This is a genomic window from Plantactinospora solaniradicis (assembly GCF_042658085.1).
GTDB classification, from domain to species: Bacteria; Actinomycetota; Actinomycetes; order Mycobacteriales; family Micromonosporaceae; genus Plantactinospora; species Plantactinospora solaniradicis.
In genome coordinates this window covers 1-50,021 of record NZ_JBHSPR010000010.1, presented here as the reverse complement: position 1 = coordinate 50,021, position 50,021 = coordinate 1, and the positions used below count along the sequence as shown (strand labels likewise).

Sequence of the window (50,021 nt, the reverse complement as noted above, 5' to 3'; positions counted from 1 at the left end):
CCCCGCCAGCACCCGGGTCCCGAGGTGCTGGCGGCGGCGACGGATCTCCTTCAGCGGGTACGCAGCCCGAACCCGTACGGGAACAGCGGACGGTAGTTCCGGTCTCCGACGTTGATCGGCACCTGCGCCTCGCTGCGCGGCCAGCTCATCGAGAGCCTGCCGCTGAACGGGCGCTTGCCGAACAGGACGTCGGCGACGCCGGCACCCTCGCTGCCCGGCAGCCAGGACGCGACCAGCGCGTCCATCTGGCCGAGCTGGTCGGTGAGCACCTGCGGCCGACCGGAGACGACGAGCACGATGCAGGTGTCGATCTCGCCACAGACCTTGTCGATCACGGCCTGGTCGGCCGGCTGGAGGGAGAGCGACTTCTCCTCCTGCTGCGGCGTCGAGCACCAGGTGCACTCCGGCCCGCCGACGTCACCGAATCCCTCGGCGTACGGCGTCTCGCCGACCACCACGACCGCGACGTCCGAGCCGGCGGTCGGCGCGGAGCCGTCGGCGCTGTACGTCACCTGGGCGTGTGGAGCCACCTCACGGATGCCCTCCAGGATCGTCGTACCCGGAATGGCATCGCCGGAGACGCCCTGCCAGGTGATGGTCCAGCCACCGGCCTGGTTGCCGATGTCGTCGGCGTTGCGGCCGGCGACGTACACCTTGGCGTCCTTGCGCAGCGGCAGCGCCCGGTTGTCGTTCTTGAGCAGCACCTGCGACTGCGCGACGGCCCGCCGGGCGAGTGCGCGGTGCTCCCGGCTACCGACCTCGTCGACGTCGTCGGCCGAGGCATACGGGCGCTCGAAGAGCCCGAGTTCGAACTTGGCCCGCAGGATCCGGCGTACGGCGTCGTCGATCCGGGCGTTGCTGACCCGGCCCGCCTCGACCTCGGCGATCAGCAGGTCGATGAAGAGCTTGGCGTTGTTCGGCACCATCGCCATGTCGATGCCGGCGTTCACCGCGGTCCGTACCTTGTGAGCGGTCAGGCCGGCGACGGTCGGCTCGTTCGGGTCCGGAATCTGGTGCAGGCCCTCCCAGTCGGAGATGACGAAGCCCTTGAAGCGCTGCGCGCCCTTGAGTACGTCGGTGAGCAGTTCCTTGTGGGCGTGCATCTTGAGCGGGTTTCCGACGCCGTCCTCGGTCCAGTCCACGCTGGAGAAGGAGGGCATCACGCTGTCGACGTCGTGCCGGCGCAGCGCGGTCCAGTACGGGGCGAGGTTGATCCGGGCGAAGTCGGCCCGGCTGGTCACCGTGATCCCCTGGTCGATGACGTACCGCTGTGAGCCGGACGGCAGGCTCTCGTTGGCGTCGGCGGCGGCCTGGTCGTACTCGGTGTCGCCGTCGCCGGCGAAGTGCTTGATCGTGGCGAGTACGCCGGCATCGCGCAGCCCGTCGATGTAGGTGCTCATCTCACCGACCAGCGCCGGGTCCTCGCTGAAGCTCTCGTACGCCCGGCCCCAGCGCTCGTCCCGGGCGACGCAGAGGCAGGGAGCGAAGTTCCACGGGACGCCGGTGGCCTTCACCTCCTCGCCGGTGGCGCGGCCGATCTGCCGGACGAGTTCGGGGTCGCGGGTCGCACCGAGGCCGATATTGTGCGGGAAGACGGTGGCGCCGTACACGTTGGCGTGCCCGTGTACCGCGTCGACGCCGTAGATGATCGGGATTCGCAGCCGGGTGCTCAGGGCCTGCCGCTGGAAGTTGTTGACCATCGACACCCAGGCTTCCGGGGTGTTCGGGGTCGGGGTGGAACCGCCGCCGGAGAGTACCGAGCCGAGCCCCCACCGGGCGACCAGGGTCGGGTCGGCGTCCACGGCGAGCCGCTCGGCCTGGGCCATCTGGCCGACCTTCTCGGGCAGGGTCATCCGGCCGAGCAGGTCGTTGACCCGGCGGTCGATCGGCAGCCTGGCGTCCAGGTACGCCGGCTTGCTGTTGCTGCCGCCCGAGGCGGTCTCGGCGGTTCCGGCCGTCTCGTCGGGGGCGGCCGTCGCGGCGCCAGCGGGCAGCAGCGAGACGACCAGCAGGCCGGTGAGCAGGGATATCAGTGGTGTTCGGGTTCGCGAGTGTGGACGCATGTCGTGCCCTCCAAAACCAATCGGGTACGCGCCAGACCGATCATTCCCAGGTCCATAAGATGGCGTCAATGTTAAACCGTAAGGGTTCCTTCGTGAGAGCGCTCCCTCAGTGCCTGTACATCCCGCTATAGCCCCAATTTTTGCCTCGACTCGGGGGCCGAGCCGGCTCGACTGTGGAGAGTCTGTCCGACGATCCGGCGGGCCGTCCTACCTCGACCGAGGGGACGCGCTGGCTCCCCAGAGGGAGGTCGCGAAGCGGTGGCGCGGGGATCGTGAACCTCCGAACCGCCCGTACCGGGCGACGAACGAGGAGGAACAGATGAAGGCAACCGTGTATCGGATCGGCGCGGCGGCGGTCGCGGCCGGCATGGTGCTGACCGCGTCGGTGGCGTCGGCCGCACCTGCCTCCCGCACCGGACCGGTGGCCCGGGTGACGGGCTCGGCGGAAGTTCGGCTGACGTACTGGCCCGACAGTGACGTCCGGGCGTTCACCTTCGACGCCACGGCGGCGCCGTACAGCCGACCGCTACCGGGCGCACCCGATGGACTGCCCACCGACGCGGTGGGAACCGTACGCATCTCACACCTGGTGGCCGAGGCCGGCATCACGGTCGGCATGGTCGCGCGGGTCGACTGCCTGGCGACCGGACCCGGCATCGCGACGCTGACGGCCGTCGTCACCGAGGCCGACGAACCCGTGCAGGACCAGGTCGGCAAGCGGCTCGGCTTCAGCGTGTACGACGCCGGGCGGCGCGGCACCGACCGGGTGGGCTTCTCCTGGTCGGTGGTGAACGCGGACCAGAACGAGGCCGGAGAGTGGGGCGAGGGGAGGACCGGTACCTGCATGGCTCCCGGCCCGTTCGCCCCGGTCACGCGCGGCGACTACACGGTCCGGCACCAGGACCTGGCACCGGTGCCGACCCGGCGCTGACCCAGCGAAGATATCGAGCGCATCGGGGTGGTCGTCCTGCGAGGATCCTGTGCTGTGCGGGACGACCACCTGGGCGCGGAGGCAGGGTGGCGGCAACTCGCCGGATGTGGCGTGGTGAAGCTGCCCGAGCGGGGCGCACTCGTCCGAGGGAGTCACGAGGCGCCGGGGGAGTGGGCAGGTACCGCCGCCGACCACTGGCGCCGCTGGTGGGACTGACGGGAGGAGTTCGACAATTAGCCCACGGCGGCTACGCTCACGCGCGCGCCGCCACGAATGGACGAGAGGAGACGCACGGCCGTGTCGAGGACCCTGGTCGTCTTCACCGGATTGCCGGGCACCGGCAGGTCGACTCTCGCCGAACGGGTGGCCGTATCCATCGGCGCCCCGGCATTCGTACGACACCCGCCTGCTCATCGTGGAGTGTGTGTGCACCGACGTCGAGGTGCACCGTGCACGCATCACCGGTCGCGTGAGAGGCATCCCGGGCTGGCACGAAGTCGGTTGGCACCACGTCGATCGCGTGCGGAGCCAGTATCCACCGCTCACCGCCAGCCACATCACGGTCGGCGGAATCAATCCTTTTGACGAGAATCTTCGCTACGTCCTCGACCAGGTCAACGTCCAAACCTAGCCGAGGCCCGTGCGTGGGCGCGCGTCTACATTGGATTCCGGCTGCCGCATCACCTCACATGTATTCTGCGGGCTGTCGCTTCAACAGTCCTGATGAACTGCTCAAGCTGCTCGTCCGTTAGGTCCTCATCCTGGAGTAGGGTGCCGAGAACAGCGATCTGGGCCGAGAAAGCGACATCTGGAGCTATGTCGTCTACCAGGTGCACCTCTCCGAGTACTGCCCTGATCATCCCCTCCATGGCCAGGGCGGGGAGGTCGGAGCCATCCTGATAGCGGGCCCGAGTGTCCGCGACGAACCGGGCTATATCCTCAAGGTTCTTGCCACGGAACCGCCGATCAACAGCGAGTGCGAACGCCGCGCCGATGACCTGAGATCCTCCGCCCCATCCGCTCTGGCCCAACTGATCCAACAGGCGGTCAGCCGTGTCCCAGTCGCTCCGGGCCATCGCCCGGATGAGGTCACTCAGCTCTCTTCTTGTTCCCACGCGACCGGAACCTCGCTATCTGTTTGCGTACCAGTTGACTTGATTTATGTACGGCCACGCCGGCTAGCACCCCGACGACCAGGAGATGGCCAGCCGCCTCAGGTGCGTCGATCTTCTGTGGTGTCGATGATTGCGCTGGTCGCGGTGCTGCAGTGGTTGCTGATTGTGAGCCTGGGGGCTTGACCGGGTTCCGAATGACCTTGATTGTGTTCTGCGCGACCTCGGTAGCGCTCTTCCCCGTGTCCTGAATGTTCTCGACGCTCCGACTCATCTTGCTGAGGAAGGCGCCGATGTTCGGTGCCGTCTCCGCGCGTTGTTCGGCCTCCTGTAGGAGGCGCTCGCCCAAGGGCATTGCCCCGTCAAGGGTGCCCTGGTCTGGTACTGAACCCGGCGCGATGATTTCTAGGTAATTTGTAAGTGTCGCCCCGCCTCGTCCAGCAGGCGAGCAATCTTCGCCGACTTCTCGGCTGCGGTCCGGACGTCGGTGATCGCTTCCTGAATCTGGGTGTGCCGAGTTCCTTCCGCAGCCTCGGCGTAATAACTCTGACCCTGCTCTGCATCTGCGTTCGCGCGCATCGCAGTGACTGCGGCGGCGGCAGGCGATCCCGGACGTCGAGGAGCTGAGTGACGATCTCAGCCATCCCGCCCGTCATCCGAGCTTCGCAAGGTAGGTGTTGGCGTGGTCAACGGCAGAATCGAGGCGGCGGAGCGACAAGTCGACCTCATGACCGACGTCTCTCAGCCTGTCCAGCCCGGCCTGCACGTCCCGGTGTCGACTGTCGTGAAGGGTGAGTTCCGCGAGACGCTCTGCGGCGGCGTTTCGGCGGCCACCTGCTTCAGCGTTGTCCCGCCTTGCTCGGCGGCGAGGTTGCCCTTATGGATCGTTCCCTTCACCTCATTGACGTTCACCGCGTTGCCCTGGTTAGCCGAGGATGCCGACGTATTCGCGAGCGGCGGCGGAGCTGCCATGGATGAGGGTCGCCGCCTCGGCAAGACGCTGCTTGGCCTGCTCGGCACGGTTGATCGATTCGGCGATCTTGGTGTGGTTGGTGCCGGATGCGACGGCCCGAAGGCGGGCGAGGACCTGCTCGGTGTTTTCGACGGCTGCGCGGATCTGGTTGAGAGTGGTGTTACCTTGATCGGCGGCCTGAGCGAGCGCGGCTTTGACTTCCTCGATGCTGGCCATGCGGTCCTCCCCGATTGCCGGCACGTCGATGGATGGGCAATACGAGCCAGGCAGATTCAGATTACGTCTGCGTGGTGAGCCGAACACTATCGGAGATCTCTTGGTTGCACAGTCCCGAGAGGAGTGTCGGCGCAGTCCGACGGAAGCGGCTCGCCTGTCTAGATCTCGATGCTCGGCTCGTCATCGTCCTCGGGGAGAAGCCACTTCTCGCGTGGCTCGACGAACGTTCCTTTGCCCTGGTGGCGCCGTACGAGCCGGCGAGCTTCGAGGCGTAGGAGCACCATCTTGATGGTCGTTGCCCCGACCGAATAGCGCTCGGTCATCTCGGCGATCGTCGGCAGCTTGTCTCCGGGCTTCAGCCTTCCGTCGGTGATGGCCGCCGCGAAGGCGTTTGAAATCCGAACATAGTCCGGCTGTGTAGGCATGTGGGCGCTGCTTGCACGGCACCCCGATTTGATCACGAAGAGCGATACCTCGACAAGCTTTCGCTGACATAGGCGCCTACCGCGCCTATGTTCTTCCCCGAGCGCTCCTTGCATGGCACGCGGGGCGTTCACCTCCGGTCGGGGCGGTCGGCTTGTGCGTGTCGCCCGTCCCGACCCCTAGATCGGCCCTGCTGTCGTACTCGCGGTTCTGGTGACTGCGGTGGTGGCGGGGCGGGGTTGGCCCCGGCCCGGCAAGCGAAGGGGGATCAGGGTCGGGACCAAGCCGTCCACGTCCTGGCGAGTCGAGGATTGGTTGGTGATGTTGTGCGTGCACTGCTGCGGCGGCTGCTGACCGGTGGTCGTCGAACACCGAGGCGACGAGGCAATGGTCACCGGTCCGTGACGTACCGACCGCTGTGGCTCGGGCAGGTGCGGAACCGGGAAAGTTCACGGAATCCGGCCGGCCGCCGGTCCACGCCGGTCCGGCTCGGGCGGCGGGGAGTCGATCCGGTCGAGATCGCGGAGTTCCCGGACCAGGCGGCCGGCGACCCGGCGCGGGCGTACGACGAGTTGGCGCGTACCCGGGAACAGAACATGCCGGTCACGGACGCGTTGCGGCGCTGGCGGTCCCGGCGGACGGCGTCGGCGTACGAATTGGTGGGTCGCTGATGGGGGAGCCGGACCGATACGTCCTACACGTTCCGTTCACCGCGCCCGACCCGACCCGGGCCCGCCAGTTCGCTCGGATGGTGGCCCGGTCGACGGCGCGGCTGCCGGAGGTGGACGCCGCCGAGGCGACGGTGTCGGCGGAGGACGACCAGGTCGTGCAGTCCCGGCTGTCCCGTGACCGAATGCTCGACAACGGTCGACGCTGCGTCCTGCGGGCGGACCACGCGGTGCCGTGCGCGGTCGTGGAGCCGGGCCGGTGAACGGGCATCGTGGGGAGGGCCGGTGACCGGGATGCCGGAAGTGCCGGTGGTGGTCTGCCGGTCCTGTGACGGGATGACCTTCACCCTGGCCGTCCGCCGGTGCACCACCGGAGGCGATCGGATGCTGGTCGACGTCGACAGGCTGCTGGTCGACGTCGACGGGCTGCGGGACGGGGCGGCGTACCGGGATTGTCGGATCTGTCGGGGGGTGGGGCGGGTGGCGCAGCCCTGCCACCACTGTGGGCAGACCGGGCGGCGGCGGGCCCAACTGGTGCTGACGATGGCGAACGTGGACACCGGGATGGTGGCGTCGGCGAACGTCGTACCCGGGGTGGTGGAACCGGTCCCGTGGCCCGGCGGTGGCGGCTGGCATCTGCCGGTGACGCCGCTGCTGCGCGAGTTGGCCGGGACGGTCGGAGCCGGCTCGTGGACGGACGCGCGGAATCCGCCCGGCCCGGCGGGCGGACCGGTGATCTTCCTGCCCCGACACTGGAAGCCTGACCTGTCCGAGCCGGCCCGCCGGGCGCTGGAAGCGGCGGCGATCGCGACCGAGAGCCACTACCCGTGGTACGTCCTCCTGGGCCGCACCGCCGCCGAGCCGGCCCGGGACCTGGCCGGTGACCTGGGCCGGCTGTGCCGGCTCGCCGACCTGCTCCACCTGGACCTGGTGGTCGAGGCCCGGCACCGCCCCGGCGGCGACGAACGGTCGTGGGACATCCGATACGAGGTTCCGGGTGGGGCCGTTCCGGCGCAGGCGCGGGGCTGGGCCGACGACCTGCCCGGCGCGGTTGCCGCCACCACCGTCACCGATGCGTTGTACGGGTTGAAGGAGCGCGGCCTCACCGCCCCGGCCTACTACCTGACCGGCGGCGATCGGCAGGTGACCGACCCATCCACGCCCGACTCGCCCACGCCCGATCTGGACCAACTCGAACGGCGGATCGTCGCGGACTGCGTCGACCTGGCCACCGGGCGGGGGTGGCCGGCGCACAGGCGATCTGGCGGGACGGCCGCTGGTGGCACACCAGCCTGCGGGTCGCCGGGAGCACCGAGACGCTCACCGAATGGAGCACCGGCCAGATCGCCAGCCGGCAGACGACGATCCTGCGGCGTGGTTGGCAGCCGCCGGCACCGGGGTGGCTGGGCCCACCCATCGGGTACGTCGACTGCCCGCACCGCGCCCCGACAGCCGCCTCCGGGCCTGCTCCTGCACGCTCGGCGGACGGCGTGCCGAACCCGACTGCCCGTCCTGTGCCGGTGCCGGCCGCAGCCCCTCCGCACTGTCCTGCGACACCTGCCGGGACACCCGCCGGATCGAGCAGGGCGTGAACGTCACCATCACCGATCTGGAGAGTCGGGTCGTACACCTGACCTGGCCGCCCGGCGACCCGATTCCGGCGCCGCTGGTCGCCACCCAGCCGGGCGGCAAACCGGTGCACCAGCTCCCCGAGACCTACCGGCTCGCCACCTGGGCCGGTCTGTTCGGCGTACGCCCGGAGGACCTCACCGAACTCGACGGCGGCGGCCTGCTCGACCACTGTCTCCGCGACGGCGTCGTCACCCTCGATCATGCTGGCGCCGACGCGCTGACGTGGTACCTCCGGCAGGCCAGCCGGGGTCGACCCGGTGCCCGGCTGCTCGTCGGCGCCCGCCGGCCCGACGTCCCCGCCCTGGCCGACCTGGTCCGGGTCGTTCTCGGCCTCGGCCTCGGCCTCGCCGTCACGGTCACCGTCGTCGACCACCGCCACAACGCCGGGGACCTTCGACTCGTCCAGGGCGAGAGCTGGGATGTCACCGTCGGTCTCCCCGGACTGCCGGTCGCCCCTGCCGATCCGCCAACGCGGTGTACCCGGAGGCCGCGGTCGCGTTCTGCCTCGAATACCTCGAACTGGCGGTCGCTGGCGCCGTGCCCGACGATGCCACCCAGCCGATCCCGGTTCCGCAGACCCTCCGGCCGGTCGCGGTCCACGATCCCGTCCCGTTGCTCCGCCAACTCGGACGACACCATCCGGGCCAGCCCGTGGCCGTGCACTACAACGGCGTCAACTGCAACTCCACCTACGGGATCGTGACACCGTCCGGCATCTCAGCACTGCGGCGACCCTCCCCGCCGCCCTCACCGCTCTCGGCCTCGACCGGCGCGCATGACCTGTTAAGAAGGGGCCCTTCTTCTACTGAAAACGATAAGAAGGGGCCCTTCCTTACTACGATCGGGCGATGCTCTGGACGCCTCGGTTGGTTCGGTTGGTAGCGGTGGGGGCGGGGGTGGGGGTTCTGGGCATCGCGTTCGCTGTTCGCGGGCTGGCCGACGGCGCTCTCGAACAGCACTCGGGCACGCTGCTGTACGGGTCCCTGGTCTACCTGGCGGTGCTGTTCTGCCGGACCCGTGGCGCTCCCCTCGTGACCGCGGCGATCGCGATCGGTTTCTGTTGGCTGGTCGAGTGTGCGCAACTGACCGGGATACCGGCCGAGTTGTCGGCCCGGAGCCTGCTGGCCCGACTGGTCCTGGGCGCCCAGTTCGATCCGACGGATCTCGCCTGGTACCCGGTCGGCGTCGTTCCGCTGGTGGCCGTGCACTGGCTGTTGGCCGCAAGGGCGCGGCACCGGGGCCGGGCGACGGAGCGGCCGGTGGAGGCGGAGCGGCCGTTGGCCACCCCGAGGTAACGAGTCGGCGGGTCGCTACGCGCTTGAGGTGCGTTGTGTGCTTGAGGTGTTAAGAAGGGGCCCTTCTTCTACAAAAAGCGATAAGAAGGGGCCCTTCCTTACACCGCAGTTGACAAGACGAACGATCGTACGGAGGATGTCGGCGTGGGGGGAAAGGGTGAGCTGACCAAGCAGACCGTGCTGGCGACGGCGACCGAGATCGCCGGCCGGCTCGGGCTGGCCGGGCTCACCATCGGCTCCCTGGCCAGCCAGGTGGAGATGTCCAAGAGCGGATTGTTCGGCCACTTCCGCTCGAAGGAGGCGCTCCAGATGGAGGTCCTGGCGTACGCCCGGGAGAGCTTCGTCGAGACTGTCATCCATCCGGCACTGGCCGCTCCCCGGGGTGAGCGGCGGATCCGCACCCTGGTCGAACGGTGGCTCACGTGCAGCCTGGAGCGGGAACCGGGCTGCCTCTTCGTCTCCGCCGACACCGAGTTCGACGACCAGCCCGGACCGGTCCGGGACCAGCTCGTCCGCGACCACCGGGACCTGATGGAGTCGATCGCCCAGATGTTCCGGACCGGGATCTCCGAAGGCGAGTTCCGACCCGACGCCGATCCCGAGCAGTTCGCCCATGACCTGTATGGCGTCATGCTCGGGTTCTTCCACGCACATCGCCTGATGAACGATCCCACAGCCGCGACCCGGAGTCGTCGGGCAGTGGACGCGCTGCTGGGCAACGCCCGGATCTGACAAACCCCTGAGGACGGAGCAACATGACCGCTTGGCGCAGTAAAAATAGCACGATCGTTCGTACGGTAATGATGGGTGGTCTCCGGCGGACCTTCGGCATCCTGGAGCGGACGGCACCGGGGCCGGGGTCGGTGCTGGCCGAGCGGATCTGGTGCACCGTCCCGCGCGGACCGGTACGCCCACCCGAGGTGCCCGGTGAACGCTTCACCGTTCCGCTGCGGGGTTGTACCGTCGTCGCCGAAGCCTGGGGTGCCGGGCCGGTGGTGTACCTGATGCACGGCTGGGGTGGTTGGCGAGGCCAGTTCACCGGGTTCGTCGCCCCGCTGGTGGCGGCGGGGCACCGGGTCATCGCCTTCGACGCGCCCAGCCACGGCGACTCGTCGCCCGGCGCGTACGGGCGGGGGAGAGGACTGCTACCGGAGTTCGTCGACGCGCTGGAAGCGGTGGTCCGGGTGGGCGGGCCGGCGCACAGCGTCGTCGGGCACTCTCTCGGCGGCGCCGCCACCGCGATCGCGGCCCTGGACGGCCTGGCCGCCGAGCGGTTGGTCCTGATCTCGCCGATGGCGGACCCGATCGCGTACACCGCCGACTTCGCCCGAGCGCTCGGCTTCGGCGAGCGGATCCGGACCGGCTTCCTCCGCCGGCTCGAACGGCGGGTCGGCCGGCGGATGCCGGAGTTCGACGTGCCGGCGCGGGCGGCGGGGCAGGAGCAGCTGCCGCCGCTGTTCGTCGTACACGACCGTGCCGACAAGGAGGTCCGGTACACCGACGGCGAGGCGATAGCGGCGGCCTGGCCCCGGGCCGAGTTGCTCGGGTCCGACGGGCTCGGGCACCGGCGCATCCTGCGCGATCCCGCCATCATCGACAGCGTCGTCGAGTTCGTGGCCGGGGCGCGGGTCGGCCGGGCGGGAGCTTTCGCGACGGGGGACGCGACGGGGGAGTAGCTTCCCCGCATCGAGGGAACTGAACAGGGACGAGGAGCTTCCGGGACGACCGGAGGATGGGGCACGGAAGGGGCGACCGGATGAGAACGGATCAGGTCTGGGAAGCGACCCTCCCCCAGCGGTGCCGGTCCTGCGGCGGCCTCCAGTCCTGCCGGGCCTGGGAGGCGCTCGTCCAGGACCGGCTCCAGTGGACGATCCTCGGACAGTGCCCCGGCTGCGGTGACGGCGAGGAAGAGTTCGGTTGGGACGAGTCACCGCCCTCGGTGCGGTCCGCGCTGATCCGGCAGTGCGGGCTGTTCCGGCTGCGCCTTCAGCCGGCCCCGGAACTTCCCCGGGTGAGCCTTATGGCGGCGCTCAGGAAGGACGGCACCACGCTGGCCGACGTACCCGCCCTGGCCGAACGCCTGGTCCGGACGGGGGTGACCGGAACCGAGATGGAGATGCGACTCCTGGAACTCCGCCTGAATGCCGTCGGCGCCCAGGCCACGGTGAGCAGGGACGGCGCCGACGGCGTCGCCGCTGCCAGCTAGGCCAGGGGAGGCCGGCCCGCGAGAGCGGACGGATCCGGTCCCGATCGGAACCGGCGGGTCTGCCCCGCAGCTTCGCAGACCCGCCGGCCCCGACCAGGACCGGCGACCCGGGTCGGGTAAGTGAACTCGCGCTGGACCGCGCCGATCGGCAGGCGGTGGTCGAACGGCGCGTCGTGACCGACCCGCTACCGCTCGGCGAGCGGTCGACGGCCCACCCGACAGCCGGCGCCATCCTGACCGTACGGAAAGTTTCGGCGGACACCCACCCGAGCGGGCAACCCTGAGCGTGGTGATGGTCAGGAGGTGGGCGTGGATCCAGAGGCATCCTTCCGGGAGTACGTCTCGGGCCGGGTCGCGGCGCTGTCCCGCGCGGCGTACCTGTTGACCGGCGACCGACACCTGGCCGAGGACCTGGTGCAGCTCACCCTGGTCCGGGTGGCGCGGCACTGGGAGCGGCTCGTATCCCGGGGCGACCCCGACGCGTACGTCCGGCGGACCTTGTACACCCAGCACGTCTCCATGTGGCGGCGCCGGTGGCGGGAGGTCGACCTGCACGCCCAGCCACCCGAGGTGGCCACTCCGGACAGCACGGCCGGGCTCGCCGGAGCGCTGATGATCCGCGACGCGCTGCGGCGACTCGCCCCGAAACAGCGGGCCGTGCTGGTGCTGCGCTACTTCGAGGACCTGACCGAGGCCGAGGCCGCCGAGGCGCTCGGCTGTTCGGTGTCGACGGTCAAGAGCCAGACCCGGGACGCGCTGGCCCGACTGCGTACGCTCGCTCCCGAACTCGCCGAACTGGTCGGCGTTTCCTCGGTCGGCGACTCCTCGGTCAGCGCTTCCTCGGTCGCCGGGGAGGGGAAGCGGTGAGCAGGGACCTGCGGGCGGCTCTGGCGGAACTCGCCGACCAGATGCCACCTACCCGGACCGACGAGCTGTGGCGGGCCGGGCGACGGATGCGTCGGCGTGACCGGATGCGGATGGCGACCCGGCTGGTCGCGGTACTGGTGGTGGCGGCCGGTCTGGTGTTGCCGGCGCTGTGGTACCGCCCACTTCCGCAGCCGGCCACCGGCCAGGCCGCAGTACCGGGCCGGGTGTGGACGCCCTGGATGTGGCAGGGGACCGTCGCGCAGGCTCCCGCCGGCCCGGCGACGCTGCTGTTCAGCGGCGACGGGCTCGGGCTGCGCGGCACCGATCTTTTCGACCACGAGGGCAAGGTGGCGGTGGTCGGTCAGGACGGGTCGTACCGGATGCTGCTGTACGGCGGCGCGCAGACCGTGGTGGGGGAAGAGGTCCAGGTCTCGCCGAACGGTCGGTACGTCGCGCAGGGCCATCTCGACGGGGCCGATCGCAATTGGCTGGTTATCACGGACCTGACCGACGGACGTAGCCGCACGTTCGCCGGGCCGGACGGCACGACGTGCTGTGCCCAGCCGGTGGCCTGGGCTCCGGGCGGTCGCTCGGTGCTTGTCATGGACATGCCGGCCTACCCGGCCGGGTTCGACCCGGTCACCGGGTACGGGGTCGTCCCCGCCCGGCTGGTGCTGTTCGACCTGACCACAGGGGTCAGCCGGGTACTGGTCGACGAACTGGGGGACCGGTGGAAGCTGCGTACCGCATCGCTGGCCGCCTTCTCCCCGGACGGCGCCTGGATCGCGCTCAGCGAGGGAAGCCGGGTGAGCCTGCTCAACCGGACCGGCGCGGTGGCCTGGACCAGGGATCTCGGGCCGGGACGCCATCTGGCCGGGGCGGGCGCGTTCAGCCCGGACGGCCGGCGAATCGCCACCGTGACCCTGGACGGCTGCCAGGACGAATGTGACACGGCAGCGCTGGCCGCCCGGACCTGGCGGTTCGGCTACCTGGACGCGGCGAGCGGGGTGGACGCCGATGGCCCTGCCATCGGCCCGGTCACCGCGATGGCGGTCCGGGCGCTCGGTTGGCGCCTCGGTACCGATCTGGTCGCGCTGACCTACCGGCCCGAGATCGGCGCCCGGAAGACCTCGAACGTCCCCTTCAACGACACCGGATGGGACGAGGTGGGTGACGCGACCCTGGTCGCGCTGCGTCCCGGCGGTGGCTCGGAGGTGCTGATCGACTCGCCCGGTGAGGTGCTGGCGATGGACGTACCACGTGATCTGCTGGAGTCGGGTCGGTTCGGTGGCCCGGCCCGCCGGCCGGCACCGTTTCCGGCCCGGTCGGTCATCCTGGTGCCGGCGGTCCCGCTCGCCGTGGTGCTGATCGGCGTCGCCGTTCCGGTGGTCCTCTGGGTACGCCGACGGCGTCGCCGGCTCGACGGGATCGAAGGTCTCCGAGGAGGCTGACCGGCCGATTCGTCGTTGGTTGGGCCCGGTTCGGCGCACGACCGCGTGGTGAGCCGGCTGCTGCGCCGGACCGGGCCGGCCGGTGCGGGATTCAAGCCGGGAGGAGGCTCCGGCCGCGGCTGGAATTGTCGAGCGTCGGACCCCGCGCGGGCCGAATGGTCGCGCGAGGTTCAAAATGGTTCGGTGGCCATGGGCCGTTCAGCTGGGTTCGAGGCTTCCATTGGCGAATATCACATAACCGTTGGGTACCTGGCACCGCACCCGTAGCGTCAGTTCGTCGGCACCCTCGACGTTCGCCGATAGCGTTTTGGGTTCGGCCATCCGAGCATCGAACAATTCTGCACTGGTCGTCCGGTTGATGGTGTCGTCGGGTTTGCGCGTGGCGAGCAAAGCGTACACATAAACGGCGCTGTCGTGGTCGTCGCGCGCCGGAAAGTAGGGCCGGACCATTGCGGTGAAATCGAGGTAGCGCCGCTGCAACCGGTAGGTCACCTCGCGCTGTCTGTCGGCGCCGGCGTTGCTGGGGCATTTGATGACGATGGATCGGTCGTACCCGGGCTGACCGTCGAGGGCGCGGGGAAGTGGGTTCAGGTTCGCCTCACCCGCCTCGACCAGCAGGGTGTCCACGTGGGTCCGCACGGGGGCCGCTGCCGCGGTCTCGCGCTGCGTTGTGCTGGTGGTCGGCGTTCCCGGTCCGACCGGTGAGCCCGGACCGTTCGGGGACGACGTCTTCGGGGACGACGACGTCTTCGGGGCGACTCTCCAGTCGAAGATGTCGCGAGTCAGGGCAAGGGTGGCGACGAGGACACTGGCCAGCGCCAGAACCGTCCCGATCTGCCAACCTCGACTCATCCTGCCGGCTCCTCCTGATTCTGGCGTACCGGTGGGGTGTGGATTTTCGGTATTCGACACGACTCCGAGGGTCGTCCTTTCGGTGGCAGGCGACAGCTTGTTCGTCATTATCAACCCTGACGGGCTCGCTCTGATCTATCTCTGTCAGGTTCCTGATAGCGCCGAATCGGTGGGTCCGGGAGAAAGGCAGCAGATTACCGCCGTGATTACGTTGCCAGGAGATGGAGCATAATGAGCGAATCCAATCCGCCGGGCGGTTTTCCGCCGCAACCTCCCGGCCCGCCGCAGGTGCACCCTGGCGTTGCTGGCCGAGCTGATTCGATGCCGCCCGGCTCGAATCGTCCGGCACAACGGACTTTGTCAGGCTCCCCGTCCGCCCCGTCGACCGCCTCGGCGTCGGTCCGTCCGACCGGCGGGAAGGGCAGCCTGCTGGCCATCGGAATTTCACTGGTGGCCCTGCTGCTGGCGCTCGGTTCGACGGTCTTCGCCTGGCGCGCCATCGACCAGGCCAAGGATGCCAAGGACATCGCGATCGGCCGGCTACCGGTCGCCGGCGGTGGACCGGCCACCGACGCGCCCGAGGCGCCTACTGCCCCATCGACCGCTGACCAGGGTCAGACGCCCGCCGAGGCGACCACCGCCCCTGATGACGTTCCCCGCTCGCCCGGCGAGCCGCCCGAGTTGAACGAGCGCACGGTATACCAACCCGAGTACGAGAAGCAGAGCCTCACCCTCCGAGCGAGATGTGGCTATGACATGTACGCCGATCTCGACGAACCGAGGGCGAGGGTCGACGGGGCCGGCCACGATCTCCGGTTCACCGCGGCCTGCGGCAACGAACCGTCGAGCCTCAGGTTGGGCGAGGGAGTCCAGGGGAGCGAGTCCGCCCGGCCTGGCATGACGCCGCAGGAGTGCGTCGACGCGATCCGTACGGCCCCGATCGCCGAGGGTGCCAAGGTGCCGGTGCGGAAGGCGTCGATGATCTGTGTGACAACCAATTACGCCGCTGCGCGAGAGCGCGGGGACGTGTGGCGGATGGCGTTGGTCGAGATCGTCGCGGTCGCCAACGACGGCGCCGTGACGATCCAGGCCACCGCCTGGAACATTCCCGGTTGACCGAGCGGTCGACGAGCCCGCCCGGCCGGTTGCAGCGCCCGGGCGGGCGGGATCGCTCCCGGGCGGGCGGGACTGCTCGTGGGCGGGCGGGACTGCTCGTGGGCGGGCGGGACTGCTCGTGGGTCGGAGGGCAGACGGGGCGGTGTCGCCCTGCCACTCTGGTTGGCGGGTGGAACAGGTGTCGGCAGGGGAGGCTGATCGGCCTCGACCGATTCGTCACGGGCTGTGCATGGCGAGCCTCACAGTTCGTACCGGAACGGTTCCGGGGCGCGAACGGCCGTGCAAGCATCGACGAGAATTCACGTGGGCGCGGGGGCGTTCACGGGGTCGGGGACCTGTGGTGGGGGGCGTGTCCTTGAACCAGGATCAACGTGATGGTTTCGGAGTTCTACTTCGGACTCTTCGGCGAGCCGGCGGTCTGACCCAGGAGGATCTCGCTGAGCGGTCCGGCTCCAGCGTTCGCAGCATCCGGGAGATGGAGCGGGGGCGGGTCCAGTATCCGCAGCGGCGGACCGCCGCGCTCCTCGCGGACGCGCTGGGCCTCGACGGCTCCGCGCGCTCGCGGTTCCTCGACCTGGCCCGTACCGTGCGGTTTCCGCGGACGGTTGCCGAGCCGTCGAACGGGGCCGGTACGGCGATGGCCGTCGAGTCGCCGGGCGGCGCCGGTACGGAAGCCGGTTCCGAGTCGCTGACCCCGTCAACAGACAGCCCGGCACCCGGCGCCGTAGCTGGCCCGGCACCCGGCCCGGCGGGCGGTGCGGCAGCTGGCCCGGCGGCCGGCGCGGTCGTATCCGTCGTATCCGGGGAGCCGCCGGCCACGGTCGGGCCCAGCGAGTTGCCGGCCGCCGTGCCGGACCTGGCTGGCCGGGCCGGCGAACTGGACGCCCTGCGGACGTTGACCGCGGACATCGTCGCCGGCCGCACCGACACCGCCTCGCTGGTGGTGCTGCACGGGCCGCCGGGAATCGGCAAGACCAGCCTCACCGTGGCGGCGGGACACCGCCTGAGTGCGAGTTTCACCGACGGCCAGCTCTTCGTCGACCTGAGCGGTGCGGCGACCGATCTCGGCGACCCGGAAACCGCCGCGAGCACAGGGGACCGCGACGGTACGGCGGGGCACGGTCGGGTGGACCCCGCCGACGCGCTGGCCGCGCTGCTGCGTTCCCTCGGCCTGCCCGACAGCCGGGTGCCGGTGTCGCTGGCCGAGCGCAGCGGCCTGTTCCGCACCCTGACCAGGGACCGCCGCCTGCTGGTGGTGCTGGACAATGCGACCGACGAGGCCCAGGTGCGTCCGTTGTTGCCGGCCGGGCGGCACTGCCTCGTCCTGGTGACCAGCCGACGGCCGCTGACCGGGTTGGCCGGCGCCGTACGGGTGGCGCTCGGCGTACTGGACCCGGCCGAGGGTCGGCAACTGCTCACGTCGATCGTCGGCACCGACCGGGTGACCGCCGAGCCCGCCGCCGCCGAACAGCTCGTCCGGCTCTGCGGCCGTCTGCCGCTGGCCATCCGGATCGCCGGCAACCGGTTGGCCACCCGCCCACAGTGGACGGTGTCGCATCTCGTGGCCCAGCTACGGGACCAGCGCCGCCGGCTGACGGTGCTGACCGCGGGCGACCTCGGCGTCCGGGCGGCGTTCGAGGTCTCCTACCGCCAACTCGACTCCGCGACGGCGGCGGCGTTCCGGCGGGCGTCGCTGATACCCGGCGCCGACTTCGACGCCGGACTGGTCACGGCCGCCGCCGGCAATGACGAGGAATCGGCGACCCAGGCCGCCGAGGACCTGGTCGACGCCGGCCTGCTGCTGTCGCTCGGCGACCGCTACCGGTTCCATGACCTGGTACGGCTCTACGCGTACGAGCGGCTGGGCGGTGACGAGACGCCGGAGCAGCGGACCGTGGCGCACGACCGCATGGTCAGCTGGCTGCTGCGCCGCACCGAGCAGGCCGGGGCGATGTTCGATCCGGGCGCCGGCGTATCGGCCAACCCACCGGTGTCGACGGCGCGGGCGGGCTCCCCGTTCGACGACCATCGGGCGGCGGGCGCCTGGCTGGACCGCGAGTCCGGCAACTGGCCAGCGGCACTGCGTGACGCCGCCCGGCAGGGTTGGCACGCCGACGTCGTACGGGTGGCGCGAGCGTTGCACTGGTACTCCGACGCGGCCACCCACCGGCACTCGTGGGACGAGATCTTCTCGCTCGGGGTGACCGCCGCCCGGGCGCTCCGCAGTGCCCGGGACGAGGCGGTACTGCTCAACTTCCTCGGCTGGGCGCGGTACTACTGCCGGGAACGAAACTCCGACGGACTGGCCGCCCTCGAACAGGCGCTGGAGCTGGCCCGGCGGATCGGGGACCGGCGGGAGGAGGCGTGGGCGCTGACGTACTCGGCCTCGATCTTCGTCCGCTCCGGCCGCGCCGGGTACGCGGTCGACTCCTCCCGGCAGGCGGTCGCGCTGTTCCGCCAGGTCGGGTACGAACTCGGCGAAGCCTGCGCCGCCAACGTGCAGGGTACGGCGCTGGGCGCGCTCGGCCGGCATGCGGAGGCGGCGGAACTGCACCGCGACGTGCTGGAGTTCTACCGCCGCAGGAGCGGGCTGAGCAGCACGAATGCGCTGATCGCCCAGGCCGCCACGATGATGTGCCTCGGCGCGGACCTGGCCGGCGAGCAGATGTGGCGTGAGGCGGCCGGGGAGTACGCCCAGGCGCGGGCGCTGTTCCAGCAGTGCGCCGCGACGTTCGCCGAGGCCAGCGCCGCCTACCGGCACGGGGTGGCGCTCCGGGCCCTGGGCGACGTCGAGGCGGCCACCGAACAGTTGCGGCAGGCGTTGGCGCTGTTCGTCGCCGTACCCAGTCCGTGGTGGGAGGCACGGACCCTGCACGTGCTCGCGGCGCTGGCCGGCGCGGACCCGGTCGGGGCGGCGGACGCGCGGCTGCTGCGGCGGCGGGCGCTGGACCGGTGCGGCGAGCTGGACGCCCCGGAGGCCCACAGCCTGCGGGCGACCCTGCTCCGCGAACTCGCCGACTAGCGTCCAGACCGATGGCGCCCGCCCGCCCGGTTCGGTAGGCCGCCCGCCCAGTTCGGTAGACCGCCTGCCCGGTTCGGCAGGCTGCCCGCCGATGCCGTCCCGAGGGGAGTCGGGGCGGGCACCGGCGGGCGCCGGGTTCCGGGCTTTCTGCTCACTTGCAGCGCCAGACCACCGCCTGCGGCTCGCCCTGGGCGTCCTCGCTCTGACCGGTGACCGTGCGCCCGTCGTCACTGATCATCCAGCCGGTGTTGCCCGGCGCGGACTTGTGACTGTGCAGCGGTGGCAGCACCAGCGGTCCGGCGTCGGTGAGCAGACCGCCCCGGTCGCCGATCAAGCCCGTCATCCAGCCCTGCGCGTTGCCGCTCTGCGGCCAGAAGGAGCTGCGGGGCACCTCGACGAACCTGCTGGTCGGCAGGTGCAGCCGGACTGCGGTGCTGACCTCCTCGCCGACCCCGCCGTTGCCCGAGCCGCCCCGGATCGCGACCCCCGTCACCCAGCCGTTACGGATCGACTGCGGCCGGAAGGAGTCGGCGGGAGCGCCGTACACGAGCGGGGTCGGCAGCCGTTGTGCCGTTCCGTCCGGCCGCCACAGGTATCCGAACTCGTGGCCCTCCCGATCTTTCAGGACCCCGATCACCGTGCCAGCCTCGTCGATGTCCACCGCCTCGCCCCACGAGCCGTCGCCGGGGAGCGGAAGGTCGACGGCCGCGGCCGACGGCTCACGCCAGATGACCGGCTGGTCCTGCCGGTCCTGCCGGTACCCGACGATCTGGTTCGCCTCGTTGATCGCCAGCGCCTGACCCGACGCTACGCCGGGCAGCTTGCTGACCTGTCGATTCCGGTACAGGTAGGGGACGGGGCCCTTCTGTGTCCAGCCGTAGCCGACGGCCACACCGGACGTGGTGACGTCCGCCAGGCTCTGGTCGTCGCCGGGCACGTCGACCCGACGGGGCTTGCCGTCGTCCCAGATCAGCACGGGATAGGTGCCCCGGTTACCGGTCGGGTACGACCGGCCGAGGACGAACCTGCCGGTCGGGTCCGCACCGGTGACCAGGCTCTTCGGATCGCCGCCCGGAATGGACAGCCGGTGCACCGTGCACCGGGTCGGCGGAGCCGGAGCCGACGCCGACGCCGGTGCCGTCGGTGTCGGACCGACTGTCGGCGTCGCCGTTGCCGTGGCGCTCGGGTCGGCGGTCGCGCTCGGATCCGCCGTCGCCGTCGGACCGGCCGTCGCTCCGGCGGTGCGGTCCGCCGACAGGGCCGGGCGGATCACCTGCAACGACACCGGTACGGCGGCCACCGCGGCCATTGCGAGTACGGCCGCGCCGCTCGCGCCCGTCATCCGACGGGTCCGCCTGCGGCGACGCGCCTCGGTTACCGCCCTGGCGAGATCGATCCGACCCGGTCGTTCCGGTTCGTCGTCCAGCCGGCGCAGCATCGTGATCATGTCTTCGTCGTTCGGCACGTCTTTCATCGACCTTTCCCGACCTCCGCGTACTCCTGATCGCCCAACAGCCGTCGTAGCGCCTTCAGCCCGTGCGAGCTTTGGCTCTTGACCGTTCCGGCGGAGCAGCCGAGGATCTCGGCGACCTCGTTCACCGGAAGGTCGTGCAGGTAACGCAGCACCAGGACGGCCCGCTGCCGGGGCGGAATCTGGGCGAGGGCGTTCCGCAACACCGCACGCTCCTCCACGCCCTGGTCCACCGTGTGCCGTACGTCCGGCGTGGTGCCGAACAGCAGCACGCGCCACCAGCCCTTGCGCTGGCCGTCCAGGAAGGTCCGCACCACGATCGCTCGTACGTAGGCCTCCAGGTGGGTGGCTCGGGCCGCCCTGGACCAGTTCAGGAAGAGCTTGGTGACGGCCTCCTGAACCACGTCGTCGGCCTGGTCGTCGTCACCGCACAGCGAGTACGCCAGCCGGCGCAGGCTCGGTAACCGTGCCGTGACGTACTCGAGGTATTCCGCTTCGGGCTCGTCCCGCATTCGCCAAACCTCCGTTGGGTCCCACCTACAGACGGGAACCGCTCAGGATCGGTTGTACGCCGGTGCCGCCGGATCCGGAGGCTGTGCCTTCGGTTCCCACAACGATCGGGCCCTGCCGCTTGTGGCGACAGGGCCCGATCGGGGCAGGTCCGGTCCGGCTCGTGGCGGCCCGGTCCAGGGGAGTGGATCAGCTACAGGCGGCGCCGTTCAGGGTGAAGGGTGTGGGCGTGGCCGGTGAGCCGCTGGCGGTGAAGCCCAGGTTGACCGAGCCGCCGGCCGGGATCATCGCGTTGTGCGCCTCGTTGGTGACCGTCACCTTGGCGCCGGTCTGCTGGAACTGCCCGTGCCAGTGGCCCTGGATGACCTGTCCGCCTGGGAAGGACCAGCCCAGCGACCAGCCGCTGACGGCCGGTCCGCTGTTCTGCACCGTGACGCTGGCCGCGAAACCACCACTCCACGAGTCGGTGACCACATAGGACACCCGGCAGGTGGCGGACGCGGTGCCGGTCACCGGCACGATGTCGCCGAAATCGTCCCGGGCGGTGGCGAAGTCCTGGAAGCCGAGGCCCGCGCCGCCGGATCGGGTGACGGTGCCCGCCGCCAGCACCGTACCGTCGGGCTTGACCGCGTAGACCGGCCCGCCGCTGTCGCCGCTGCGCGCCGCCTCCTCACCGTCGAGCTGGGTGGCCTCGACGAGGTCCTCCCGGTCCTCGTAGTGGAAGTCGACCCGGAAGTTGCAGACCGGCCGGGCGATCTCCCCGGCGGTGGTCGAGCCGGACTGGCACAGGAACTGACCGGGGAAGACCTCGGTCCAGCCGGTCACCCGGACCCGGACCTCGTCGTGCGACCCGCCGGTGTAGACGTCGCCACCGGCGGTGGGCGTCGAGATGAGCATCGTGTCGTGGTCCTGGTTCTTGTGTGTGGCGGGTCCGATAGGCGTACCGGCGCCGTCCCGCCACTCCTCACCGACCTCGCTACAGTGGCCCGCGGTGAGCAGGTAGTTGGCTCCGGAACCCGCGTCCCGGACCCCGAAACCCGAGGTGCAGCCGTAGGAGGCCCAGATCCTGGCTCCGCCGTTCCACGGGGCGGCGTCGTCCTCCCGGGAGCGCGGGACCATCGGCTGCCGCGTCACCACGGTGGTCCGTACACCGGTTGCCGGCAGCTTCGGGAGCGTGGCGTTCGGCGTACCCGTGACGGCGATCTCCAGGCCGCTACCGTCGGTCCGGAGCTTCACCCCGTGTGCGGCGTCCTTCGGGTTCGCCCGGACGACCGGGTCGAGCCTGGCGGCGGCCGCCTTCAGCTCGACCTGCGAGTACGTCGCGGCGGCCACCTCGACCGGAGCGGTCCGGCGGGCACTCTCCACCGCCGTGGCGACCCGGGCCGGAAGCTGACCCTTCCACCACAGGGTGACATGGTCGTCCACCAGGCCGATTCCGGCGTAGCCGGTGGAGTTCCCCGTTTCGATCGCGGTCCGGACGATGCTCGCGGCGTCGATCAGGGGGACCTGCGCGGTCATCCGGTCACTGGTGCCGGCCGGCAGCAGGTCGAGCGCCGAGGTGCTCGCGTCCGCCGTCCGGAGCGGCTGGAGCGGTGCGGTCTGGGCGGCAGCCCCGGGTACGGGGCCGACCAGCGCGGCGGCGCCGATGAGCCCGCCGGCCAGGACGGTGCGAGCGATGGCTTTCCATGTTCGCGTCATGCCGAAAGTCAAGCAACGCCGGACAGCGGTAAACAGGAAGGAAGCCCGGCAAGACTGCTCCTGCCGGGCTTCCTGCCGGTCGTGCGAGTGGCTGGCGGGCCGTCCGGGCGTGCGGCGGTGGCCGTGGTGCGGTGCCGGTCAGGCCGCCGGGACGGTCCACTTCTGGTTGGCGGCGCCGGTGCAGGTCCAGAGCTGGGCCGGCGTGCCGTTGGCCGGGTTGTTGTCCATGACGTCCAGGCACTTGTTCGCGCTGACACTGGTCAGGTCCCGGCCCGCGGTCGCGGTCCAGCGCTGGTTGGCGGCGCCGGTGCAGCTCCAGAGCTGTGTCCGGGCGCCGTTCGCCACGGAGTTGTCCCGGACGTCCAGGCACTTGCCCAGGGCCCGGACGGTGCCGTCGGTGCCCAGGGTCCACTGCTGGGCGGCGGAACCGTTGCAGTCGTAGATCTGGATTGCGGTCCCGTCGACGCTGCTCGCTCCGGCGACGTCCAGGCACTTTCCGCCGAGGCCGACGATCGCACCGGTCCGGCCACCGCCGCCACCACCGCCGGACTGGGTGCCCGACCAGGTGAAGGTCGCCGTGGTCCGGGCCGGCAGGGTGTACGTGAACGACTGTCCACCCCAGACCACCCGGACCGACTGCGAGCCGGTGCCGCCGTTGTGCGCGATCAACGCCTTCGAGCCGTCCGGGTTGATCCAGGCGACGTTCTGCACCGTGCCGTTGGCGGTCGAGTCGATCCGGTACGCGCCCGGCTTGACGAACTTGGTCAGGTGCCCCGTGGTGTAGTACTCGACGGTGTTGTCGACCTGGCCGGCGCGGGAGCCGCCCTCCTGCACGGTGACCAGGCCGGTGCAGACGTCACAGCCACCGTTGTGCGGCCCCATACTCTGGTTCAGCGCCAGGCTCCACTTCACGACGCTGCCGCTCCAGTTCCTGGTGTAGTTGACGATGTCGGCCAGGTCCTCGTTGTGCTGGTTGCCGATCCAGGTGCCGCCGGAGTGCTCGGTGCTGAACTGCCGTACCGACGGATACTGGTCGTGCACCTGGGAGCCGACGCTCGGGCTGCCGCCGTAACCGTGCCAGGCGATGCCGGCGAACAGCGGGTCGTTGCGCAGCGCGGCGTCCGAGACGATGCCGGCGCCGATCTGGCCCCAGTCGCCGTAGTTCCAGTCGTGGATCATCACCTTGGTGGTGATCCCGGCACCCCGGAAGGCGGGGAGCAGGTGGTTCTTGGTGAACTCCAGCAGCCCGGACGAATTCCAGCTCATCCCCGGGTAGTTCATCGCGGTCGGATTGCCGGCCTGGCAACAGTTCGGCTCGTTCTGCACCGAGACGTAGTTCACCGGGATCCCGGCAGCCTGGTACGACTGGACGTACTTCACGAAGTACTGGGCGTACATCGGGTAGTACTCCGCCTTCAGCCAGCCCATCTGGTCCATCCGGCCGTTGTCCTTCATCCACCCCGGCGCGCTCCACGGCACGCCCTTGACCCGCAGTGCCGGGTTGAGCTGCCGGGCCTGTGCGGTCAGCAGCCGGACGTTGGTGTCGTAGCCGTTGGCGCCGAAGTCGCCCAGATCGCAGCAGGTGTCGTCGAGCGACACGTTGCCGGGCCGGGACAGGTCGGAGGCGCCGATCGGGTTGCGTACGAAGGACAGCCCGATGCCGTCGGTCGGGTGGAACAGCCGGCGCATCACCGCGTCCCGGGTCGCCGCGCTGATCGGACCGCCCCGCAGCAGGTACGCGGTGGTGTCGGTGATCGACGCGCCGCCGCCCTCGAACTGCTGGTAGCGGGTGTTCTCGTCGACGGTGATGGTGTGCGTCGCCCCTGGGCTGGTGGCGGCGAAACTGATCGGCGTCTGCTGCTGCAGGCCACGGGTCACCGTACGGCCGCCGGAGTCGGAAGTGCTGGTCAGCCAGATGTTCACCGGTTCGTTGGCCGCGTACGCCGGTGGTGGCGGTCCGGCGATCGCACCGCCGGCAGCGGCCAGGCAGAGCGCGAGCAGCCCGGCCGGCACCCGGCGGCGGCGCGACGGTGTCCGGCGGCTCGTGGCCGCCGTAGGGGTGGAGGACATGCGGGGGTCTCCCTCTTTCGACAGGGATCCAGGGGGATGAGCGGCCGGCCGGCAACCAATAGGTAACACTCTTTAATAATGAGTGTCAATGCGCCGCAGTTCCGCCGAACCAGCCCAGCTCCGCCGAGCCCAGCTCACTCCCGCCGAGCCCGAGCCCGAGCCCGAGCCCGAGGTCGAGTCCGGCCGTCAGCCCCGGGCCGTACCGTGCTCGACGCAGGTCGCCGACCATCCCGAGGGCAGCACCTGCACCTTCATCCGTCGCCGGCAGCGAGGGCAGAACCGGGGCGGCTCCAGCTCCCGGGCCGCCTGGCAGTCCGGGTGACTGCCGCCGTCGGCCGGCTCGCCACAGCGGTCGCACCACAGCTCGGTCGGGCTCGTCGCGTTTGTCATGCTCCGGGCGGTCCCGTCAGGTCGTGGTCGTGGTCGTGGTCGTGGTCGTGGTCGTGGTCGTGGTCGTGGTCGTGGTCGTGGTCGTGGTCGTCTACAGCGTCGCGGGTCGTCTACAGCGTCGCGGAGAGGGCCTTGACCGGCATCTTCAGCTCGTCGAGCAGGGCCAGGTCCTCGTTCGCCGGACGACCGAGGGTGGTCAGGTAGTTGCCGACGATGACCGCGTTGATCCCGCCGAGCAGGCCGTCCCGGGTACCGAGGTCGCCGAGGGTGATCTCGCGGCCGCCGGCGTACCGGAGAATGGTCCGGGGCATCGCGAGCCGGAAGGCGGCGATGGCCCGCAACGCGTCACGCGGCTCGACCACCGGCTGGTCGCCCATTGGCGTGCCCGGCCGGGGGTTGAGGAAGTTCAGCGGCACCTCGTGCGGATCCAGCTCGGCGAGCTGCGCGGCGAACTCGGCCCGCTGCTCGATCGTCTCGCCGAGGCCGAGGATGCCGCCGCAGCACACCTCCATGCCGGACTCGCGGACCATCTTCAGCGTCTCCCAGCGCTCCTCCCAGGAGTGCGTGGTGACCACGTTCGGGAAGTACGACCGGCAGGTCTCCAGGTTGTGGTTGTAGCGGTGCACACCCATCTCGACCAGCTCGTCGACCTGAGCCTGGCTCAGCATCCCGAGCGAGGCGGCGACCTGGATGTCCACCGCCGCCCGGATCGCGGCCACACCCTCGCGCATCTGCTTCATCAGCCGGTCGTCCGGGCCACGGACGGCGGCCACGATGCAGAACTCGGTGGCCCCGGTGGCGGCGGTCTGCCGGGCCGCCTCGACCAGCGACGGGATGTCCAGCCAGACCGAGCGGACCGGCGAGGCGAAGAGGCCGGACTGGGAGCAGAAGTGACAGTCCTCGGGGCAGCCGCCCGTCTTCAGCGAGACGATGCCCTCGACCTCGACCTCCGGGCCGCACCAGCGCATCCGTACCTCGTGGGCGAGCTGGAGGGCCGCGGGCAGCTGCTCGTCGGGCAGGCGCAGCACGGCGAGCACCCCGGCCTCGTCGAGACCGACACCGCCGTCGAGGACCTGGGTTCGTGCCCGGTCGAGGATGTCTGGCATGGGTCGTACCCTACAAGGCGGACGGCGCGTCGATATGGGCTGACCCGGCTCACCTGGCCGGATGGCCCGGGACCGGGCGGCCGGCTGCCTGTCCACCGGCCCGGCGGCCGGCTCGGCCCGGCGGCGGGTGGTATTTTCGCCGGTCGGGGCCGTCGTGCGGACGGTACGACCATGCGGATGCGTCCGTAGTATCCCGGCGCGGTGCCGGTCGTGGGGTCATGGTCGGTGCGCTGCCGGTCGTGAGGTCGTGGTCGGCAGGGTGCCGGCAGCGGTCGTGGTCGACGCCGGGTGGATGTCCCGCCGGACGGGCCGGCGATCGTGGTTTCGACATCGCCGGGAACGTGGACGCGGACCAACGTGGGGAGTGACGGTGTCGAGCTGGCTGGAGGTTCTGGACCGACGGGCACGGCTGCGGGCGAAAGCCGGCCTCAGCCGTCGGTTGCGATCGAGGGCCGCGACCGAGGATCTGCTCGACCTCGCCGGCAACGACTACCTGGGGCTGTCCCGGCACCCCGAGGTGACGGCCGCCGCAGCCGAGGCGTTGACCGGGTACGGCCTGGGCGCGACCGGCTCCCGACTGGTGCGCGGCTCCACCGAACCGCACCACGCCCTGGAGGCGGCCCTGGCCGACTGGCTGGGCGCCGGGCGGGCACTGGTCTTCTCCTCCGGCTACCTCGCCAACCTCGGTGCGGTACGCGCCCTGGTCCAGCCCCGCACCCTGCTGGTCGCCGACGCGCACAATCACGCCTCGCTGATCGACGGTTGCCGGCTGTCCGGCGCGGAGACGGTGGTCACGCCGCACCTCGACGTCGCCGCCGTCGAGGCGGCCCTGGCCGGAGCGCCAGGCCGACCGGCGGTGGTGGTCACCGAATCCGTCTTCTCGGTGGACGGTGACCTGGCCCCGCTCGCCGAACTGCACACGGTGGCCCGCCGGCACGGCGCGCTGCTGCTCGTTGACGACGCGCACGCGCTGGGGGTGCTCGGCCCGGACGGAGCGGGCGCGGTCGCCGCCGCCGGCCTGTCCGGCGCTTCCGACGTGGTGGTGACCGCGACCCTGTCCAAGGCGCTCGGCGGAGCCGGCGGCGTGGTGGCCGGACCGGCCGAGTTGGCCCGGCACATCGTCGACACCGGCCGGACCTTCATCTACGACACCGCGCTTCCCCCGGCGGTGGCCGCGGGAGTGCTCGCCGCGACCCGGCTGGCCCGGACCGGCGCGGGGCTGCGGGCCGAACTGGCCGAGCGGGCCGCCGCCGTGACCCGCCGGCTCGGCGCGGCCGGACTGGAGGTCTCCACCCCGACCGCCGGTGTGGTGTCGGTGACCGCGCCCGGCCCGGAGACGGCGGTGGCCTGGGCGGCCGACTGCCGGGACCGGGGTGTCGCGGTGGGCTGCTTCCGGCCACCATCGACACCGGACACCCGCTCCCGGCTCCGGCTGACCATCAACGTGGGTCTCGACCGCCACGACTTCGACCGGGCGCTCGACGTGATCGTGGAGTGTGCTCCGTGACGAGCGTGGCGTGGCGCGGCCCGATCCTGGTCACCGGAACCGACACCGACGTGGGCAAGACGATCGTCACCGCCGCGATCACCGCGGCCGCCCAGGCCGCCGGCCTGCGGGTCGCCGTGCTCAAACCCGGCCAGACCGGTACGGCGACCGGAGCCGTTCCGGACATCGACACCGTGAACCGGCTGGCCGCCCCGATGACCGCGCGCACCCTGGTCAGCTATCCCGAGCCGCTGGCCCCGCTCGCCGCGGCCCGGGTCGCGGAGGCGGAACCCCTGGAGCTGTACGCGGTGGCCGACGAGATCCGGGCCGAGGCGGACAAGCACGACCTGGTGTTGATCGAGGGTGCCGGCGGACTGCTGGTTCCGATGGGGCTGCGCCCGTCCGGCGAGGCGTGGACGTTCGCCGACCTGGCGGTGTCGATCGGTGCGCCGGCCGTGGTGGTCACCCGGGCCGGACTGGGCACGCTCAACCACACCGCACTCACCCTGGAGGCGCTGGACCGGCGGGCGGTGCCGGCCGGCGTGGTCCTCGGTGCCTGGCCAGCCGAACCCGAGCTGGTGCACTGGGCCAATCTCACCGAACTGGTTCCGAACATGGTCGGCGCGCTGCCGGACGGCGCCGGGACGATGGAACCGGGCGTGTTCCGCCGCTCCGCGCCGGGCTGGCTCACCCCGGCCCTGTACGGCGTCCTGGACGACTGGCGGACCTGGGCCGAAGAGGTCAGCTGAGTCCCGGGCGGCGCATCTGTCGGCTGTGCTCCCGGCGGCGTGTCTGTCGTTCCTGTCGGCTGAGTTCCGGCCGGCGTGTCTGTCGTTCCTGGCGGCCGAGTTTCCGGCGGTGCGCCTGGCGCGGCTACAGGTGGGTCGCCGCCGAGACGTCGGGTTTCGTCTCGACCAGGCCGTACCGCAGCATCCGGTCGGCGAAGAACTCCAGGGACTCGACGTCGACCCGGGTGCCCCAGACCGGGATGTTCACCTTCGGGGCGAGGTCCGCCCGGACGTTCGCGACGGCGGGCAACGCGGTCCGATACTCCTCCGGGTTGGCGGTGATGTGCGCGGCGGTCCGGGCGGCAGCCTCCTGGAACGCCCGCACGATTCCCGGATTGGCCTTGATGTAACTCTCGGACGCCGAGTAGGTACCGACGGCGAGGTTGGGCTTCGCCTCGACGTAGGGGCGGAACACCACCCGGGTGGCCTGGCTGGCCGCGATGGTGGCGAAGGGCTCGATCACCAGGGCGGCGTCCACCCGATGCTGGGTGATCGCCGGCAGCATCTCCGGAAAGCCCAGTTCCAGGAACTTGAGCGACTTCGGGTCCGCGCCCGCCTCCTCCAGGGACGCCTTCAGCACGATCTCGCTGACGTTGGTGAGCGTGTTGACCGCCACCGTCCGACCCGCCAGGTCGGCGATGGACCTGATCGGCGAGTTCTCGGCGACGATGACCGCCGAGAAGTCCTTCGCGGGATCGGCGCCGACCGAGGTACCCGGGGCGATGATCTGCACGGGTACGCCTCGGCTGCGCGCCAGCAGCATGGATACCGCGTTCGATCCGCCGATCGCCAGATCACCGGAGACGAGTCCGGGGACGATCGCGGCACCGCCCTGTTGCCGGACGAGTTCGACGTTGAGGCCACGCTCGGCGAAGAAGCCCTTCTGGATCCCGAACGCCAGGAACGACGCGGGTGCCCCTTCGATGTCGCCGACCTTGATGCTGACCGGCTTCTCCCGGCTCGGTCCGTCGGCGGAAGCCGGGGTGGACGGCCCCGAATCGCCGCAGCCGGCCAACGACACGGCCAGGACGAGGACGGCGCCGTTCCGGACGATTCTGCTGATGGTGCTGTGCATCGGAGCCTCCGCTCGGGCTTGGAGGTCAGGAACCCGGCGGGCGTTCCGCTGCGCCGGGACGCGGCACCGGAGAAGTCGATCGTGCGGCGCAGGGCAGGCCGTCGGCGCGGTCACCTGCTTGGCGGTCATCGAGTGGCGGGGCTGCGGGGTGCCAGCGGGAACGGTGGCCCCTCGCCGGTACGGAGCAGAACGTCCGGAATATCTATCGGCGTTTCTGAATCTTAACAGCAGAGCGGCAAGCTCAATACCTCTCATCGCCTCTCTTCGCCTCTTCGGCAGGGGGACTCTCCGTCGTACCGGGACTCTCCGTCGTACCGGGGACACTCCGTCGTACCGGAACTTTCGTCGCCCCGGGCCCCGCCGGCCGCGCCGTCGTCGCGCCGATCTCCGGAATCCCCTCCCGGAGTCCCTGACTTTCGGCAGTAACGCGCAGGTCGCGAGGCTTGTAGCCTGGGCCGGGTGATGGCCTGGGCGCTCGGGATGTTGCGGCGGCGAGGCGGGCTTGTCGACGCGGCGCTCGGCCGTCGGGACCGGATCCTCGACGCGATGCTGTGGGCCGTGCTCTCCGCGCCGATCGTCCTGGCGCTGGCAACCCCGCCGCACTCGCCGTGGTACGTGGTCCGGCTGGCCGGTTCGGTGCTCCTGCTCGCGGTCGCGGTGCTGGCGAGCCGGCGGGCGCCGCTGTTCTCACTCGTGCTGGTCGTGCTTCCGACCGCCTTCGACGGCAACTTCATGTTCGCCATTCCGGTCTTCAGCTATCTGGTGGGGCTGCGCGAACGCCGGGCCGGGCCGGTGGGGTCCACCTTTGCCGTGATCGCGCTCGGCGGTACCGTGCTGAACCTCGGCCTGCTCGGCACCGCCGCCGAGGTCTGGTTCCTCCTTGCCAGCACGCTGCTGGGCGGCGGTGTGTTCCCCTGGCTCGTCGGCCGGTACCACCGGCAGCACCGGGCGCTGGTGCTGGCCGGCTGGGAGCAGGCCGGGCTGTTGGAACGCGAGCAGCAGGGCGCCGCCGAGCGCATCCGGATGCGGGAGCGGGCCCGGATCGCCCAGGACATGCACGACTCGCTGGGACACGACCTGAGCCTGATCGCGCTGCGGGCGGGCGCCCTGGAGGTGGCGCCCGAACTTGACGAGCGGCACCGGCTGGCGGCCGGGGAGCTGCGGGTCAGTGTCGCCCTGGCGACCGACCGGCTGCGGCAGGTCATCGGGGTGCTCCGGGACGACGCCGAGCCGGCGCCGATCCGGCCGGCGGGGGAGAGCGTCGGCGACCTGGTCGAGCGCGCCCGAGCCGCCGGAATGTCGGTACGCCTGCTCACCGACCAGAACCCGGCACCGGCACCGGCACCGGCACCGGCACCGGCACCGGCACCGGCACCGGCACCGGCACCGGCACCGGTCGGGCAGGATCCGGCCTCGGTGCCGGAGGGGGCGGATGGTGCGGTGCCGCCGATGGTCGGGCGGGCAATCTGCCGGGTGGTGCAGGAAGCGTTGACCAACGCGACCCGGCACGCCCCGGGTGCCGCGGTGACGGTCTCGCTGACCCATTCCCCGGACCGGACCTCGGTACGGGTGGTGAACGACCCGCCACCGGCCGGGCCACTTCCCGGGCCACGGACGGCCGGGTCCGGCCTGGTCGGGCTGCGCGAGCGGGTGCGGCTGGCCGGTGGCAGCCTGCGGGCTGGCCCCCAGGGACGTGGTTTCGAGGTGCTTGCCGAGCTGCCACACGCCACCGAACCGGCGTACGGGGCCGAGTCGGCGTATCCGGCCGGGCAGGGCGGAGCCGGGTACGCCGAGTTGGGGGCCCCGCCGTTCGGACCATCGGACGTGGACGGGCTGGCAACCCCGGAACCGGGAGCCCTCGGTACCGCTCACCGGCTGCGTCACGCCCGGCGGCGGGTCCGGCGCAGCCTGGTGGCGGCGGTGACCGTACCGGCCGCGATCGGGGTGCTGCTGGTGCTCGCGTACTACCCGATCGCGTCCTTCGGGGCGGTGCTCGACTCCGAGCGGTACGACCAGATTCGGGTGGGGCAGGACCGCGCCGAACTGCGTGGCCTGCTGCCGCAGCGGCAGGTCGCCGAACCGGAGGACGCGGCCGGTCGCCCGGTGCCGAGCGGGGCCGCGTGCGAGTTCTACTCCGACGGCGGTTTTCCGCTCGGGCAGACCGTCTACCAGCTCTGCTTCCTGGACGGGCAACTCGTGGTCAAGTACCGCCTCGCGGGCTGAGTCGCCGGCCCGCACCGGCACCGTCGCACGGCGCTGACCGTAGCCTCCCGGTACCCGCCCGCGACAGACGATCTATCCGTGACGACAAGGAGCTCAGAGTGATACCCGTCCTGCTGGCCGACGACGAGGCGATGATCCGGGCCGGGGTTCGGGCCATCCTGGCCACCGACCCCGAGATCGAGGTGGTGGCCGAGGCCGCCGACGGGCGCAGCGCGGTGGAACTGGTCCGGGCCCATCGGCCCCGGGTGGCCCTGCTGGACATCCGGATGCCCCGGCTCGACGGGCTCGCCGCCGGGGCGCAGATTCGCCAGCTGGTTCCGGAGACAGCGGTGATCATGCTGACCACCTTCGGCGAGGATGACTACATCGCTCGGGCGCTCGGCGAGGGAATGAGCGGCTTCCTGCTCAAGTCCGGCGACCCACGGGAGTTGATCGCCGGAGTGCGGGCGGTGGCCGACGGCGCGGCGTACCTGTCGCCGGAGGTCGCCCGGCGGGTGATCGAACTCGGCGGTGGGCTGCTGGCCCGGGGCCCGGCCGCCCGGGACCGGATCGAGGCGCTCACCGAGCGGGAGCGGGAGGTACTGGCCCTGGTCGGTGCGGGGCTCTCCAACGCCGAGATCGGTCGGCGCCTGTTCCTGGTGGAGGGCACCGTGAAGAGCTACCTGAGCAGCATCTTCACCCGGCTCGGCGTCCGCAACCGGGTGCAGGCGGCGATCATCGCGTACGAAGCCGGCCTGACGGCCTGACACAGGTGTTAAGAAGGGCCCCTTCCTCTACAAAAAGCGATAAGAAGGGGCCCTTCCTTGCGTTTGTCAGGCGTCGCGGCGGCGGAGTGCCGTGTGTCCGGCGAGCAGCGCCGTGAGCGCCCAGCCGAGGAGTAGGAGGAGGCCCACGGTTGGTGGGTACGGGGCGGCGTCGGTGTCGGCGCGGAGGAAGTGCATGCCGGCGCTGCCCGGGAAGGTGTCGGCGATGGTGTTGAGGGCCGCCAGGTCGGGCAGGCGGAGGGTGGTCGGGACGATTACCAGGGTCAGGAAGACCGTGACCAGGGTGCCGACCGCCCCGCGCAGCGCCGCGCCGAGGCCGAGGGTGAAGACGCTGACCAACGCCAGGTACGCGCCGAGTCCGAGCACGTCGCCCAGCGTCTCGGCGGCGTCGAACCGCCCCCACGTCCCGAGTACGGGTGCCGCGACGGCGGCGCCGAGCCCGCCGAGCAGGACGCCGACGCCGAAGGTGACCCCGGCGACCACGGTGGTCTTGGCCAGCAGCAGACGCCAACGTGACGGGGTCCACTGCAGGCTCGGCCGGATCGTTCCGGTGCTGTACTCGGCGGTGATGACGAGCAGGGCGAGCGCGAGCACGGCGAACTGGGTCAGTTCGACGGCGTCGATCGCGATCCGGCCGACGGCCACCACGCCCCTGTCGTCGGCGGGTTCGGTGTTGGTGTTGCCGTTCTGGACGTAGATGGCGAGTTGCCCGGCGGTGGCGGCCATCAGCAGCACGCTGGCGAGGAGGCTCCACCAGACCGAGCGCACCGACCACAGTTTGGTCCACTCGCTGGCGATGGCTCCGGGCAGTCCGCCGCCGGAGTGCGGGCGTGCGGTCGTACGGGCCGGGGTGGGGGAGACGATGCTGCTCATCGGGCCTCGATCCGGGCGTGGTCGGTGGGGTGGGCGGCGGTCGTACCGACGAACTCCAGGCTGCCGCCGGTGAGTTCGAGGTACGCCTGCTCCAGGGACGCCTCCCGGGCGCTCAGTTCGTGCAGTCGTACGCCGAGTTCGTGGGCCAGGTCGCCGACCTCGGCCACCGTCGTACCGGTGATCACCAGTTCGTCGTCGCCGACCGGCTCGATCGCGAGGTGCCGGGCAGCCAGTCGGTCCCGCAGCCGGACCAGTGCGCCCGGCTCGGGGCTGCGGACCCGTACCGCCGTCAGCGAACTGCCCGCGATCACCTCGCCGATCGGCGCGTCGGCGATGAGCCGGCCCCGGCCGATCACCACGAGTTGGTCGGCGGTGAGCTGCACCTCGCTCATCAGGTGGCTGGAGACGAAGACCGTACGTCCCTCGGCGGCCAGTGACCGCATCAGTTCGCGGATCCAGCGCACCCCGTCCGGGTCGAGCCCGTTCACCGGCTCGTCGAACATCAGCACTCCCGGATCGCCGAGCAGTGCCCCGGCGATGCCCAGCCGCTGCCCCATTCCGAGCGAGAAGGCGCCGGCCCGCTTGCCGGCCACCTCGGTCAGTCCCACCGTGGCGAGTACCTCGTCCACCCGGCGGGCCGGAATGCCGTTGCTGCGGGCCATCGCCAGCAGGTGTGCCCGGGGCGTCCGGCCCGGATGTACGGCTCGGGCGTCGAGCAGCGCGCCGACGGCCCGGAGCGGATGCCGGAGCGTCGCGTAGGGCCGTCCGTCGACGAGTGCGGTTCCGGCGTCCGGCTGGTCCAGGCCGAGAATCATCCGCATCGTGGTGGACTTGCCGGCGCCGTTCGGGCCGAGGAAGCCGGTGACCCGACCGGCGGCGATGTTCAGGGACAGGTTGTCGACCGCCGTCGTGGCGCCGAAGCGCTTGGTCAGTTCGGTTAGCGTGATCATGGATCCTTCCGGTGTTTCGCGACTCGCCGATCCGGGACACGGGCCGACTCGTGCACCGACAGTAGGAATCCAGGTGGGGCGACGCAGCGGACGAACGGGGGCGCGGAACCCTGACTTTCGTCAACTCCAGCCGAGCCTGGGGCCCGGCGACTCCACCTGACCCGGCGCGGGCCCGGTCGGTCCGCCCGGATGGGCGACGGCGTTCCTGGCGCCCCGGGGTCCGCCGGATCCGCTCGCCCGGCGTGTCCGGTTTCGGGCCACCGTCCCGGCGGGGTCGTAGGCTAGGGTCCGTCCGGGGAGCGGTGGGTGCTGGAGGTCGTCTGTCATGCAGCAGGTCGAGGCGGGTTCTCCGGTGCCGGAGGCGGAAGCGGTGACCGGGCGGACCCGGTGGTATCCCCGGGTCATCGCCCTGGCCCTGGTGATCCTCGTGGTGGACCAGCTCACCAAGCTCTGGGCCACCTCCACGCTCTCCGACGGCCGGTCCGTCCCGGTGCTCGGTGACCTGCTCAGCCTGCGGTTGCTCTACAACCCGGGCGCGGCGTTCTCGATCGGCACCGGAGTCACCTGGATCTTCACGATCATCGCCGCCGTCGCCGTCGCCGCGATCACCCGGGCGGCCTGGAAGGTGCGGACCGGCGCCTGGGCGCTCGCCCTCGGCCTGGTTCTGGGCGGCGCCACGACCCACCTGCTCGACCGGCTGTTCCGGGAGCCCGGATTCGCCCGGGGCCACGTCGTCGACTTCATCGACTACGCCGGCTTCTTCGTCGGCAACGTCGCCGACATCAGCCTTGTCGTCGGCGGCGGGTTGATCGTCTGGCTATACCTGCGCGGTGTCGGCCTCGACGGCCGGCGCGGCGACGGGTAGCCCGGTCCGGCGTACCCGGGCCAGCCCGATCACGGTGCCGAGCCCGGCGACGGCAAGGGTGATCATCGCCCAGCCGATCGCGGCCGGCCCGAACACGCCGACGGCCAGTCCGATGGCCGGCGGCAGCGCGATACCGCCGACCATCGACAGGGCGACGACGGTCGGGGTCAGCGCGGGGCGGTGCTGGGCGAGCCAGGCCAACCCGGTGGGGAAGAGCGGGCCGACCGCGACGCCCAGCAGCGCGTAGGCGATCGGTGCCAACCCGTCGAGCAGGGTGGCGGCTGCGGCGAGCACGGTCAGCCCGGTGCAGGCGATCACGATCGTCCGCGCCGAGAAGTGGCGGCAGAGCGGCACGACCGCGAAGCGCGATGCGGTGAACGCCAACCAGAAGCCCGAGGTGGCGGTCGCGGCCGTCGACTCCGACAGCCCGGTCGCGATCAGGTGGGTGGTCTCCCAGCCGGCCGCACCGGTCTCCAGTCCGACATGCAGCATGAAGAACAGCAGGAACCCCAGCGAGACCGCTCCGCCGAGCGGAGCGAGCCAGCGCCGCTGGCCGATGGCCCGCCGGGCCGGGCGGTTCGGTACCGGTGCGGGTCGGGCTCCGGACGCGGTACGCAGCGCCGGCCCGGCCAGCACCGCCAGCAGGGCACAGCCGACGAACGACCAGCCGTACCCGGGCAGCAGTCCGATCGCGATCGGCCCGGCGACGGCACCGACGCCGAAGCAGCCGTGCAGCAGATTGAGCATGCCGTGGCCGCTCTCCGCGTACACCTCGGTGAAGACCTGGTTGACGCCGCCGTCGATGCCGCCGAAGCCGACCCCCGCGACGAAGGCGGCGACCAGGGCCAGTGGCCAGACCGGGGCGAGCGGAAAGGCCACGCAACCCACCGCGACCCCGACGAGTGACCAGCTCATGAAGCGACCGTCGGCCATGCCGAACCGCCGGGCGAGGGGCATCGCCAGGACACCGATGATCGCGCCCGCGAAGTGCACGCTCAGTGCGGTGGCCGCCCCAGCGGCGGTGATCCCGTGTTCCGTCCGCAACTGTGGGATGGCCGGACCGTACAGCGCCTGCTGTAGGCCGATCATCGCGAACGCGGTGACCGCGCCGAACACCGCCACCGGGCGCAGCCGGTGCGGCGCGGGTCGTACTCCGACGGTCACGCGAGCACGACCTGGACACCGGCGTCACGCAGCGCGGCCACCAGTTCGGTGTCCGCGCCGTCGTCGGTGACGAGTACGTCGGCGAGCTGCACCGGCCCGATCCGGGCGAAGGTGACCCGACCGAGCTTGGTCGAGTCGGCCACCACCACCCGGCGGCGGGACGCGGCGATGGCGGCCCGTTTGACGCGTACGTCGTCGGGGTTGAAGTCGGTGAGCCCGGTGCCGCTGTCGACACCCCCGACCGAGATCACGAAGGTGTCGAAGCGCAGCTCGTCGAAGATCCGTTCGGCGAGTGGTCCGACGAAGCACTGTTCTCCGGGGCGTACGTCTCCGCCGGCGGCGATGAGCCGGATCCCGGATTCGTCGGCGAGTTCCGTGGTGGCCGGGACACTCAGCGCGCAGACGGTCAGTTGCCGGCGCCCGCGCAGTGCCCGGGCGGTGGCCAGCGCGGTCGTGCCGGCGTCGAGCACCACCGTCTCGTTGGCGCCGACCAGCGCCGCCGCGGCGACTCCGATCCGGGCCTTGAGGTCCGCCCGCTGGTGCATGCGTACGGCGAACGGCGGCTCGTAGCTTCCCGAGACCGTGCTCACCGCGCCGCCGTGTACCCGTTGGAGCAGTCCGTCCCGTTCGAGCAGTTCCAGGTCGCGGCGGGTGGTCATCTCCGATACGCCGGCCCGGGCGCTCAGTTCGGCGACCGTCACCCGGCCATGGGTCAGCAACAGCTCCACGATCGCCTGGTGCCGTTCTTGAACAGACATGTGTGCGATTAAAACACTAAAGTTGTTCGGATGCCAAGATCTTTTGTTCGCCTCGCCTCTGCGTGGCGCGGCGGGCGACGACGAACGCGTCGGGCATCCGGAACGAGAGGTTGTCCGGGCACCAGGGCGCCCGCAGCACCGTGACGCCGGAGAGCAGCGCGGCGGTCTCGGCCACCACCACCGCGGCCTCCATCCGGGAGAGCTGGGCGCCGACGCAGCGGTGCGCGCCGGCCCCGAACGCGAGATGGCGCCGGGAGCCGCGCTGACCGGGGGAGAACAGCTCCGGCTCGGCGACCACCTCGGGATCGCGGCCGGCGCGGGCCAGCCAGAGTACGACGCTGGTCCCCTCCGGCACGGCGGTGCCGGCCAGCACGGTGTCCCGGGCGGCCACCCGGCGCCAGGTGACGATCGGCGGCTCCAGGCGCAGGCCCTCCTCCACCACGTCGTCGACGTCGACGGTGCCGGCGCCCAGTCCGGCGAGCACCTCCGGCGTTCCGGCCAGCCGGTGCAGCAGCAGGGTGAGGAACTGTGACGTCGTCTCCTGGCCGGCGACCAGCAGGAAGAACAGTGCTCCCACCACGACCTCCGGCGGATGCCCGGCGGCCCGGAGCCGGCCGACCAGCCCGGCACCGGTGCCCGCGAACTCCCGCAGTACGGCGTGGAACCGGCCGACGACGTCCGCCAGGACGCGCTGCCGCGCGGGATCGACCGGGGCCCAGAACAACTCCAGGGCGGCCCGGGTGAACTCCTTCACCACCTCGGCCGGCGCCTCCGGCAGGTCGACGAGCCGGGCCAGGACCAGCAGCGGCAGGTCGGCCGCGAGGTCGGCGTACAGGTCGACGGGTTGTCCCGCGTCGAGCGCGGCGCCGAGCCGGCCGACCCGCTCCCGCACGACGGCGGTCAGCCAGGGCCGCTGTTCGGCGACCCGCCGCGGATGCAGGGCCTCGGCGACGATGCCCCGGATCGCGGGATGACTGGGCCCGCCGTTGTTGGCCAGCGTGGGGGGCAGCCGGAAACCGTGCCCGGCGAGCACCCGGAGCGCGGCGACCGGGATCGGGGTCATCGCGTCCAGCGCGTTGTCCGGACGGAACGTCCCGGGATCGGCGAGCACCTGGCGGACCAGGGCATGCCGGGTCACCACCAGGTGGTCGACCCCGACGTGGTCGGGTAGCACCACGACGTCCGGCCACGACCGCTCGACCGACTCCTGCCAACTCCGGAACAGCACCCGACCACGCTAACCAGCGCGTTGCTCGCGACCGGCACCGCCCGTTCCGGAGGTGATCTGGGTCAGTTCCCAGACCCGGCTGTGCTTCACCCGGACGCTCTCCAGCGCCGGCGACACCGGTATGTCGTATCCGGCCAGCGGTCGGAACCGGTCCCGGGGCAGGTACGCCCGATCCGGGTCGCCGACCAGCACCCGGGCGCCGCCGCGCGCCGCGCGGATCAGGAACCGGAGCACCCGGTTGGCCATCGCCTTGCTGTAGAAGACGTCCCCGGCCAGCACGACCTGCGCGTCGCCGGCATCGCCGTCGAGAATGTCGCCGATCTCGCCCTCGACGACCACCTCGTTGGCCCGGGCGTTCACCTCGACGGCCGCGACCGCCATCCGGTCGGTGTCGACCGCCCGGACCCGGGTGGCGCCGGCCCTGGCGGCGGCGACCGCCACCAGTCCGGACCCGGAGGCCAGGTCGAGTACGCGCCGTCCGGCCACCGTCTCCGGATGGTCCAGCACGTACCGGGCCAGCGCCTGCCCGCCGGCCCAGGCGAAGGCCCAGAACGGCGGTGGCTGCTCGCTGCGGAACTCGCCCTCGGTCAACTCCCAGAGGCCGATCGGCTCGGCCGCCTGGTGGAGCCGGATCTCCGGTACGGCGGCGACCGGGCTCAACTGGGCGTAGGTTCGGACGAACTCCGCCGGGGTCTCGGACACAACCGCGCATTCTGCCCGGTCACCGGGCGGTGCCGCCCGGCGCCCCGGGTTACTACCGCTTGCGGGCCACCCCGCAGTACTGGTTGACGTCGATGTCGGGATCGTCCGGTCCGGGCCGCCAGCGGGAACAGGGAACGACGCCGGGCGACAGCAGGTCCAGCCCGTCGAAGAAGCGGGCGATCTCGGCCGAGCTGCGGTAAACGATCTTCGGTGTGCCGTGCTCGTTCCAGAAGGAGACGATGTTGTCCGCCTCGGCCCGGTTGATGTCGTGGCAGCCGTGCGCGATGGCGAGGTAGCTGCCCGACGGCACCGCGTCGACGAGTTCCCGGACGACCTCCCGGGCCCGTTCGTCGTCGAGGATGAAGTGCATGATGCCGAGCAGGGTGATCGCGACGGGTTGGTCGAAGTCCAGGGTGCGCCGCGCCTCGCGCAGGATCGTCTCGGGATCGTTCAGATCGGCCTGGACGTAGTTGGTGGCGCCCTCGGCGCTGCTGGCGAGCAGGGCACGGGCGTGGACCAGCACCAGTGGGTCGTTGTCGACGTAGACGATCCGGGACTCCGGGGCGATCGACTGGGCGACCTGGTGGGTGTTGTCCGCGGTGGGCAGCCCGGTGCCGATGTCGAGAATCTGCCGGATGCCCTCGTCCGCGACCAGGTGCCGGACCATCCGTCCCAGGAAGGCCCGGTCCGCGACCGCCAGGTCGATGATCGACGGCAGCCGCCTGGCGATCTCGTCGCCGGCCGCCCGGTCCGGAGCGAAGTTGTCCTTGCCGCCGAGCCAGTAGTTCCACAACCGCGCCGAGTGCGGCACCGTCGTGTCCAATGTGGGCAGTACCGGATCGTTTGTCACGAGGGCCGTCTTCCTGTCACACCAACGGGTCTGTGGCCCCGAATCCTCGCACACGACGGCGCCGACGCCGGTGGGTATCCGGGCGGCGATCGCCGTTCCGATCCGGCGTGTCGGAGGTGATGGGTAACCGGTTCACCACTACGCGTCAAAAGCACCCTCTTCATTGCAGAAAGGTGCTGATACGCCACTCTTCCGCTCGGCCGACGCCGCCCATAGCGTCGGCCATGCGCGCATTTTCGGGGCGCGACCATGGACAGACGCGGCGGAAGGCTGGTGGTGACGGTGGTGCGGTTCGCGATCCGGCTCGGAACCGTGCTGGTGTGCGCGACGGGCTGGGCCGCCCTGCCGGCGGTACCGGCCGGGGCCGCACCGGGGTTCAACACCGCGATCACGGAACTGCCCGGCCGGTTCGTCGCCGGTCGGGGCGCCGAGACCGTCCGGGCGGTGATCTCCACCACCCTCGACGGCGACTGCCTGAAGGTGCGTTGGTCCCTGGTACTGCGGCTACAGGGCGTACGGCCGAACCAGGTCGAGGTGGACCGGATCGAGACCGGATCGTTCCCGGTCGAGGTGCGGGCCGAGGGGAACGGCGCCCGGCTCACCGACCGGCAACTGGACCCGGGGTCGCTGTGCCCGAATCGGACCGTCACCGCCCAGTACCGGATTGCCGTGGACGACGCCGCACCTAACGGCCGGATCACCCTCGCCGTCGAGGCGTTCGACGCCGGAGGGCGGCTGCTCGACCGGGGCAGCGCCACCCGGGACGTGACCGGGTCGGCACAGAACCGGCGGCGTACGCCCACTCCGAAGCCGACCCGGCCGAGCCCGACCGAGGCGACGCCGACCGAGACCGTGGAGACCGAGGCGGCGGACGACGAGTCGCCGGTCCTGGCGGAGGGGTCGGGCGACGACGGGTACGGCGAGGGCGGCGGCGCCGACTCGGATGCCGAGCGGTCCAGTGCCGCCAACGGGAGCGGCATCGGGCTGACCCAGGTCGGGTTCGTCGGCGGCGGGGTGCTGCTCTTCCTCGGTGTCGGCCTGCTGCTCCGGCTCCGCAGCCGGGACCGGTCGACGGCGGAGACGGCGTCCGCACCCGTCGCTGCGTACCGGCGCGGTCGACCCCGCTACCCGGCCAGCTACCAGACGCCGGCCACGGCGGGGCACCGCCGGGTGCGGGACGCCCGTGGTTCGTCGGACTGGTGACGGCGGGAGATACACGAGGCACCGCCGCCCGGCCCGGAGATGATCCCGGGTCGGACGGCGGTGGTCCTACCTGCCGGTCCGGCCGTCTACCTGCCGAACGCCTGGAACTCCGCGATCCGGACCTGGGTTCGGGCCGGGCTGGCGGTGGTGCAGTCGGTGGTCGTCGCCGGGTCGTTGTCCTGCTCACCGGCGTAGTGCGGGCCGCCGGTGCACTGGCTGTCCAGCACCTGGAGCCGCAGGTGCGTGGCGACCGTCTTCGGGATGTCGAACGACCGGAGGTTGATGTCCCGGGAGTACGCCCGGTACGCCCCGCCCGGGAACGCGTCCGACCGGCTGGTGTAGACCCGCCGGTAGTTCGCGTCCACCGTGCAGTCGACCCTCGTCGCGTCACACGCCAGTACGGCGAACGACCGCAGCGCGGACAGCGAGTTCTGGCTGCCCGGGTCCGGATCCGTGGTGATCGTCGGTCGCAGCATCGCGCTGACGTTCACCCGCCGTACGGTCTGCGGCCGGTCCCCGGCGAGGTCGACGGTGACCTGCTTGCCGGCCACCCCGTCCAGGGACGCCCAGTTGGTCGCCTCGGTGTCGTCGACGACCTGCTCGGTGTTGACGCCGTCCCCGGAGACCGCCGCGCCCGAGGCGGACGAGGCGAGGTTGCGGTCCAGTTCCAACTCCAGCGTCTGTGGCCGGTCGCCGCTCCGGCCCCAGCCGGACCTGAACTCCTTGCTGAACCGGGTGTGCCCGAACCCGGGTGCGACGGCCACGAACGAGAACTTCGTGTTCGGTACCACCTCGAAGGTGTCCGGCAGCGGGGTGGCCGGGTCGGTGTCCGCGACCGGTACGGCCCGGGCCTCGTACTCGCCGAGGTAGAGCCGGATCGGCGCGTCCCGGCTCTCGCCGTCGGCCCGGAGCGTCACGGTGACGTTGCGGGCGTGCGGCGACGCGAAGCTCGGGGTCGGGTCGGTGTCCGCGGCGCCGTTGGTGACGGCGTCCCGGCCCAGGCCGGAGGTGGCGAAGGCGTTCCAGATGATGTCCTGGTTGGCCCCGTCGAACCGGAGCTGGTCGGCGGCGAGCATGTTGTCCCGCATGTCGATCATGCTGACCGAGCTGGCGGCCTGGAGCAGGTACGAGTCGAAGACGAGCTGTGACCAGCGCCGGTTGCCGGGGCACTTCTCGACCGCGACCTTGCCGTTCGCGCAGTCGAGCTGCCGGGACGGCGTGCCCTGGCCGTACCGCTTGACCAGGGCGGAGCGTACCCGGAAGTTGGTCGCGCCCCAGATCTCGCCGTCGGCGTGCACCGCCGGTCCGGCGACGTTGTAGCCGATGTCGGAGTAGTTCAGCGGGCTGCGGCTGAGATCGTAGTTCCGGATTCCGCTCTCGGTGTTGCCGGTGACGTACGCGCCGGTGATGAACGGCGTCTTGCCCGGGTTCCGCAGGTTGTGCTGGAAGAGGTACTCCGCCCCCATCAGGTCGCCCCAGGACTCGCCCATCGCACCGCCCTGGTGCCCGGTGATGCCGCTGTTCGGACCGCCGATCATGCGGTTGGTGACGGCGTGCATGTACTCGTGCCCGATCACCGTCATGTCGTAGTCACCGTCCACGCAGGGCGGGTACGGGCCACCGGCGGCGGGCTGCCACAGGTACATGTTGGTGCTCGGCGGAAGGCCGTCACGCGGGGTGCTCTGGTTGGCGTTGTTCCGGTTGCCGCTCAGCGCACCCTGCTGGGCCCGGCCCTGCTCGGCGTCGCCGCCGAGGCCGTCGGGGGTGAGGTTGACCGCCTGGAGGTTCCAGGCCGCCTCGTCGAAGCCCAGCCGGTAGGCCCAGTCGTGCATCCGGTTGTGCATGGCGAACAGGTTGGCGATCGCCGCGTCGGCGTCGTTGTCGGTCTCGCCGGCGAAGACCGCCGGGTCGCACTTCGAGGTCCGCCACGGGTCGGTGAACGGGTAGACGTAGTCCCGGGTCGGGCTCTCGGTCATCGGTACGGCGGGAGTGCCCCCGCCCCAGGAGACGACGGTGTTCGCCGCGTTGCCCCGGGAGGTGTAGGTCGGCTCCCCGGTGTCGAGGTCGACGTCCCAGGCCTGGCCGCTGTTCGGGTCGCGGACCGTACGCTCGCAGCCGCGCTCCCAGGTCAGGCACCAGATCACCCGGGCGTCCCGGCCGGGCCTGGTCGAGCTGGGCGGGGTGGCCGGGAAGACGGCCCAGTTCGGGTTGTCCGAGTCGAAGTCGACCAAGTCCTCGCGGACCAGCACCTCGCTGCGGATCCCGTCCACGAACGTGGTGAACGCGGTCGGGTGGTCGGTGTCGCTGGAGATCAGGGTGACCTCCCAGGCGGCCCGGGGAGCGGCGTCGGGGACGGGCACCGCGACCTGCCGGATGTCCCGGCTGGCCACCTTGTCGGCGGTCAGGCCGGCATCGGCCAGCGCGACCGCGTACGCCTGGTCGGCGGAGATGGCGGCCGGCTGTGGTGTGCCGGTGTTGCGGGAGAGCGAGGAGCTGACGTTGACCACATTTCCCTTGGAGACCGCGATGCTGACCAGGCCGTCGTAGCCGGCGGGCAGGTCACCGAAGCGCTGCCGCAGGGTCACCACGGCGCCGGAACCGATCGGCTTGACCAGCAGCCGTTCCAGGCCGGCGACGGCCGCCTCGTCGAGCCCGAAGAGTTCGGAGTTGCGGAGCAGGTACTGCCGGGCCGCCGTCTCCGGGTCGGCGGAAAGGCCGCTGGCGAGCGGGCCGTCCGTGGCCGTGAGGGCGTGCGGGGTGCCCAGGGCGTTCCAGCGGACCGCACCGTCGACCTGGACCGCCAGGCTGCGCTGCCGGGCGTTCGGTGCGGCGGCGCCGTCCCGGTTGTCCAGGTCCCGGGGGGCGTGGCTGCCCCCGAACGACTCCGGGTGCTCACCCGGCTGGACCTGGCCGCCGGACGTGTCGGCGGGTGCCGCGCTGGCGGTGGTGGCGCCGGGCAGCAGGGCGGCGGCCACCACGGCCGCCATCAGCGCGGGTACGCCACGCCGTCGGTTCCGGATCGTGGGTCTCCATCCGGGTTGTGGCAAGGGGTCCTCCTTGGTCGAGGTACGGGACTGCACGACGAGGCCGACCGGTCCGGTCGACCCGGCTCGGGCGCAAAGTTGGATCATGAGCGCGTGTAGATACGTGAATATCAGCGGCGGGTACCGAAGGCAAGGATTCGTCGGGTACAGAGGGCCGGGCAGGTTCCGTTCGTATAACGGTTCGCTCTCCTCCGCCGTGCTCGGGAGCGTTGTGGCAGGTCCGGGTGGTTCTCGATGCCGGCCGGTCTCTTGACAAGCGGCCCGCGTCACACCTAGCGTCCGGTTCTGTTGGATCGTTTCAGTTCTGTTCCCCGCACCATCACCAACTGCCATTACCGCCCCCGCGACCTGGTCCACGTCGAGTAGGAACCTCGCCCCGCCGCCATGGGCGTCTCACGCCCGCTCAGGCAAGCGGTTTCCTACGGACTCCAGCGCCAATTGGACGCCAGGCGCCATCGGAAAGGGAGAACGTCCATGGTGTACACCCGGCGCCTACGCCGAACGGCGAGGTTCGCCACCCTCGCCGCGGCAGCGCTGCTTGTCCTGCCGTTGGCCGCCTGTGGCGGTGACGACGAAGCCTCGGACGGCCCGGTCACCCTCGACTTCACCTGGTGGGGAAACGAGGACCGGGCCAAGGTGACCGAGCAGGCCATCGACCTGTTCGAGAAGAAGTACCCGAACATCAAGGTGAACACCTCGTTCGGCGCCTTCGACGCGTACTTCCAGAAGCTCTCCACCCAGATCGCCGGTGGAGACGCACCGGACGTCGTGCAGATGGACCGCGCCTACCTGCGGGAGTACGCCGACCGCAACGCGCTGCGCGACCTCACCGAGTACGTCGAGGACGGCACCCTCTCGGTCGCCGACCTCACCCAGACGCTGGTACCGGCCGGCAAGGTCGGTGACGCGACGTACGCGATCCCGATCGCCCAGAACACCCAGGGGGTCGTCTACGACCCGGCACTCTGGCAGAAGGCCGGCGTGGCCGCGCCGACGCCGGAGTGGACCTGGCAGGACATGGCCGCCGCCGGGCAGAAGCTGAGCCAGGCCAGCGGCGGCAAGGTGGCCGGCTTCGGCGACTTCGGCTTCGCCATCGACTGGTTCGACATCTGGCTGCGCCAGCGGGACAAGGCGATCTACACCGACGACGGCAAGCTCGGCTTCACCGAGGCGGAGCTGACCGAGTTCTGGACGATGACCGGCCAGATGCGCGAGACCGGCGCGCTGGCACCGCCGGCGCTGACCACCCAGCTCGACGGCTCGATCACGAACTCGTCGCTGATCAAGAAGGGCGTCACCGCCGAGGTCAACTACGACTCCGGCTTCACCGGCATGGTCAGTGCCTACGGTGCGCCGCTGGCGATCGCGCCGATGCCGAGCGACACCCCCAAGCGCGGGATGATCGCCGCGATGTCCATGGCCTACAGCGTGGCGCAGCGCAGCGAGCACCCGAAGGAGGCGGCGACGCTGGTCAACTTCCTGATCAACGACGTCGAGGCCGGCAAGGTGCTGGCGGTGTCCCGGGGCATGCCGGCGAACGCCAAGGTCCGGGACTCGATCGCGCCGAGCCTGGCCGAGAACGACAAGAAGGTCTACGAGTTCGAGAGCTCGGTAGTGGACAAGCTGCTGCCGACGCCCCCGCCGCAGCCCAAGGGCGGTGGTGCGGTGAAGGCCGAGTTCCAGCGGATCTACGACGAGGTCATCTTCAAGCGGATCCCGGTGGCCGAGGGCGCCAAGCGCGTGATCACCGAGGCGAAGAGCCAGCTCGGCTGAGTCCGTCCCCGGCGTAGTCGACCACCGCTCCTCGGCGCGGTCGATCTCTGCCACCGGCGAACCGCACGGCGTGCCCCGTCCGACTCGGACGGGGCACGCCGCGTCATGACGTGCCGGGGGCGGCTCCTCGGCGCAGACCCGTCGGCGCGGGCCGGACCGCGAAGACGTGCGCCGGAGCCGGCGGTAGGTGGCCGACCGCGAGCACCGCACCGTCCGGCCCCGCGCGAACCGGCAGCACGGTCCCGGCGGCCGGGCCGACCAGGCGGACCTGGGCGTCGGATTCGAGGACCAGCCCGGGAACGCACAGCTCCGGACCGGGATCGCCGAGCACGATGCCGTAGAGGAGGTCGTCCCGGCGGGTGAACCGGACCGGTACCCCGGCGGTGGTGACCGCCTCCGCCGTGTGCCAGGGCCGGGTGCCGTAGATCGCCTCGCCGTGCCCGGCCAGCCACCGGCCGACCTCGCCGAGCACGGCCCGTTGCGCCCCGGGAACGGTCCCCTGGTCGTCCGGCGTGACTCCGAGCAGCAGGTTGCCGTTCTTGCTCACCACGTCGGCGAGCAGCCGGACCACGTCGGTGGCGGTGAGCAGGTGATCCGATGTTTCCTGCCGATTCCAGCCGAACGACAGCCCGAGCGCCCGGACCGTCTCCCAACTCTCCGGGTCGATACCGGCCCGGCGGGCGTACTCCGGGGTGTGCACGTCACACTCGTCGACCTGGAACCGGTCGTTGACCACACCGTCCGGCACCGCCACGCGGTAGGCGGCGATCAGCCGGTGCGGCTCGCCGGCCGGCGGGTACCCGATGTCGTTCCAGAGCACGCTCGGCCGGTACCGGTCGATCAACTCGTGCCAGTGCGCGTCGGCGTACCGGGCGTACTCGACCGAGTCCGGGATGCTCGCCGGCACGTCGACCATGCGCCGGATCGGCAGCTTGCCGAAGGTCCAGTCCAGCCCGCCGGAGTAGTAGAGCCCGTACCGCAGCCCGCGCCCGCGCACCGCGGCACCGAGTTCACCGATCACGTCCCGCCGGGTCTGCCAGTGCGGCAGGTACGGGTTCGGCCGGGTGGACGGCCACAGCAGGTAGCCGTCGTGGTGCTTGGTGGTCGGTACGACGTACCGGGCCCCGGCGTCCGCGCACAACTCGGCCCACGGCTCCGGGTCCCACCGCCGTACCGCCGCGGTGAACTCGGACCGGAAGTCGGCGTACGGCCGATCGCCGTAGGTCCGGCGGTGGTACGCCCGGGTCGGGCCGTCCAGCAGGTAGCTGTTCTGGTACCACTCGGCGTACGAGTGCCGGGCCAGCGGATCCACCGTGGACGGCTCGACCGGTTCCGCGAGTCCGGCGCCGAGCAGCCGCACGACCTCGTCGTCGAGCGGCGCCCAGCCGGGGACCGAGTAGAGGCCCCAATGGATCATGATGCCGAACTTGGCGTCCCGATACCACGCCGGTGTCTCGGATGCCGGCCGCATGGTCAGTCGATCTCCAGCCGGATCGCGTCGTACGCCGCCTCGTTGCCCAGCTCCGGTGGGGTGTCCTCGTTGATCGCCAGGACGATCTCGTTGCCGGTCCGCCGGAGCACCCCCGCGTCGAACCGGAACGCCCGTCGGTAGTGCCGCCCCGCGCAGGCGCTGCGGTAGGTGGCTCCCCGGGCGTCGTCGGGTTCGAAGGTCCAGACCAGCCGGGTGTCGTTGACGTGAATGGTCAGGTTGCTCGGCAGCGGCGGGACGTCCCGGGCGGTGTCCATCGCCCAGGCGGCGAGCGCGATGGTCAGCGTCGCGGTCGCCCCGGGCCGGACCGGCCGGTCGAGGTCGAAACGGATCCGCCAGGGCGCCACCGGTTCCCCGTCGATCCGCTGGAACTGGAGGTAGTTCCAGTCGTCGTCACCGCTGCGGCCGACCGTGTAGACCACTCCGTCCGGGAAGTCCGCCGCGAAGAAGCGGGAGGTGCCCCACTGGCGGAACTCCGTGCCCCGCCGGAACTCGGCCGAGGTGCGGTCGGGCGTGCCGAGCTGGAACACGGTCCGGCCGTTCTGGACGGGCCGCCAGTGCAGCTGCCCGAGGTCGACGCGGCCGCCCTCGGGCACCACGACGTCGTCGCGGACGAACTCGTCCCAGCTGCCGGGGCGGTAGACGGTGAGCCGGTAGGTGCCCGGACGGACGTCACCGAGCCGGAAGCCGCCGCCGGGGTTGACGTCGGCCCAGTAGGCGTAGCCGAGCGCGGTGCGCTGGAAGTCCAGCCGGTTGTCCGACAGCACCGCGACCGCGCCGCCGCAGTGCGGCTGGCCCGGCACCCGGACCCGGCCGGTCACCGTGGACCGGCGCGCGCTCGGCGTCCAGCCCGGCAGGCCCAGCCGGTCGTAGAACTCCCGGTGGGCGTCGAACCGCGCGTACCGCAGCGCCTCCGCCCGCATCCGTGCCGGGTCGTCGCCCTGGCTGAGGTAGACGAAGTACGGCCCGTACGTCTTCTCCCAGGACTGCCCGGCGCCGACCCGTACCGGTGGCGAGCCGTAGTGCGTCGCCTGCGGCTCGACCAGCAGCACCGGCCGGCTGGTCGTCTGGTGCAGCGTCAGGTCCTGTCGGACCGGACCGCCGTTGAACGCCTCCCGGTTGGGCTGTACGGCCCAGATGCCGTACCCGTTGCCGTAGAGGCCGTGCACCACGTGGTCCTTGACGTAGGTGGCCCAGTCGTACTTGGTGTAGTAGCGCCGGGGGTACGCCGAGTCGAGGCCGGCCAGGTCGTGCGTGGCGTCCATGATCATCGGAGCGGCGGTCAGCTCCGCCGGGGTGGGCATCCGGGCCGCTCCGGCCCGCCAGGCATCGCCGATCGGGTCGTCCTCGACACTGACCTCGGTGAACAGCTCGGGATCCAGGTAGAAGACGTAGCGGTGCTGGTCGGAACGGAAACCGTGCAGCTCGGGCGGATGCCGGAAGACGGTGGCCAGATGGATGCCGGGCTCACCGGCCCGGATGACGTGGTGACGCTCCAGCCAGAACGGTCCACCGTTGGTGGGGCTGTACCGGAAGGCGATGTCGACGAAGTCCGCGCCGCGCAGGATCTCGTACGTGTTGGCGGTCGGTGGGAGGGGCAGTGGGTCGCCCTCCTGGGCATTGTTCATGTCGTAGTTGCCGCGCCCGCCGACGCCGAGCAGTTCCTGACCGTGCAGCCTGAGCGAGGTGAGCCGGCTTGCGCTGGTCTTGCTGACGGTGATCCGCACCGGGCCGTTGTCGACCACGATCTCGGTCTCCGTCTCGACGACCTCGCAGGTGGTCGCGCCCGGACCGGGATCCGCTCCGGACCGGGGCGGAACGGCACCGGCGGCCGAGGCGGCGCCGCCGATCCCGCCGCTGAGGGCGCCGACGGCGGATGCCGCACCGAGCCGGTGGAAGTCTCTGCGCGCGATCACGAATCCTCCTGGTGAGCTGCGTCGGGGTGGCTGGCCAATGGTCGGCCCGGGCACGCGGAGCACCTGGCGGGCGGCACCGCCGGCTTCTGGTGGGCGGAGGCCAACCGGACCGCCGGGTGGCCGAGAACGTCACCGCAGGGCTTGAAACGAATCAATCGGTTCCTCGACGCTATGGCGGCACGCCGACGCCTGTCAAGGGATCGGCGGCTCAGACATCCGATGTCTGGCGATCCTGCCTCCGGTCGGCCGGATCCGGCCACGGCTGCCAGCGTTCTGCTGCTGAACGCCGGCGGTCGCGGCAGCCCCGGCAGGACCGATGTGTTGCCGGTCCTGCCGGGGCTGGATGGAAAGTGTCGGGACGGTGTGCTGCCAGTGTGCGGCGAACGGCTAACCTGGCGAACGGCGAGGGCCGGACCAGCCGCTTTCTGGTCCGGCCCTCGCCGTCGTACTGGGGTGTTGCGGCTCAGAGCACGCCGTCGGCGAGCAGGTTGGTCCCGCCCAGGTCGCTGACGCCGCCGACCAGGCCGGTGACGCTGCCCAGCGTGCCGTCGACGGTGCCGGTCACGCCACCCACGGTGCCGCTCAGGTCGCTGGTGTCGGCCAGATCGGTCACGCCGCCGAGGGTGCCGCCCAGGTCGCCGGTGACGCCGTCCAGGCCAACGCCACCCAGCGTGCCGTCGACGGTGCCGGTGACGCCGCCCAGCGTGCCGTCGAGGTCGGTGACGGAGCCGAGGTCCGCGACGCTGCCCAGGTCGGTGACGGTGCCGGTGACGCCGCCGACCGTGCCGTCGAGGTCGG

General features: G+C 71.2%; 45 protein-coding genes and 1 pseudogene. 21 read left to right on the top strand and 25 right to left on the bottom strand.

Going from position 1 to position 50,021, the window contains the following annotated elements; genetic code table 11:
• Positions 1 to 50 precede the first annotated feature (50 nt).
• Positions 51 to 1,907: pseudogene (locus tag ACFP2T_RS12635) on the bottom strand (glycoside hydrolase family 3 protein); the annotation flags it as partial.
• Between the two features lie 475 nt (positions 1,908 to 2,382).
• On the opposite strand from ACFP2T_RS12635, the gene ACFP2T_RS12630 reads away from it, so the two are divergent.
• The 3 genes from ACFP2T_RS12630 (at position 2,383) to ACFP2T_RS12620 (ending at position 3,625) form a co-directional block, all read left to right on the top strand.
• On the top strand, positions 2,383 to 2,994 hold the full coding sequence (locus ACFP2T_RS12630) for a hypothetical protein (RefSeq protein ID WP_377421031.1): 612 nt from the start codon (positions 2,383 to 2,385) through the stop codon (positions 2,992 to 2,994).
• A 54-nt stretch (positions 2,995 to 3,048) separates the two neighbouring features.
• On the top strand, positions 3,049 to 3,210 hold the full coding sequence (locus tag ACFP2T_RS12625; RefSeq protein ID WP_377421029.1) for a hypothetical protein: 162 nt from the start codon (positions 3,049 to 3,051) through the stop codon (positions 3,208 to 3,210).
• 208 nt (positions 3,211 to 3,418) lie between these two features.
• The gene (locus ACFP2T_RS12620) at positions 3,419 to 3,625 is read left to right on the top strand and encodes a P-loop nucleotide/nucleoside kinase family protein (protein WP_377421027.1); all 207 of its coding nucleotides are present in this window, start codon (positions 3,419 to 3,421) and stop codon (positions 3,623 to 3,625) included.
• A 49-nt stretch (positions 3,626 to 3,674) separates the two neighbouring features.
• Here the strand turns inward: ACFP2T_RS12620 and ACFP2T_RS12615 are convergent, their stop codons facing one another.
• The 5 genes from ACFP2T_RS12615 to ACFP2T_RS12595 form a co-directional block, all read right to left on the bottom strand.
• Entirely contained in the window at positions 3,675 to 4,109 is a 435-nt protein-coding gene (locus ACFP2T_RS12615; protein ID WP_377421025.1) for a hypothetical protein, read from the bottom strand.
• 402 nt (positions 4,110 to 4,511) lie between these two features.
• On the bottom strand, positions 4,512 to 4,685 hold the full coding sequence (locus ACFP2T_RS12610) for a hypothetical protein (RefSeq protein ID WP_377421023.1): 174 nt from the start codon (positions 4,683 to 4,685) through the stop codon (positions 4,512 to 4,514).
• Positions 4,686 to 4,847: 162 nt separating this feature from the next.
• Complete coding sequence (locus ACFP2T_RS12605) at positions 4,848 to 5,018, bottom strand: hypothetical protein (RefSeq protein WP_377421021.1); 171 nt, start codon at positions 5,016 to 5,018, stop codon at positions 4,848 to 4,850.
• 13 nt (positions 5,019 to 5,031) lie between these two features.
• Complete coding sequence (locus tag ACFP2T_RS12600) at positions 5,032 to 5,295, bottom strand: hypothetical protein (RefSeq protein ID WP_377421019.1); 264 nt, start codon at positions 5,293 to 5,295, stop codon at positions 5,032 to 5,034.
• A 158-nt stretch (positions 5,296 to 5,453) separates the two neighbouring features.
• Entirely contained in the window at positions 5,454 to 5,720 is a 267-nt protein-coding gene (locus ACFP2T_RS12595; RefSeq protein ID WP_377421018.1) for a winged helix-turn-helix domain-containing protein, read from the bottom strand.
• 399 nt (positions 5,721 to 6,119) lie between these two features.
• Here ACFP2T_RS12595 and ACFP2T_RS12590 point away from each other — a divergent pair, with 399 nt between their 5' ends.
• The 9 genes from ACFP2T_RS12590 (at position 6,120) to ACFP2T_RS12550 (ending at position 13,837) form a co-directional block, all read left to right on the top strand.
• Positions 6,120 to 6,389, top strand: a complete 270-nt coding sequence (locus ACFP2T_RS12590; protein WP_377421016.1) for a DivIVA domain-containing protein — start codon at positions 6,120 to 6,122, stop codon at positions 6,387 to 6,389.
• Positions 6,389 to 6,649: a hypothetical protein gene (locus tag ACFP2T_RS12585; RefSeq protein WP_377421014.1), complete on the top strand. Its 261-nt coding sequence runs from the start codon at positions 6,389 to 6,391 to the stop codon at positions 6,647 to 6,649. Before ACFP2T_RS12590 ends, ACFP2T_RS12585 begins: the two co-directional genes overlap by 1 nt.
• Positions 6,650 to 7,713: 1,064 nt before the next feature.
• Positions 7,714 to 8,721, top strand: coding sequence for a hypothetical protein (locus tag ACFP2T_RS12580; RefSeq protein WP_377421012.1), 1,008 nt, complete (start codon positions 7,714 to 7,716; stop codon positions 8,719 to 8,721).
• A 145-nt stretch (positions 8,722 to 8,866) separates the two neighbouring features.
• A complete protein-coding gene (locus tag ACFP2T_RS12575; RefSeq protein WP_377421010.1) occupies positions 8,867 to 9,313 on the top strand; it encodes a ribosomal maturation YjgA family protein in 447 nt (148 codons plus the stop codon).
• Positions 9,314 to 9,457: 144 nt separating this feature from the next.
• Positions 9,458 to 10,045, top strand: a complete 588-nt coding sequence (locus tag ACFP2T_RS12570; protein ID WP_377421008.1) for a TetR/AcrR family transcriptional regulator — start codon at positions 9,458 to 9,460, stop codon at positions 10,043 to 10,045.
• A gap of 68 nt (positions 10,046 to 10,113) precedes the next feature.
• Positions 10,114 to 10,989, top strand: a complete 876-nt coding sequence (locus ACFP2T_RS12565; RefSeq protein ID WP_377421006.1) for an alpha/beta fold hydrolase — start codon at positions 10,114 to 10,116, stop codon at positions 10,987 to 10,989.
• A gap of 80 nt (positions 10,990 to 11,069) precedes the next feature.
• Positions 11,070 to 11,519, top strand: coding sequence for a hypothetical protein (locus ACFP2T_RS12560; protein ID WP_377421004.1), 450 nt, complete (start codon positions 11,070 to 11,072; stop codon positions 11,517 to 11,519).
• A gap of 309 nt (positions 11,520 to 11,828) precedes the next feature.
• A complete protein-coding gene (locus ACFP2T_RS12555) occupies positions 11,829 to 12,386 on the top strand; it encodes a SigE family RNA polymerase sigma factor (protein WP_377421002.1) in 558 nt (185 codons plus the stop codon).
• A complete protein-coding gene (locus ACFP2T_RS12550; protein ID WP_377421000.1) occupies positions 12,383 to 13,837 on the top strand; it encodes a WD40 repeat domain-containing protein in 1,455 nt (484 codons plus the stop codon). The genes ACFP2T_RS12555 and ACFP2T_RS12550 overlap by 4 nt, the downstream gene beginning before the upstream one ends.
• A 198-nt stretch (positions 13,838 to 14,035) precedes the next feature.
• Here ACFP2T_RS12550 and ACFP2T_RS12545 read toward each other — a convergent pair whose 3' ends face one another.
• Positions 14,036 to 14,689, bottom strand: a complete 654-nt coding sequence (locus tag ACFP2T_RS12545; protein ID WP_377420998.1) for a hypothetical protein — start codon at positions 14,687 to 14,689, stop codon at positions 14,036 to 14,038.
• Positions 14,690 to 15,139: 450 nt separating this feature from the next.
• On the opposite strand from ACFP2T_RS12545, the gene ACFP2T_RS12540 reads away from it, so the two are divergent.
• Together ACFP2T_RS12540 and ACFP2T_RS12535 are read left to right on the top strand one after the other, a co-directional pair.
• Positions 15,140 to 15,805 (top strand): hypothetical protein, encoded by a 666-nt coding sequence (locus ACFP2T_RS12540; RefSeq protein ID WP_377420996.1) that lies wholly within the window; start codon positions 15,140 to 15,142, stop codon positions 15,803 to 15,805.
• 229 nt (positions 15,806 to 16,034) lie between these two features.
• Positions 16,035 to 18,827, top strand: coding sequence for a helix-turn-helix domain-containing protein (locus ACFP2T_RS12535; RefSeq protein ID WP_377420994.1), 2,793 nt, complete (start codon positions 16,035 to 16,037; stop codon positions 18,825 to 18,827).
• A gap of 151 nt (positions 18,828 to 18,978) precedes the next feature.
• Here ACFP2T_RS12535 and ACFP2T_RS12530 read toward each other — a convergent pair whose 3' ends face one another.
• From ACFP2T_RS12530 to bioB, 6 genes are all read right to left on the bottom strand, one after another.
• Entirely contained in the window at positions 18,979 to 20,301 is a 1,323-nt protein-coding gene (locus tag ACFP2T_RS12530; RefSeq protein WP_377420992.1) for a hypothetical protein, read from the bottom strand.
• A complete protein-coding gene (locus ACFP2T_RS12525; protein ID WP_377420990.1) occupies positions 20,298 to 20,810 on the bottom strand; it encodes a SigE family RNA polymerase sigma factor in 513 nt (170 codons plus the stop codon). The genes ACFP2T_RS12530 and ACFP2T_RS12525 overlap by 4 nt, the downstream gene beginning before the upstream one ends.
• A 187-nt stretch (positions 20,811 to 20,997) precedes the next feature.
• The gene (locus tag ACFP2T_RS12520) at positions 20,998 to 22,506 is read right to left on the bottom strand and encodes a cellulose binding domain-containing protein (RefSeq protein ID WP_377420988.1); all 1,509 of its coding nucleotides are present in this window, start codon (positions 22,504 to 22,506) and stop codon (positions 20,998 to 21,000) included.
• Between the two features lie 138 nt (positions 22,507 to 22,644).
• A complete protein-coding gene (locus ACFP2T_RS12515) occupies positions 22,645 to 24,576 on the bottom strand; it encodes a lectin (protein ID WP_377420986.1) in 1,932 nt (643 codons plus the stop codon).
• 186 nt (positions 24,577 to 24,762) lie between these two features.
• Positions 24,763 to 24,966, bottom strand: a complete 204-nt coding sequence (gene bsaP / locus ACFP2T_RS12510) for a biotin synthase auxiliary protein BsaP (RefSeq protein WP_377420984.1) — start codon at positions 24,964 to 24,966, stop codon at positions 24,763 to 24,765.
• A 110-nt stretch (positions 24,967 to 25,076) separates the two neighbouring features.
• A complete protein-coding gene (bioB, locus tag ACFP2T_RS12505; RefSeq protein WP_377420982.1) occupies positions 25,077 to 26,072 on the bottom strand; it encodes a biotin synthase BioB in 996 nt (331 codons plus the stop codon).
• Positions 26,073 to 26,442: 370 nt separating this feature from the next.
• Between bioB and ACFP2T_RS12500 the strand changes: the two genes are divergently transcribed.
• Both ACFP2T_RS12500 and bioD read left to right on the top strand, forming a co-directional pair.
• On the top strand, positions 26,443 to 27,579 hold the full coding sequence (locus ACFP2T_RS12500) for an 8-amino-7-oxononanoate synthase (RefSeq protein ID WP_377420980.1): 1,137 nt from the start codon (positions 26,443 to 26,445) through the stop codon (positions 27,577 to 27,579).
• A 23-nt stretch (positions 27,580 to 27,602) separates the two neighbouring features.
• A complete protein-coding gene (gene bioD, locus ACFP2T_RS12495) occupies positions 27,603 to 28,307 on the top strand; it encodes a dethiobiotin synthase (protein WP_377422750.1) in 705 nt (234 codons plus the stop codon).
• 124 nt (positions 28,308 to 28,431) lie between these two features.
• On the opposite strand, the gene ACFP2T_RS12490 is transcribed toward bioD, so the two are convergent.
• Positions 28,432 to 29,421 carry an ABC transporter substrate-binding protein gene (locus ACFP2T_RS12490; RefSeq protein WP_377420978.1) on the bottom strand — a complete coding sequence of 330 codons (990 nt, stop codon included), beginning with the start codon at positions 29,419 to 29,421 and terminating at the stop codon, positions 28,432 to 28,434.
• A gap of 462 nt (positions 29,422 to 29,883) precedes the next feature.
• On the opposite strand from ACFP2T_RS12490, the gene ACFP2T_RS12485 reads away from it, so the two are divergent.
• Both ACFP2T_RS12485 and ACFP2T_RS12480 read left to right on the top strand, forming a co-directional pair.
• Positions 29,884 to 31,644: a sensor histidine kinase gene (locus tag ACFP2T_RS12485; RefSeq protein ID WP_377422747.1), complete on the top strand. Its 1,761-nt coding sequence runs from the start codon at positions 29,884 to 29,886 to the stop codon at positions 31,642 to 31,644.
• Positions 31,645 to 31,742: 98 nt separating this feature from the next.
• On the top strand, positions 31,743 to 32,390 hold the full coding sequence (locus ACFP2T_RS12480; RefSeq protein WP_377420976.1) for a response regulator: 648 nt from the start codon (positions 31,743 to 31,745) through the stop codon (positions 32,388 to 32,390).
• Between the two features lie 66 nt (positions 32,391 to 32,456).
• Here the strand turns inward: ACFP2T_RS12480 and ACFP2T_RS12475 are convergent, their stop codons facing one another.
• Both ACFP2T_RS12475 and ACFP2T_RS12470 read right to left on the bottom strand, forming a co-directional pair.
• The gene (locus tag ACFP2T_RS12475; RefSeq protein WP_377420974.1) at positions 32,457 to 33,281 is read right to left on the bottom strand and encodes an ABC transporter permease; all 825 of its coding nucleotides are present in this window, start codon (positions 33,279 to 33,281) and stop codon (positions 32,457 to 32,459) included.
• Complete coding sequence (locus ACFP2T_RS12470; RefSeq protein WP_377420972.1) at positions 33,278 to 34,231, bottom strand: ABC transporter ATP-binding protein; 954 nt, start codon at positions 34,229 to 34,231, stop codon at positions 33,278 to 33,280. The genes ACFP2T_RS12475 and ACFP2T_RS12470 overlap by 4 nt, the downstream gene beginning before the upstream one ends.
• Before the next feature lie 325 nt (positions 34,232 to 34,556).
• Between ACFP2T_RS12470 and ACFP2T_RS12465 the strand changes: the two genes are divergently transcribed.
• Positions 34,557 to 35,096, top strand: a complete 540-nt coding sequence (locus tag ACFP2T_RS12465) for a signal peptidase II (RefSeq protein WP_377420970.1) — start codon at positions 34,557 to 34,559, stop codon at positions 35,094 to 35,096.
• Here the strand turns inward: ACFP2T_RS12465 and ACFP2T_RS12460 are convergent.
• From ACFP2T_RS12460 to ACFP2T_RS12440, 5 genes are read right to left on the bottom strand one after another with little or no spacing between them, the layout of a single operon-like run.
• Positions 35,049 to 36,260, bottom strand: coding sequence for an MFS transporter (locus ACFP2T_RS12460; protein ID WP_377420968.1), 1,212 nt, complete (start codon positions 36,258 to 36,260; stop codon positions 35,049 to 35,051). The two genes, ACFP2T_RS12465 and ACFP2T_RS12460, sit on opposite strands and share 48 nt — an antisense overlap.
• Positions 36,257 to 37,018: a DeoR/GlpR family DNA-binding transcription regulator gene (locus ACFP2T_RS12455; protein ID WP_377420966.1), complete on the bottom strand. Its 762-nt coding sequence runs from the start codon at positions 37,016 to 37,018 to the stop codon at positions 36,257 to 36,259. The genes ACFP2T_RS12460 and ACFP2T_RS12455 overlap by 4 nt, the downstream gene beginning before the upstream one ends.
• A 16-nt stretch (positions 37,019 to 37,034) precedes the next feature.
• A complete protein-coding gene (locus tag ACFP2T_RS12450; RefSeq protein ID WP_377420964.1) occupies positions 37,035 to 38,246 on the bottom strand; it encodes a cytochrome P450 in 1,212 nt (403 codons plus the stop codon).
• Between the two features lie 9 nt (positions 38,247 to 38,255).
• Positions 38,256 to 38,948: a class I SAM-dependent methyltransferase gene (locus ACFP2T_RS12445; protein WP_377420962.1), complete on the bottom strand. Its 693-nt coding sequence runs from the start codon at positions 38,946 to 38,948 to the stop codon at positions 38,256 to 38,258.
• Positions 38,949 to 39,000: 52 nt separating this feature from the next.
• Positions 39,001 to 39,798 (bottom strand): SAM-dependent methyltransferase, encoded by a 798-nt coding sequence (locus ACFP2T_RS12440; RefSeq protein WP_377420960.1) that lies wholly within the window; start codon positions 39,796 to 39,798, stop codon positions 39,001 to 39,003.
• A 249-nt stretch (positions 39,799 to 40,047) separates the two neighbouring features.
• Here ACFP2T_RS12440 and ACFP2T_RS12435 point away from each other — a divergent pair, with 249 nt between their 5' ends.
• Positions 40,048 to 41,001, top strand: coding sequence for a hypothetical protein (locus tag ACFP2T_RS12435; protein ID WP_377420958.1), 954 nt, complete (start codon positions 40,048 to 40,050; stop codon positions 40,999 to 41,001).
• Between the two features lie 86 nt (positions 41,002 to 41,087).
• Here the strand turns inward: ACFP2T_RS12435 and ACFP2T_RS12430 are convergent, their stop codons facing one another.
• Entirely contained in the window at positions 41,088 to 44,048 is a 2,961-nt protein-coding gene (locus ACFP2T_RS12430) for a M36 family metallopeptidase (protein WP_377420956.1), read from the bottom strand.
• Positions 44,049 to 44,519: 471 nt separating this feature from the next.
• Between ACFP2T_RS12430 and ACFP2T_RS12425 the strand changes: the two genes are divergently transcribed.
• A complete protein-coding gene (locus ACFP2T_RS12425; RefSeq protein ID WP_377420955.1) occupies positions 44,520 to 45,818 on the top strand; it encodes an ABC transporter substrate-binding protein in 1,299 nt (432 codons plus the stop codon).
• Positions 45,819 to 45,921: 103 nt separating this feature from the next.
• Here the strand turns inward: ACFP2T_RS12425 and ACFP2T_RS12420 are convergent, their stop codons facing one another.
• From ACFP2T_RS12420 to ACFP2T_RS12410, 3 genes are all read right to left on the bottom strand, one after another.
• Complete coding sequence (locus ACFP2T_RS12420) at positions 45,922 to 47,289, bottom strand: alpha-L-fucosidase (protein ID WP_377420953.1); 1,368 nt, start codon at positions 47,287 to 47,289, stop codon at positions 45,922 to 45,924.
• 2 nt (positions 47,290 to 47,291) lie between these two features.
• Complete coding sequence (locus ACFP2T_RS12415; protein WP_377420951.1) at positions 47,292 to 49,223, bottom strand: polysaccharide lyase family protein; 1,932 nt, start codon at positions 49,221 to 49,223, stop codon at positions 47,292 to 47,294.
• Positions 49,224 to 49,686: 463 nt separating this feature from the next.
• A partial coding sequence (locus tag ACFP2T_RS12410) for a hypothetical protein (protein WP_377420949.1) occupies positions 49,687 to 50,021 on the bottom strand: 335 nt, incomplete at its 5' end.

Excerpts from the sequence above, each read along its gene's own strand:
- ACFP2T_RS12585 (WP_377421014.1), top strand. The coding sequence starts at position 6,389 with ATGGGGGAGCCGGACCGATACGTCCTACACGTTCCGTTCACCGCGCCC.
- ACFP2T_RS12630 (WP_377421031.1), top strand. The coding sequence starts at position 2,383 with ATGAAGGCAACCGTGTATCGGATCGGCGCGGCGGCGGTCGCGGCCGGC.
- ACFP2T_RS12545 (WP_377420998.1), bottom strand. The coding sequence starts at position 14,689 with ATGAGTCGAGGTTGGCAGATCGGGACGGTTCTGGCGCTGGCCAGTGTC.
- ACFP2T_RS12595 (WP_377421018.1), bottom strand. The coding sequence starts at position 5,720 with ATGCCTACACAGCCGGACTATGTTCGGATTTCAAACGCCTTCGCGGCG.
- ACFP2T_RS12490 (WP_377420978.1), bottom strand. The coding sequence starts at position 29,421 with ATGCACAGCACCATCAGCAGAATCGTCCGGAACGGCGCCGTCCTCGTC.
- ACFP2T_RS12425 (WP_377420955.1), top strand. The coding sequence starts at position 44,520 with ATGGTGTACACCCGGCGCCTACGCCGAACGGCGAGGTTCGCCACCCTC.
- ACFP2T_RS12610 (WP_377421023.1), bottom strand. The coding sequence starts at position 4,685 with ATGCGCGCGAACGCAGATGCAGAGCAGGGTCAGAGTTATTACGCCGAG.
- ACFP2T_RS12485 (WP_377422747.1), top strand. The coding sequence starts at position 29,884 with ATGGCCTGGGCGCTCGGGATGTTGCGGCGGCGAGGCGGGCTTGTCGAC.
- ACFP2T_RS12535 (WP_377420994.1), top strand. The coding sequence starts at position 16,035 with ATGGCGAGCCTCACAGTTCGTACCGGAACGGTTCCGGGGCGCGAACGG.
- ACFP2T_RS12565 (WP_377421006.1), top strand. The coding sequence starts at position 10,114 with ATGATGGGTGGTCTCCGGCGGACCTTCGGCATCCTGGAGCGGACGGCA.
- ACFP2T_RS12575 (WP_377421010.1), top strand. The coding sequence starts at position 8,867 with ATGCTCTGGACGCCTCGGTTGGTTCGGTTGGTAGCGGTGGGGGCGGGG.
- ACFP2T_RS12515 (WP_377420986.1), bottom strand. The coding sequence starts at position 24,576 with ATGTCCTCCACCCCTACGGCGGCCACGAGCCGCCGGACACCGTCGCGC.
- ACFP2T_RS12435 (WP_377420958.1), top strand. The coding sequence starts at position 40,048 with ATGGACAGACGCGGCGGAAGGCTGGTGGTGACGGTGGTGCGGTTCGCG.
- ACFP2T_RS12470 (WP_377420972.1), bottom strand. The coding sequence starts at position 34,231 with ATGATCACGCTAACCGAACTGACCAAGCGCTTCGGCGCCACGACGGCG.
- ACFP2T_RS12560 (WP_377421004.1), top strand. The coding sequence starts at position 11,070 with ATGAGAACGGATCAGGTCTGGGAAGCGACCCTCCCCCAGCGGTGCCGG.
- ACFP2T_RS12530 (WP_377420992.1), bottom strand. The coding sequence starts at position 20,301 with ATGAAAGACGTGCCGAACGACGAAGACATGATCACGATGCTGCGCCGG.
- ACFP2T_RS12420 (WP_377420953.1), bottom strand. The coding sequence starts at position 47,289 with ATGCGGCCGGCATCCGAGACACCGGCGTGGTATCGGGACGCCAAGTTC.
- ACFP2T_RS12580 (WP_377421012.1), top strand. The coding sequence starts at position 7,714 with ATGGAGCACCGGCCAGATCGCCAGCCGGCAGACGACGATCCTGCGGCG.
- bsaP (WP_377420984.1), bottom strand. The coding sequence starts at position 24,966 with ATGACAAACGCGACGAGCCCGACCGAGCTGTGGTGCGACCGCTGTGGC.
- ACFP2T_RS12600 (WP_377421019.1), bottom strand. The coding sequence starts at position 5,295 with ATGGCCAGCATCGAGGAAGTCAAAGCCGCGCTCGCTCAGGCCGCCGAT.
- ACFP2T_RS12520 (WP_377420988.1), bottom strand. The coding sequence starts at position 22,506 with ATGACGCGAACATGGAAAGCCATCGCTCGCACCGTCCTGGCCGGCGGG.
- ACFP2T_RS12525 (WP_377420990.1), bottom strand. The coding sequence starts at position 20,810 with ATGCGGGACGAGCCCGAAGCGGAATACCTCGAGTACGTCACGGCACGG.
- ACFP2T_RS12455 (WP_377420966.1), bottom strand. The coding sequence starts at position 37,018 with ATGTCTGTTCAAGAACGGCACCAGGCGATCGTGGAGCTGTTGCTGACC.
- bioB (WP_377420982.1), bottom strand. The coding sequence starts at position 26,072 with ATGCCAGACATCCTCGACCGGGCACGAACCCAGGTCCTCGACGGCGGT.
- ACFP2T_RS12475 (WP_377420974.1), bottom strand. The coding sequence starts at position 33,281 with ATGAGCAGCATCGTCTCCCCCACCCCGGCCCGTACGACCGCACGCCCG.
- ACFP2T_RS12465 (WP_377420970.1), top strand. The coding sequence starts at position 34,557 with ATGCAGCAGGTCGAGGCGGGTTCTCCGGTGCCGGAGGCGGAAGCGGTG.